This window comes from Pseudomonas sp. SR18 (assembly GCF_023701505.1).
GTDB lineage: Bacteria > Pseudomonadota > Gammaproteobacteria > Pseudomonadales > Pseudomonadaceae > Aquipseudomonas > Aquipseudomonas cyclaminis.
This window is the reverse complement of sequence record NZ_JAMQAU010000018.1, coordinates 1-54,480: the sequence shown is the minus strand read 5'-3', so window position 1 is coordinate 54,480 and position 54,480 is coordinate 1. Positions and strand designations below refer to the sequence as shown.

57 protein-coding genes and 2 pseudogenes (1 of these 59 only partly in view) are annotated in these 54,480 nt (G+C 60.0%); 29 read left to right on the top strand and 30 right to left on the bottom strand.

Translation table 11 applies throughout. The features are described 5' to 3' along the window. The 3 genes from NDJ82_RS22925 to NDJ82_RS22915 all read left to right on the top strand — a co-directional run. Positions 1-989: the 3' portion of an ABC transporter ATP-binding protein gene (locus NDJ82_RS22925; protein WP_099585443.1), read on the top strand. The gene continues 172 nt to the left of window position 1, outside the view; the window shows 989 of its 1,161 coding nt (coding positions 173-1,161); its start codon lies beyond the left edge, outside the window; it ends in the stop codon at positions 987-989. 86 nt (positions 990-1,075) lie between these two features. After that, complete coding sequence (locus NDJ82_RS22920) at positions 1,076-2,422, top strand: carbohydrate porin (protein WP_250926356.1); 1,347 nt, start codon at positions 1,076-1,078, stop codon at positions 2,420-2,422. A gap of 99 nt (positions 2,423-2,521) precedes the next feature. Further along, positions 2,522-3,367 (top strand): D-hexose-6-phosphate mutarotase, encoded by an 846-nt coding sequence (locus NDJ82_RS22915; protein WP_099585441.1) that lies wholly within the window; start codon positions 2,522-2,524, stop codon positions 3,365-3,367. 122 nt (positions 3,368-3,489) lie between these two features. Here NDJ82_RS22915 and NDJ82_RS22910 read toward each other — a convergent pair whose 3' ends face one another. Beyond that, positions 3,490-4,350 (bottom strand): MurR/RpiR family transcriptional regulator, encoded by an 861-nt coding sequence (locus tag NDJ82_RS22910; protein ID WP_169851198.1) that lies wholly within the window; start codon positions 4,348-4,350, stop codon positions 3,490-3,492. 219 nt (positions 4,351-4,569) lie between these two features. Here NDJ82_RS22910 and zwf point away from each other — a divergent pair, with 219 nt between their 5' ends. From zwf to NDJ82_RS22895, 3 genes are read left to right on the top strand one after another with little or no spacing between them, the layout of a single operon-like run. Further along, on the top strand, positions 4,570-6,036 hold the full coding sequence (gene zwf / locus NDJ82_RS22905) for a glucose-6-phosphate dehydrogenase (RefSeq protein ID WP_112196568.1): 1,467 nt from the start codon (positions 4,570-4,572) through the stop codon (positions 6,034-6,036). Beyond that, positions 6,023-6,736: a 6-phosphogluconolactonase gene (gene pgl, locus NDJ82_RS22900; protein ID WP_250926355.1), complete on the top strand. Its 714-nt coding sequence runs from the start codon at positions 6,023-6,025 to the stop codon at positions 6,734-6,736. The genes zwf and pgl overlap by 14 nt, the downstream gene beginning before the upstream one ends. A 17-nt stretch (positions 6,737-6,753) precedes the next feature. Further along, positions 6,754-7,419 carry a bifunctional 4-hydroxy-2-oxoglutarate aldolase/2-dehydro-3-deoxy-phosphogluconate aldolase gene (locus tag NDJ82_RS22895; RefSeq protein ID WP_099585438.1) on the top strand — a complete coding sequence of 222 codons (666 nt, stop codon included), beginning with the start codon at positions 6,754-6,756 and terminating at the stop codon, positions 7,417-7,419. Between the two features lie 107 nt (positions 7,420-7,526). Here NDJ82_RS22895 and NDJ82_RS22890 read toward each other — a convergent pair whose 3' ends face one another. Next, on the bottom strand, positions 7,527-8,702 hold the full coding sequence (locus NDJ82_RS22890; RefSeq protein ID WP_250926354.1) for an aminotransferase class V-fold PLP-dependent enzyme: 1,176 nt from the start codon (positions 8,700-8,702) through the stop codon (positions 7,527-7,529). Between the two features lie 14 nt (positions 8,703-8,716). After that, positions 8,717-8,953 (bottom strand): DUF3820 family protein, encoded by a 237-nt coding sequence (locus NDJ82_RS22885; RefSeq protein WP_099585436.1) that lies wholly within the window; start codon positions 8,951-8,953, stop codon positions 8,717-8,719. Positions 8,954-9,161: 208 nt separating this feature from the next. Here NDJ82_RS22885 and NDJ82_RS22880 point away from each other — a divergent pair, with 208 nt between their 5' ends. Continuing rightward, complete coding sequence (locus tag NDJ82_RS22880) at positions 9,162-9,629, top strand: ferritin-like domain-containing protein (protein ID WP_250926353.1); 468 nt, start codon at positions 9,162-9,164, stop codon at positions 9,627-9,629. 71 nt (positions 9,630-9,700) lie between these two features. Here NDJ82_RS22880 and NDJ82_RS22875 read toward each other — a convergent pair whose 3' ends face one another. After that, positions 9,701-10,171, bottom strand: coding sequence for a MaoC family dehydratase (locus NDJ82_RS22875; RefSeq protein ID WP_015885544.1), 471 nt, complete (start codon positions 10,169-10,171; stop codon positions 9,701-9,703). Positions 10,172-10,240: 69 nt separating this feature from the next. Continuing rightward, a complete protein-coding gene (locus NDJ82_RS22870; protein ID WP_099585434.1) occupies positions 10,241-11,185 on the bottom strand; it encodes an alpha/beta hydrolase in 945 nt (314 codons plus the stop codon). A gap of 211 nt (positions 11,186-11,396) precedes the next feature. Here NDJ82_RS22870 and fadD2 point away from each other — a divergent pair, with 211 nt between their 5' ends. Together fadD2 and fadD1 are read left to right on the top strand one after the other, a co-directional pair. Continuing rightward, entirely contained in the window at positions 11,397-13,085 is a 1,689-nt protein-coding gene (gene fadD2 / locus NDJ82_RS22865; RefSeq protein WP_099585433.1) for a long-chain-fatty-acid--CoA ligase FadD2, read from the top strand. A gap of 398 nt (positions 13,086-13,483) precedes the next feature. Beyond that, complete coding sequence (gene fadD1 / locus NDJ82_RS22860) at positions 13,484-15,175, top strand: long-chain-fatty-acid--CoA ligase FadD1 (RefSeq protein ID WP_099585432.1); 1,692 nt, start codon at positions 13,484-13,486, stop codon at positions 15,173-15,175. 129 nt (positions 15,176-15,304) lie between these two features. Here fadD1 and NDJ82_RS22855 read toward each other — a convergent pair whose 3' ends face one another. Continuing rightward, positions 15,305-15,682: a hypothetical protein gene (locus NDJ82_RS22855; RefSeq protein WP_099585431.1), complete on the bottom strand. Its 378-nt coding sequence runs from the start codon at positions 15,680-15,682 to the stop codon at positions 15,305-15,307. A 199-nt stretch (positions 15,683-15,881) separates the two neighbouring features. On the opposite strand from NDJ82_RS22855, the gene NDJ82_RS22850 reads away from it, so the two are divergent. The 3 genes from NDJ82_RS22850 (at position 15,882) to def (ending at position 17,741) form a co-directional block, all read left to right on the top strand. Further along, positions 15,882-16,067, top strand: coding sequence for a CsbD family protein (locus NDJ82_RS22850; protein ID WP_099585430.1), 186 nt, complete (start codon positions 15,882-15,884; stop codon positions 16,065-16,067). 181 nt (positions 16,068-16,248) lie between these two features. After that, on the top strand, positions 16,249-17,205 hold the full coding sequence (locus NDJ82_RS22845; RefSeq protein ID WP_099585429.1) for a YihY/virulence factor BrkB family protein: 957 nt from the start codon (positions 16,249-16,251) through the stop codon (positions 17,203-17,205). After that, entirely contained in the window at positions 17,202-17,741 is a 540-nt protein-coding gene (def, locus tag NDJ82_RS22840) for a peptide deformylase (RefSeq protein WP_159936917.1), read from the top strand. Before NDJ82_RS22845 ends, def begins: the two co-directional genes overlap by 4 nt. 138 nt (positions 17,742-17,879) lie before the next feature. Here the strand turns inward: def and NDJ82_RS22835 are convergent, their stop codons facing one another. The 6 genes from NDJ82_RS22835 to gntR all read right to left on the bottom strand — a co-directional run bounded on the left by NDJ82_RS22835 (position 17,880) and on the right by gntR (position 22,323). Further along, the gene (locus NDJ82_RS22835) at positions 17,880-18,698 is read right to left on the bottom strand and encodes a class I SAM-dependent methyltransferase (RefSeq protein ID WP_250926352.1); all 819 of its coding nucleotides are present in this window, start codon (positions 18,696-18,698) and stop codon (positions 17,880-17,882) included. A gap of 59 nt (positions 18,699-18,757) precedes the next feature. Next, positions 18,758-19,195: a GNAT family N-acetyltransferase gene (locus NDJ82_RS22830; protein ID WP_250926351.1), complete on the bottom strand. Its 438-nt coding sequence runs from the start codon at positions 19,193-19,195 to the stop codon at positions 18,758-18,760. A gap of 269 nt (positions 19,196-19,464) precedes the next feature. Next, positions 19,465-19,971, bottom strand: coding sequence for a hypothetical protein (locus NDJ82_RS22825; protein WP_250926350.1), 507 nt, complete (start codon positions 19,969-19,971; stop codon positions 19,465-19,467). A 176-nt stretch (positions 19,972-20,147) separates the two neighbouring features. Beyond that, positions 20,148-20,780, bottom strand: coding sequence for a glutathione S-transferase family protein (locus NDJ82_RS22820; RefSeq protein ID WP_250926349.1), 633 nt, complete (start codon positions 20,778-20,780; stop codon positions 20,148-20,150). Between the two features lie 92 nt (positions 20,781-20,872). Then, complete coding sequence (locus NDJ82_RS22815) at positions 20,873-21,112, bottom strand: DUF6124 family protein (protein WP_250926348.1); 240 nt, start codon at positions 21,110-21,112, stop codon at positions 20,873-20,875. A 179-nt stretch (positions 21,113-21,291) separates the two neighbouring features. Continuing rightward, positions 21,292-22,323, bottom strand: a complete 1,032-nt coding sequence (gntR, locus tag NDJ82_RS22810; protein WP_160385037.1) for an HTH-type transcriptional regulator GntR — start codon at positions 22,321-22,323, stop codon at positions 21,292-21,294. Positions 22,324-22,535: 212 nt separating this feature from the next. On the opposite strand from gntR, the gene NDJ82_RS22805 reads away from it, so the two are divergent. Both NDJ82_RS22805 and NDJ82_RS22800 read left to right on the top strand, forming a co-directional pair. Next, positions 22,536-23,069, top strand: a complete 534-nt coding sequence (locus NDJ82_RS22805) for a gluconokinase (protein ID WP_250926347.1) — start codon at positions 22,536-22,538, stop codon at positions 23,067-23,069. Between the two features lie 84 nt (positions 23,070-23,153). Continuing rightward, entirely contained in the window at positions 23,154-24,506 is a 1,353-nt protein-coding gene (locus NDJ82_RS22800) for a GntP family permease (RefSeq protein WP_099585421.1), read from the top strand. 75 nt (positions 24,507-24,581) lie between these two features. On the opposite strand, the gene alaC is transcribed toward NDJ82_RS22800, so the two are convergent. Next, positions 24,582-25,799, bottom strand: coding sequence for an alanine transaminase (gene alaC / locus NDJ82_RS22795; protein WP_250926346.1), 1,218 nt, complete (start codon positions 25,797-25,799; stop codon positions 24,582-24,584). A gap of 195 nt (positions 25,800-25,994) precedes the next feature. Here alaC and NDJ82_RS22790 point away from each other — a divergent pair, with 195 nt between their 5' ends. Next, positions 25,995-26,477 (top strand): GyrI-like domain-containing protein, encoded by a 483-nt coding sequence (locus tag NDJ82_RS22790; protein ID WP_250926345.1) that lies wholly within the window; start codon positions 25,995-25,997, stop codon positions 26,475-26,477. 41 nt (positions 26,478-26,518) lie between these two features. On the opposite strand, the gene NDJ82_RS22785 is transcribed toward NDJ82_RS22790, so the two are convergent. Together NDJ82_RS22785 and NDJ82_RS22780 are read right to left on the bottom strand one after the other, a co-directional pair. Continuing rightward, complete coding sequence (locus NDJ82_RS22785; protein WP_191947369.1) at positions 26,519-27,688, bottom strand: delta-60 repeat domain-containing protein; 1,170 nt, start codon at positions 27,686-27,688, stop codon at positions 26,519-26,521. 131 nt (positions 27,689-27,819) lie between these two features. Continuing rightward, complete coding sequence (locus tag NDJ82_RS22780) at positions 27,820-28,329, bottom strand: GNAT family N-acetyltransferase (protein WP_191947370.1); 510 nt, start codon at positions 28,327-28,329, stop codon at positions 27,820-27,822. A 145-nt stretch (positions 28,330-28,474) separates the two neighbouring features. Here NDJ82_RS22780 and NDJ82_RS22775 point away from each other — a divergent pair, with 145 nt between their 5' ends. Genes NDJ82_RS22775 through NDJ82_RS22760 form a run of 4 tightly spaced genes read left to right on the top strand, consistent with a single transcriptional unit; the run spans position 28,475 to position 31,001 of the window. Beyond that, positions 28,475-28,879, top strand: a complete 405-nt coding sequence (locus NDJ82_RS22775) for a YybH family protein (protein ID WP_191947371.1) — start codon at positions 28,475-28,477, stop codon at positions 28,877-28,879. Between the two features lie 43 nt (positions 28,880-28,922). Then, positions 28,923-29,267 carry a YciI family protein gene (locus NDJ82_RS22770; protein ID WP_250926344.1) on the top strand — a complete coding sequence of 115 codons (345 nt, stop codon included), beginning with the start codon at positions 28,923-28,925 and terminating at the stop codon, positions 29,265-29,267. A gap of 34 nt (positions 29,268-29,301) precedes the next feature. Then, positions 29,302-29,778 carry an SRPBCC family protein gene (locus NDJ82_RS22765; RefSeq protein ID WP_250926343.1) on the top strand — a complete coding sequence of 159 codons (477 nt, stop codon included), beginning with the start codon at positions 29,302-29,304 and terminating at the stop codon, positions 29,776-29,778. Then, complete coding sequence (locus NDJ82_RS22760; protein WP_250926342.1) at positions 29,775-31,001, top strand: RNA polymerase sigma factor; 1,227 nt, start codon at positions 29,775-29,777, stop codon at positions 30,999-31,001. The genes NDJ82_RS22765 and NDJ82_RS22760 overlap by 4 nt, the downstream gene beginning before the upstream one ends. A 26-nt stretch (positions 31,002-31,027) precedes the next feature. Here the strand turns inward: NDJ82_RS22760 and NDJ82_RS22755 are convergent, their stop codons facing one another. Then, positions 31,028-31,882 carry a LysR family transcriptional regulator gene (locus tag NDJ82_RS22755; protein ID WP_250926341.1) on the bottom strand — a complete coding sequence of 285 codons (855 nt, stop codon included), beginning with the start codon at positions 31,880-31,882 and terminating at the stop codon, positions 31,028-31,030. An 88-nt stretch (positions 31,883-31,970) separates the two neighbouring features. On the opposite strand from NDJ82_RS22755, the gene NDJ82_RS22750 reads away from it, so the two are divergent. Continuing rightward, positions 31,971-32,483, top strand: coding sequence for a multidrug/biocide efflux PACE transporter (locus tag NDJ82_RS22750; protein WP_250926340.1), 513 nt, complete (start codon positions 31,971-31,973; stop codon positions 32,481-32,483). Here NDJ82_RS22750 and NDJ82_RS22745 read toward each other — a convergent pair. Further along, positions 32,382-33,140 carry an SDR family NAD(P)-dependent oxidoreductase gene (locus tag NDJ82_RS22745; protein WP_250926339.1) on the bottom strand — a complete coding sequence of 253 codons (759 nt, stop codon included), beginning with the start codon at positions 33,138-33,140 and terminating at the stop codon, positions 32,382-32,384. The two genes, NDJ82_RS22750 and NDJ82_RS22745, sit on opposite strands and share 102 nt — an antisense overlap. A 108-nt stretch (positions 33,141-33,248) precedes the next feature. Between NDJ82_RS22745 and NDJ82_RS22740 the strand changes: the two genes are divergently transcribed. After that, positions 33,249-34,145, top strand: a complete 897-nt coding sequence (locus tag NDJ82_RS22740; RefSeq protein WP_250926338.1) for a LysR family transcriptional regulator — start codon at positions 33,249-33,251, stop codon at positions 34,143-34,145. Here NDJ82_RS22740 and NDJ82_RS22735 read toward each other — a convergent pair. Further along, a complete protein-coding gene (locus NDJ82_RS22735; protein ID WP_099585409.1) occupies positions 34,142-35,059 on the bottom strand; it encodes a LysR family transcriptional regulator in 918 nt (305 codons plus the stop codon). The two genes, NDJ82_RS22740 and NDJ82_RS22735, sit on opposite strands and share 4 nt — an antisense overlap. A gap of 120 nt (positions 35,060-35,179) precedes the next feature. Here NDJ82_RS22735 and NDJ82_RS22730 point away from each other — a divergent pair, with 120 nt between their 5' ends. Genes NDJ82_RS22730 through NDJ82_RS22720 form a run of 3 tightly spaced genes read left to right on the top strand, consistent with a single transcriptional unit; the run spans position 35,180 to position 37,843 of the window. Next, positions 35,180-35,935, top strand: a complete 756-nt coding sequence (locus NDJ82_RS22730; RefSeq protein WP_099585408.1) for a 5-oxoprolinase subunit PxpA — start codon at positions 35,180-35,182, stop codon at positions 35,933-35,935. Between the two features lie 58 nt (positions 35,936-35,993). Continuing rightward, entirely contained in the window at positions 35,994-36,872 is an 879-nt protein-coding gene (locus tag NDJ82_RS22725) for a 5-oxoprolinase subunit B family protein (RefSeq protein ID WP_112196547.1), read from the top strand. Further along, positions 36,869-37,843, top strand: a complete 975-nt coding sequence (locus NDJ82_RS22720) for a 5-oxoprolinase subunit C family protein (RefSeq protein ID WP_112196546.1) — start codon at positions 36,869-36,871, stop codon at positions 37,841-37,843. The genes NDJ82_RS22725 and NDJ82_RS22720 overlap by 4 nt, the downstream gene beginning before the upstream one ends. A gap of 46 nt (positions 37,844-37,889) precedes the next feature. Here the strand turns inward: NDJ82_RS22720 and NDJ82_RS22715 are convergent, their stop codons facing one another. Both NDJ82_RS22715 and NDJ82_RS22710 read right to left on the bottom strand, forming a co-directional pair. Continuing rightward, on the bottom strand, positions 37,890-39,494 hold the full coding sequence (locus NDJ82_RS22715; RefSeq protein WP_250926337.1) for an inorganic phosphate transporter: 1,605 nt from the start codon (positions 39,492-39,494) through the stop codon (positions 37,890-37,892). 164 nt (positions 39,495-39,658) lie between these two features. After that, entirely contained in the window at positions 39,659-40,678 is a 1,020-nt protein-coding gene (locus NDJ82_RS22710; protein ID WP_099585404.1) for a transporter, read from the bottom strand. Between the two features lie 259 nt (positions 40,679-40,937). On the opposite strand from NDJ82_RS22710, the gene NDJ82_RS22705 reads away from it, so the two are divergent. Next, positions 40,938-42,566 carry a methyl-accepting chemotaxis protein gene (locus NDJ82_RS22705; RefSeq protein ID WP_250926336.1) on the top strand — a complete coding sequence of 543 codons (1,629 nt, stop codon included), beginning with the start codon at positions 40,938-40,940 and terminating at the stop codon, positions 42,564-42,566. On the opposite strand, the gene NDJ82_RS22700 is transcribed toward NDJ82_RS22705, so the two are convergent. Then, positions 42,567-43,739 carry a GAF domain-containing sensor histidine kinase gene (locus tag NDJ82_RS22700; protein WP_250926335.1) on the bottom strand — a complete coding sequence of 391 codons (1,173 nt, stop codon included), beginning with the start codon at positions 43,737-43,739 and terminating at the stop codon, positions 42,567-42,569. A gap of 182 nt (positions 43,740-43,921) precedes the next feature. After that, positions 43,922-44,236, bottom strand: coding sequence for a PepSY domain-containing protein (locus NDJ82_RS22695; RefSeq protein ID WP_250926334.1), 315 nt, complete (start codon positions 44,234-44,236; stop codon positions 43,922-43,924). A 152-nt stretch (positions 44,237-44,388) separates the two neighbouring features. Here NDJ82_RS22695 and NDJ82_RS22690 point away from each other — a divergent pair, with 152 nt between their 5' ends. After that, positions 44,389-45,252: a sterol desaturase family protein gene (locus NDJ82_RS22690; protein WP_250926333.1), complete on the top strand. Its 864-nt coding sequence runs from the start codon at positions 44,389-44,391 to the stop codon at positions 45,250-45,252. Here the strand turns inward: NDJ82_RS22690 and NDJ82_RS22685 are convergent. Next, entirely contained in the window at positions 45,244-45,909 is a 666-nt protein-coding gene (locus NDJ82_RS22685) for a helix-turn-helix domain-containing protein (RefSeq protein ID WP_158877268.1), read from the bottom strand. The genes NDJ82_RS22690 and NDJ82_RS22685 overlap by 9 nt on opposite strands. After that, entirely contained in the window at positions 45,910-47,037 is a 1,128-nt protein-coding gene (locus tag NDJ82_RS22680; RefSeq protein ID WP_250926332.1) for a glycerophosphodiester phosphodiesterase, read from the bottom strand. A 232-nt stretch (positions 47,038-47,269) separates the two neighbouring features. On the opposite strand from NDJ82_RS22680, the gene NDJ82_RS22675 reads away from it, so the two are divergent. Then, complete coding sequence (locus NDJ82_RS22675) at positions 47,270-47,593, top strand: DUF2025 family protein (protein ID WP_032891062.1); 324 nt, start codon at positions 47,270-47,272, stop codon at positions 47,591-47,593. Here NDJ82_RS22675 and NDJ82_RS22670 read toward each other — a convergent pair. Both NDJ82_RS22670 and NDJ82_RS22665 read right to left on the bottom strand, forming a co-directional pair. Further along, the gene (locus tag NDJ82_RS22670) at positions 47,590-47,913 is read right to left on the bottom strand and encodes an antibiotic biosynthesis monooxygenase family protein (RefSeq protein WP_099585397.1); all 324 of its coding nucleotides are present in this window, start codon (positions 47,911-47,913) and stop codon (positions 47,590-47,592) included. The genes NDJ82_RS22675 and NDJ82_RS22670 overlap by 4 nt on opposite strands. Continuing rightward, positions 47,910-48,611: a CTP synthase C-terminal region-related (seleno)protein gene (locus tag NDJ82_RS22665; RefSeq protein WP_250926331.1), complete on the bottom strand. Its 702-nt coding sequence runs from the start codon at positions 48,609-48,611 to the stop codon at positions 47,910-47,912. Before NDJ82_RS22665 ends, NDJ82_RS22670 begins: the two co-directional genes overlap by 4 nt. An 80-nt stretch (positions 48,612-48,691) precedes the next feature. Between NDJ82_RS22665 and NDJ82_RS22660 the strand changes: the two genes are divergently transcribed. Further along, positions 48,692-49,576, top strand: coding sequence for a LysR family transcriptional regulator (locus NDJ82_RS22660; RefSeq protein WP_250926330.1), 885 nt, complete (start codon positions 48,692-48,694; stop codon positions 49,574-49,576). A 66-nt stretch (positions 49,577-49,642) separates the two neighbouring features. On the opposite strand, the pseudogene NDJ82_RS27760 reads toward NDJ82_RS22660, so the two are convergent. The 4 genes and pseudogenes from NDJ82_RS27760 to NDJ82_RS22645 form a co-directional block, all read right to left on the bottom strand. After that, positions 49,643-50,080: pseudogene (locus NDJ82_RS27760) on the bottom strand (methyl-accepting chemotaxis protein); the annotation flags it as partial. 159 nt (positions 50,081-50,239) lie between these two features. Beyond that, a pseudogene (locus tag NDJ82_RS27755) lies at positions 50,240-50,872 on the bottom strand (PAS domain-containing protein); the annotation flags it as partial. Positions 50,873-51,189: 317 nt separating this feature from the next. Next, positions 51,190-52,248, bottom strand: a complete 1,059-nt coding sequence (locus tag NDJ82_RS22650) for a diguanylate cyclase (RefSeq protein WP_250926328.1) — start codon at positions 52,246-52,248, stop codon at positions 51,190-51,192. 192 nt (positions 52,249-52,440) lie between these two features. Further along, on the bottom strand, positions 52,441-53,067 hold the full coding sequence (locus NDJ82_RS22645; RefSeq protein ID WP_250926327.1) for a TetR/AcrR family transcriptional regulator: 627 nt from the start codon (positions 53,065-53,067) through the stop codon (positions 52,441-52,443). A 122-nt stretch (positions 53,068-53,189) separates the two neighbouring features. Here NDJ82_RS22645 and NDJ82_RS22640 point away from each other — a divergent pair, with 122 nt between their 5' ends. After that, positions 53,190-54,251, top strand: a complete 1,062-nt coding sequence (locus NDJ82_RS22640) for an MBL fold metallo-hydrolase (protein ID WP_250926326.1) — start codon at positions 53,190-53,192, stop codon at positions 54,249-54,251. Positions 54,252-54,480 lie beyond the last annotated feature (229 nt).

The window sequence follows — 54,480 nt, the reverse complement described above, 5'->3', positions numbered from 1 at the left end:
CCGGCGGCGCGATCATGATCGGTGATCAAGACGTCAGCGGCATGAGCCCCAAGGACCGCGACATCGCCATGGTGTTCCAGTCCTACGCGCTGTACCCGACCATGAGCGTGCGCGAGAACATCGAATTCGGCCTGAAGATCCGCAAGATGCCTCAAGCCGACATCGACGCCGAAGTCGCGCGCGTGGCCAAGCTGCTGCAGATCGAACACCTGCTCAACCGCAAGCCGGGCCAACTCTCCGGCGGCCAGCAGCAGCGCGTGGCCATGGGCCGGGCGTTGGCGCGTCGGCCGAAGATCTATCTGTTCGACGAACCGCTGTCCAACCTCGACGCCAAGCTGCGCGTCGAGATGCGCACCGAAATGAAACTGATGCACCAGCGCCTCAAGACCACCACGGTCTACGTGACCCACGACCAGATCGAAGCCATGACCCTGGGCGATAAAGTGGCGGTCATGAAGGACGGCATCATCCAGCAGTTCGGCACGCCGAAAGAGATCTACAACAACCCGGCCAACCAATTTGTGGCGAGCTTTATCGGCTCGCCGCCGATGAACTTTGTGCCGCTGCGCCTGCAACGCAAGGACGGTCGCCTGGTAGCTCTGCTCGACAGCGGCCAGGCGCGTTGCGAGCTGGCGTTGAACGTGACAGATGCCGGCCTGGAAGACCGCGACGTGATCCTGGGCCTGCGCCCGGAGCAAATCCTGTTGGCGGCGGGCGAGGGCGACAGTGCGTCGAGCATTCGTGCCGAAGTCCAGGTCACCGAGCCGACCGGGCCGGACACCCTGGTGTTCGTGCAACTCAACGACACCAAAGTCTGCTGCCGCCTGGCGCCCGATGTGGCACCTCAGGTGGGCGAGACCCTGACCCTGCAATTCGATCCGGCCAAGGTGCTGCTGTTTGACGCCAACACCGGTGAGCGTCTGGGCACGGCTACTTCAGTGCCGACACAGGGGCACGCCGATAACGTGGCCCAATTCAAGGGTCGCTGAACGAGATAAGTTGTTGTTTTAGTTAAAAAAATGTAACCCGCGTTAGATAAAAACAGTTTAATAACAATAAAGACGAGGATGTAGGGATGAAAAAGCAACACAACAACACCCGGCTGATCTGCCAACTGTCAGCTGCAGCAGCCCTTGTATTGTCCGCCAATGCGATGGCGGCCGATGCGTTCAGCGCCGATTCCAAATGGATGACCGGCGATTGGGGCGGCGAGCGTACCAAGCTGATCGAGCAAGGTATCGATATCAAGGCCGACTACGTAGGGGAAATGGGCTACAACGCCCACGGTGGTTACAACAACGACAAGACCGGTCGCTACGCTGACCAGTTCGGTCTGGGCGTTGCCCTGGACCTGCAAAAACTGTGGGGCTGGGACAACACCCAGGCCAAGATCCAGTTCACCAACCGTAATGGCCAGAACATCTCCAACGACCGCATTGGCGACCCGCGTGCCGGCACGCTCAGCTCGTCGATGGAAGTCTACGGCCGTGGCCACATGGTGCGTCTGACCCAGTTCTGGATCCAGCACCAGATGTTCGACAACAAGTTGGACGTCAAGCTCGGCTACTTCGGTGAAGGCGAAGACTTCAACACCTTCCCATGCGACTTCCAGAACCTGTCGTTCTGCGGCTCGCAAGTGGGTAACTACGTCAGCACCTGGTACAACTGGCCGGTCAGCCAGGCCGCGATCCGCGTGAAGTACAACATCACGCCTGAGCTGTATGCGCAAATCGGCGCGTACAACCAGAACCCGTCGCAACTGGAGCACGGCAACGGCTTCAAACTGAGTGGCAGCGGCACCAAAGGCACTGTGATCCCGGTGGAATTGGTCTGGTCGCCGAAGGTGAATAACCTGCCGGGCGAATACCGTGTGGGCTTCTACAAGAGCGCCGCCGATGCCAGCGACGTCCGTGAAGACGTGAATGGCAATGACGCGGCCACTACCCGCGCAGACTACCGCACCCACAGCAGCAAAAAAGGCTACTGGTTCGTTGCGCAACAGCAACTCACCAGCCACAACGGTGATGCTTCCCGTGGCCTGAACATCGCTGCCAACGCCACGTTCCACGACAAGGAAACCAACACTGTCGACAACTACCAGTCGATCATGCTGGTGTACAAAGGCCCATTCGATGCGCGTCCAAAAGATGACGTCGGTATTGGTGCCGCGCGTCTGCACGTCAACGATGACGTGAAGAAAGACGCCGAACTGCTCAATGCCTCCAACGGCGTGAGCGACTATGACAACCCACTGTACCGGCCGATTCGCGAGACCGAGTACAACTTCGAAATCAACTACGGTTTCCACGTCACCAACTGGCTGACCGTGCGTCCCAACCTGCAATACGTTGTCCAACCGGGCGGCGTGGATAAAGTCGACAACGCGCTGGTGGCTGGCCTGAAAATTCAGTCTACGTTCTAACGCTGTTGCGATAAGCTCCTTCTCTCTGTGCGCATTTGCGGGTAGCCATGGCTATCCGCTTTTTTTTGGGCTGCACTGTGATATTCAGGACCGTGGCACATGCATGAGCATCCGCTGCAACGCTTTTTCAAATCCCTGCGCGAGCGTCCGGTGTTCGCCTGGGAGCGCTTTCAGATGCGCGATGTGCTGGTGATTGACCACCCGCTGTGCCAGGCGGTGTTCAGCCGCCAGGGTGCGCAACTGTTGCATTTCCAACCCCGTGGCCAGAAACCCTGGTTGTGGTGCGCGGCCAAGTGGCCGCAAGTCGGCGCCATCCGTGGCGGCGTGCCGGTGTGCTGGCCGTGGTATGGCCGCCATCCGAGCGAAAACGCATGGCCATCTCACGGCTGGGCGCGGTTGATCGACTGGAAGCTCCTCGACAGCAGCACCGACGACGACGGCGTGCGTCTGCACTGGCAATTGCAGCTGTGCGACTGGCAGGTCGACCTGCACGCGCACCTGGGCGACACCCTGGAACTGCGCCTGAGCACCGAGCATCAGGACGAACTCCCGTGCCAGTTGAGCCATGCTTTGCACGCTTACTGGCGTATTGGTCACGTCGACGAGATAGCGCTGTCTGGGCTCGACGGTGCGCAAGGTTATGACCAACTCAGTCGCCAGGTTTGCCAGCAGGAAGGCGAGTTGCGGGTGGACGGTGGGTGTCAGCGGGTGTTCCAGCACGAGGGTGAATTGCAGCTCAAGGATCATGCTTGGCAGCGTGAACTGTGCATCGACACGGGTGACAGTGCGGACACCGTGGTCTGGCATCCGGGCAGCCGGCCGTTGCTGGGCGTGAGCTTCAACGAGGCGTCGGGGTTTGTGTGTGTGGAATCGGCGATGGCCGGGGCCAGTTTGGCGCCGGGGGAGAGGGCGCATTTGAGTTTGCAGGCTCGGGCTGGGGTTTAGCGGTGTGGCTGATGGCCCTATCGGGGGCAAGCCCCCTCCCACACTTTGACCTGTGAATACATTTCAAATGTGGGAGGGGGCTTGCCCCCGATAGAGCCAGTAAAGCCAACACACATGCTGGCTTAGTTAAACTCATCCCCCACCGGATACCGGCTGTCATTCAAGCTCTCTTTGATCTTGCGCAAATGCGGCTGGAAATCCACGCCACGGCGCAAGGTCATGCCGGTCGCCAGCACATCCAGCACCGTCAATTGGATGATCCGCGAGGTCATCGGCATGTAGATGTCGGTGTCTTCCGGCAGCGGAATGTTCAAACTCACGGTGCTGGCCTTGGCCAGCGGTGAGTTCTCTGCGGTGACACCCAGTACTGACGCACCGTTTTCCCGCGCAATACGCGCCACTTCCACCAGCTCGCGGGTACGCCCGGTGTAGGAAATAATCACGAACAGCTCGCCCGTATGCGCCACCGAGGCGATCATGCGTTGCATCAGCACGTCGGCATGGGCGGTCACTGACAGGTTGAAGCGGAAGAATTTGTGCAGCGCATCCATGGCCACCGGCGCCGAGGCGCCCAGGCCGAAGAAGTGGATCTGCCGCGCCTGGATCAACAGGTCTACGGCCTTGCTGATCAGGTTCGGGTCCAGGGCCTGGCAGGCGCTGTCCAGGGACGCGATGGCGCTGCCAAAGATCTTCTGGGTGTAGGCCTCGGGGTTATCATCGGCTTCCACTGCGCGGCTGACATACGCCGCGCCGCTGGCCAGGCTTTGCGCCAGCTGCAATTTAAGTTCAGGGTAACCGCTGACGCCGAATGAACGGCAGAAACGGTTGACCGTCGGTTCACTGACCGAAGCGGCCTGGGCAAGGGCGGCGATAGAGAAGCGGGTCGCCTGCTGCGGGTTGAGCAGGATGACCTCGGCGACTTTTTTCTCGGCCTTGTTTAATTCTTCGAGGCGGTTCCGGATCTGTTCCAGAAGATTTCGCACGCGGTCCATTCAGTCTTTCCTTCGGGCGACGATGCAAATAAAGGGCGGTAGCCAATCGACGAGTGGCATTTCGCGGTGGCCTATCCTACTGAGGGTAGCTGAACACCACCACTCGGAATGCGTATTTCGGGAAAATGTTGTGGTTATTACTACATTTTTCCTTGAGTGATGCCTTGAAAAAAGGTATTTGTAGCTTAACTTGATAAAAGAACAAACATCATGCCTTCGATAACCGTAGAACCCTGCACCTTTGCCCTCTTTGGCGCCTTGGGTGATCTGGCGCTGCGCAAGTTATTTCCTGCCCTCTATCAACTTGATGGCGCCGGGCTGCTGCACGACGACACGCGCATCCTGGCCCTGGCCCGTGAAGCCGGTTCCGAGCAACAGCACCTGGCCCATATCGAAAAAGAACTGCGCAAGTACGTCGGCAAGGAATTGGACGAAAGCATCGCCCAACGTTTCCTGGCGCGCCTGACCTATGTCCACGTCGACTTCATGAAGGCCGACGACTACGTGGCCCTGGCTGAACTGGCCGGCACCGAGCAATGCCTGATCGCCTATTTCGCCACGCCGGCGGCGGTGTATGGCGCGATCTGCGAGAACCTGTCCAAGGTCGGCCTGGCCGAAAACACCCGCGTGGTGCTGGAAAAGCCCATCGGTTCGGACCTGGAGTCCTCGCGCAAGGTCAACGACGCCGTGGCGCAGTTTTTCCCGGAAAACCGCACCTACCGCATCGACCACTACCTGGGCAAAGAGACCGTCCAGAACCTGATCGCGCTGCGTTTCGCCAACAGCCTGTTCGAAACCCAGTGGAACCAGAACTACATCTCCCACGTGGAAATCACCGTGGCCGAGCAGGTAGGTATCGAAGGCCGTTGGGGCTATTTCGACAAGGCCGGCCAACTGCGGGACATGATCCAGAATCACCTGCTGCAACTGCTTTGCCTGATCGCCATGGACCCGCCGGCCGACCTGTCTGCCGACAGCATCCGTGACGAGAAGGTCAAGGTGCTCAAGGCCCTGGCGCCGATCAGCCCGGATGGGCTGACTACCCAAGTGGTACGTGGCCAGTACATCGCCGGTTACAGCGCCGGCAAGGCCGTGCCGGGTTACCTGGAAGAAGACAACTCCAACACCCAGAGCGACACGGAGACTTTCGTCGCGCTGCGTGCCGATATCCGCAACTGGCGTTGGGCCGGGGTGCCGTTCTACCTGCGTACCGGCAAACGCATGCCGCAAAAGTTGTCGCAGATCGTTATCCACTTCAAGGAACCGTCCCACTACATCTTCGCCCCCGAGCAGCGCTTGCAGATCAGCAACAAGCTGATCATCCGCCTGCAGCCGGACGAAGGGATTTCCTTGCGTGTGATGACCAAGGAGCAGGGCCTGGACAAAGGCATGCAACTGCGCAGCGGGCCACTGCAACTGAATTTTTCCGACACCTATCGCAGTGCACGCATCCCCGATGCCTACGAGCGGCTGCTGTTGGAAGTGATGCGCGGCAATCAGAACCTGTTTGTCCGTAAAGATGAAATCGAAGCCGCGTGGAAGTGGTGTGACCAGTTGATCGCCGGGTGGAAAAAATCCGGTGATGCGCCCAAGCCGTACGCGGCGGGTTCCTGGGGGCCGATGAGCTCCATTGCACTGATCACGCGGGATGGGAGGTCGTGGTATGGCGATATCTGAATTGAAACTGCCTCAGGGTGTAACCGCCCATGAGTACCGCACCCCGGTGCTGCTGGCCGAGGGCTTGGCGCTGGACGTGGCCGAACAACTGCGTGCGGCTATCAGTGCCCGTGGCGAGGCGACGTTGGTGGTGTCCGGTGGGCGCAGCCCGGTTGCGTTTTTCCAGCATCTGGCCAAGCAAGGCCTGGACTGGTCCAAAGTCACCATCACCCTGGCCGACGAGCGCTGGGTGCCGGTGGAACACGCCGACAGCAATGCCGGCCTGTTGAAGCAGCACCTGTTGCAGGGCCCGGCCGCCAAAGCCAAGTTTTTGAGCCTGTACAGTGCCGCCGCCAACCTTGAAGACGCTGCCGAGCAGGCCGATCGCCTGCTGGGCGAACTGCCAGGCATTGATGTCCTGGTACTGGGCATGGGCGACGACGGCCACACGGCGTCGCTGTTTCCCAACAGCCCGAACTTGAATGAAGCCCTGCAGCCAGACGGTACCCGCCGTTGCTGGCCGATGCTCGCGCCGACCGTGCCGCACCAGCGCCTGACCATGAGTCGCGCGTTGCTGGCCACGGCCACCTACACCGTGCTGTCGATTTCCGGCAGTTCGAAATTGACCACCTTGAGCGCCGCCCTGGCCAGTGACGACGTTGCTGCCATGCCGATTCGCGCGTTTTTGCAACCTACATTAGAGATTTACTGGTGCCCATGAGCCAAGGATCAGCCGCTATGAAAAGCCCTCAACCGACCGTGTCCATGGCGGATAAAGTTGCCTTGATCGACAGCCTCTGCGCCAAGGCGCGGATCCTGCCGGTGATCACCATCGCCCGCGAACAGGACATCCTGCCGTTGGCCGATGCCCTGGCAGCCGGTGGTTTGACCGCATTGGAAGTGACCCTGCGTTCCGAGTTCGGCCTCAAGGCCATTCAGGTGCTGCGCGAGCAGCGCCCTGAACTGTGCACCGGTGCCGGCACCGTGCTCGACCGTCACATGCTCGAAGCAGCCGAGGTTGCCGGCTCGCAATTTATCGTCACCCCCGGCATTACCCGCGACCTGCTGGAAGCCTCGGTGCACAGCCCGATCCCGCTGTTGCCGGGCATCAGCAATGCCTCGGGCATCATGGAAGGCTATGGCCTGGGTTATCGCCGCTTCAAGCTGTTCCCGGCGGAAGTCAGCGGCGGCGTGGCGGCCATCAAGGCCCTGGGCGGCCCGTTCGGCGAAGTGAAATTCTGCCCGACCGGCGGCGTCGGCCCGGCCAACATCAAAAACTACATGGCGTTGAAAAACGTGATGTGCGTGGGCGGTAGCTGGATGCTTGATCCTGAGTGGATCAAGAACGGCGACTGGGCCCGCATCCAGGAAGTCACCGCCGAGGCGCTGGCGCTGCTGGATTGATCTGATTTACCGAATCGTTGTTGCTGTGCTTAACGGCATTTTTGCGGTGCACTTGGTCGGTGTACCGCTTTTTTTTGCCTGCAAAAAGCCGTGAGGCCACCACATTTTCAGTCTGTGCTCAGTTCGGTAATGGCGTTGACCAGCACATCAATGTCCGCCTTTGATGTGAGCAACCCTGGTGTCACCCGGATGCACGTACCAAACGCCGCCCCGGTGCGCGTGGTGGTGAACAGGCCGTAATCCTTGAGCAACCGATCCACCATCACCTGCTGGTCACGCCCGCTGAATTTGAGCGCGGTAATCCCGCAATACAGCCGTGGATCATCCGAAGTCAGCACCTCAATGCCTTTGAGGGGGCGCACCTGGCTTACCCACAGATCGCGCAGGTAATTGACCCGCGCACCTTTGGCCGCCGCGCCCCCCAATGCCCGATGTTCTTCAAACACCAGTGGCAAGGTCATCAAGGCCGGAAAGTTTGGCGTGCTGTAGGACGTGCGTGCACGCACGTCCGTGATGGGGTAGTGGAACTCACCCATGTCCGGGTCGATATCTGCGAGGCGCTCCGGGGCGATGTACAGAAAACCCAGGGTCAGCGGCGCGCCGATCCATTTATGCAGGTTAAAGCCAGCGAACTGGATGCCCAGCTCGGCGAGGTTGAAGTCGATCTGGCCCAGGGCATGGGCGCCGTCGAGAATCACGTCGATACCCTGTTCACGCGCCGCCTCGGCGATGGCTGCAATGGGCATCACCAGGCCTGTGCGGTGGGTGACGTGGGTCAGCGCCATCAGCTTTATACGCGGGTACTCAGCGAAGGCGGTGCGATAGGTCTGCAACAGGTTGTCGAAACTGGCCGGGTGCGTGTGGGAAAGCTCAATCACCTCGACACCGCGAACCCCGGCCAACCAGCGCATGGCGCCCTTGACGGTGTCGTACTCCAGATCACTGATCAGCACTTGGTCGCCCGGTTGCAGGCGGTTGTAGTTGCGAATCAGCGACTGCAAGGCTTCGGTGGCGTTGCGGGTGAAGGCGACCGACTCCGGGGCCACATCGATCAACTCGGCCAATTGGCGGCGGATCTCGACGTTTTCGCCTTGTTCGAAGCGCTGGCGCACGTGCAACGAATTGCTGCGGTTGATAAACGCCACGTGGTCCAGGTACTGCGCCTGGACTGCACGGCTCATGCGCCCGAAGTAGCCGTTTTCCAGATTGATCGGACCCGGTTCCAGGTCGTAGCGCTGGGCGATGGCCTGCCAGTGCAGTTCGTTGTCAGCATTGCGTGGCATGGCGACGCTCCTGATTAATGACGCGGGGCAGGCTTGCCGTGCTTGGCGCGCAAGGGGTCGAGCAGTTCCGACAAACCGTTGTGGTCGATTTCCTGCATCAAGGCCAGCAAACCGCCCAGCTCGCCGTGGGGGAAACCCTCACGGGCAAACCAATTCAGGTAGGGGCCCGGCAGGTCAGCGATGATCCGGCCCTTGTATTTGCCGAAGGGCATTTCGCGGGTGATCAGCAATTCGAGTTTTTCGGGGTTCATGGGGACGTCAGTGGCGTGAGTCGAGACTTCGGAAAATACAGGCATTCTGCATGAAGGCCAAATGACAGATCATGCAAATAACGTACATACAGATGGTTCAAATATTTTTAAGTTGTTGAAATTAAACATAAAAACTGTTTTTCAAAACCTGGCACGAGCGCTGCAATCATTAAGACAACCCTTCGTAACCTGCCTGAGGAATTGAAAAATGACTGACATCAATAAAGAATCGATCTTCGTACTCAACGACCTGATCGAGACCAGCATCGACGGCCAGAAAGGTTTCAAAGAATGCGCAGAAGACATCAAGCACCCAGAACTCAAGGCGCTGTTTGCCAAGCGTTCCGCTGATTGCGCAACCGCTGCCGCCGAGCTGAAAACCGCCGTACGTGCACTGGGCGGTGATCCGGAAGACTCCGGCAGCATGGCCGGCGCGCTGCATCGTGGTTGGGTCGATGTGAAGTCGATGCTCACCGGTAAAGATGAAGAGGCTGTGCTGAACGAAGCCGAGCGCGGTGAAGATCACGCACTCAAGGCTTACAAGGAAGCGATCGAGAAGATCAACAAGCACAACCTGCTGGGCATCCGTGACCTGGTTGAGCGTCAGTACCATGGCGTACAGCGCAACCATGACCAGGTGAAAGCCCTGCGTAACCAGGCTCGCGCTCAGTCGTAAGCCAAATGCGGTAAAAAAAATGTGGGAGGGGGGAAAGCCCCCTCCCACATTTGTGTTGTGTCGGCCTTGAGTCAGCCGATGCTGATTGGCGGCAGCTCGGTCAACGTTACAACCTGCTGCTTACGCGGGGCGAGAATCTCGGCTTCGCCATCCACTACCAGCTCATCGCGCTGGTTGAACACGCGAGTGGCAATACGCACGCGGAATTTCGGCAGTTTTTCAAGGATTTCCAGGCGCACCGTCAGTGTGTCGCCGATCTTGACCGGCTTCTGAAAGGTCATCTGCTGGCCGATATAGATAGTGCCCGGCCCAGGCAGCTCGCAGGCCACCGCCGCGCTGATCAGCGCACCGCTGAACATGCCGTGGGCAATACGCTCCTTGAACATGGTCGCCTTGGCATATTCGGCGTCCAGGTGCACCGGGTTGTGGTCGCCGGACATGGCGGCGAACAGCTGGATATCGCGCTCTTCTACAAGTTTGCTGTAGCTGGCGGTCTGGCCGACTTCCAGGGCTTCGTACGGGGTGTTGGTTACCTGTGTCATCTAAAGGTGCATCCTGTGGCTAATCGGTAATTATCGGCCGATTTTAAACGGCTGATTTTAAAAGAAAAGTTATTCGCAGTGAGCCGGCCTGCGCAAGGTCAGGGCCTGGTCGAGCCACGTCAGTACATCCGCGATAACGGCATCGCGGTTGGTTTCGTTGAACACTTCGTGACGCGCCTGCGGGTAGATATTCAGTTGCAGATGCTGACAGCCGGCCTCACGCAGCGCATGGGCCAGGCTTTTGAGACGCTTGCCCTCACTCACCGGATCACATTCGCCGCCCATCACCAGGATCGGCAGCCCCGGATCGATCTGGACGAGATTGGACGCTTTGCTGATTTGCTGCAAGCCGCCCAGCAGGTCGATCCACAGTTGGTTGGTACACCGGAAGCCGCACAGTGGATCGTTGATGTACTTGTCCACTTCAGCCGGGTCACGGCTGAGCCAGTCGAACGCCGTGCGGTTGGGCTTGAATGCTTTGTTGAACGAGCCAAATGACAGGAACTCGATCAACGCACTGCGCCCGCGCGCGCCCTGGCGCAAACGCTCGGCCCGCGCGATCACCCGTGCGGCGCGGTACAGCGCCACCGGCTGGAAATTCGAACCACTGAGAATCGCCCCGTGCAGGCTGGCGCTGTGATGCAGCAGGTAGGCCTGGGCTATATAGCTGCCCATGCTGTGGCCCAGCAGGATGATCGGCAGCCCCGGTTGCTGCTGGCCGATGTGCTGATTGAGGCTGGCCAGGTCACCCACCACTTTGTTCCAGCCATCCTTTTCGGCGTAGAGCCCCAAGGTGCCTTCGTCGGCGGTGCGGCCGTGGCCACGCTGGTCCGGTGCATACACGCCATAGCCAGCGCCACATAACGCTTCGGCCAGCCGCGCATAACGCCCGCTGTGCTCAGCCATGCCGTGGGACAGCATGACCACGGCGTGAACCGGGCCTTCAGGCATCCACTGATTGACGTACAGGCGACTGCGGTCATTCGCGGTCAGCCAGAAGGTGCTGTGGTTCATGGCGCTTCCTTTCTTCAAGGTCTGCTCGGGGTCGTTGCAGTGTATAGCTCATCTGCCGAGGGCCGGGGTATCTGCCTACGCATCAGCGGCAAGATTCATACAATCAATGACACGATTTAGCGTATTTGCCTGTTTGGTCATAGCTGCTAACGTCCCCAAAGCTCCGCTTTTTTTAAGCGGCCGGACACACTCAGGTAAGGGGACAAGAATAATGCAACCTGGTTTCTGGAATGACAAACGCGCGGCGGGCGTTCCCAATGATATCGACCTCACGGCCTACAAGTCGGTGATCGAAGTCTTCGAACGCTCGTGCAAGACCTTCGCCGACCGTCCGGCCTTCAGCAACATGGGCGTCACCCTGACCTACGCCGAGCTTGAGCGCCAGAGTGCGGCGTTCGCCGGTTACCTGCAACAGCACACCGACCTCAAGCCCGGCGAGCGCATCGCCGTACAGATGCCCAACGTGCTGCATTACCCGATTGCCGTGTTCGGCGCCCTGCGCGCCGGGCTGATTGTGGTCAACACCAACCCGCTGTACACCCCGCGCGAGATGCGCCACCAGTTCAAGGACGCCGGCGTGCGTGCGCTGGTCTACCTCAACCTGTTCGGTGCGCGGGTGCAGGAGGTGTGCAGCGACACCGAGATCGACTACCTGATCGAAGCCAGGATGGGTGACTTCCTGCCCGCCGCCAAAGGCTGGCTGGTCAACACTGTGGTCGACAAGGTCAAGAAGATGGTCCCGGCCTACAGCCTGCCGCGTGCGGTGTCGTTCAAGCGTGCGCTGCGCATGGGCGCCGGCCTGGGGATCACGCGTCATCCGGTGACCCTCGATGACGTCGCCGTGCTGCAATACACCGGCGGCACCACCGGCCTGGCCAAGGGTGCGATGCTGACCCATGGCAACCTGGTGGCGAACATGCAGCAGGCCCGTGCGTGCATGTCCCAGGTTGGCGACGACGGCCACCCGTTGATCAAGGAAGGGCAGGAGGTGATGATCGCGCCGCTGCCGCTGTACCACATCTATGCCTTCACCGCGAACTGCATGTGCATGATGGTCACGGGTAACCACAACGTACTGATCACCAATCCACGGGACATCGGCGGGTTTATCAAGGAGCTGAAAAAGTGGCGCTTTACCGGGTTGCTGGGGCTTAACACACTGTTTGTGGCGTTGATGGACCATCCGGAATTCAAGACGCTGGACTTCTCCCACCTCAAACTCACCAACTCCGGTGGCACGGCACTGATCAAGGCCACAGCCGAACGCTGGCAGCAAATCACCGGCTGCACCATTGGCGAAGGCTACGGCCTGACAGAAACCTCGCCAGTGGCCAGCACCAACCCTTATGGCAACAAATCGCGCCTCGGCACCGTGGGCATCCCCGTGCCGGCTACCGCGATGAAAGTGATTGATGATGAAGGCGTCGAGTTGCCGCTGGGCGAACGCGGCGAGCTGTGCATCAAGGGCCCGCAGGTGATGAAGGGTTACTGGCAGCAGCCGGCTGCGACCGCCGAGACCCTGGACGCCGAGGGTTGGCTCAAGACTGGCGACATTGCGGTGATTGATGAGGACGGCTTTGTACGTATTGTCGACCGCAAGAAAGACCTGATCATCGTCTCGGGTTTCAACGTGTACCCCAACGAAATCGAAGACGTGGTGATGGCGCACCCGGCGGTAGCCAACTGTGCGGTGATCGGCGTACCGGACGAGCGCACGGGGGAGGCCGTGAAGCTGTTTGTGGTGGCGCGGGCCGAAGGCGTGAGCCTTGAAGAATTGAAGACCTACTGCAAGGCCAACTTCACGGGGTACAAGGTGCCCAAGCAGATTGTGTTGCGCGATTCGTTGCCGATGACGCCGGTGGGCAAGATCCTGCGGCGGGAGCTGCGCGACATCGCCTGATCTTGAATTGAAATGTAATTCAAATGTGGGAGGGGGCTTGCCCCCGATAGCAGAGTATCAGTCACTGCATCTGGTGACTGGTCCGCTGCCATCGGGGGCAAGCCCCCTCCCACATTTGTTTAATGTTGTTCTGGAAGCCTTGTTCCAGAGCCTTCTGCTGGGGATTTCAGCTACGATTAAAGTGTGACTAAATATTGTAGGATAGTCATGTTTATGACTGTCGAGCCCTCTTTAGGCTCTAGTCGGCCCTTGGCAAAGCTGCTACTCTCGGCGCGCTTTGTGACGTCTAGGCCTGCTTGAAAGCGCCAGATTCACCTTAAAAAAACATACACCAATAATAATCGCATCAAATGCGATGATGAATTCGCGTCGCTGACGTCGCTGAGGAGTGGGCTTCCATGAACGAAGACTTTTGGAAGGATAAGTACCCCGCCGGGATTGCTGCACAAATCAATCCAGACGAGTATCCGAATATTCAGGCGGTACTGAAGCAGTCCTGCCAGCGCTTCGCCAACAAACCGGCCTTCAGCAACCTGGGCAAGACAATCACCTACGGTGAATTGTACGAACTGTCCGGCGCCTTCGCCGCGTACCTGCAACAACACACCGACTTGAAGCCCGGCGATCGAATCGCTGTGCAACTGCCCAACGTCCTGCAATACCCGGTCGCGGTATTCGGCGCCATCCGCGCCGGCCTGATCGTGGTCAACACCAACCCGCTGTACACCGCGCGGGAAATGGAACACCAATTCAACGACTCCGGTGCCAAGGCCCTGGTCTGCCTGGCCAACATGGCCCACCTGGCGGAAAAGGTGGTGCCCAAGACCGCCGTCAAGCATGTGATCGTCACCGAAGTCGCCGACCTGTTGCCGCCGCTCAAGCGCCTGCTGGTCAACAGCGTCATCAAGTACGTGAAGAAAATGGTCCCGGCGTATCACTTGCCTCAGGCGATCAAGTTCAACGACGTGCTCGCCAAGGGCCACGGTCAACCGGTCAGCGACGCCAGCCCGGCCAGCAGCGACGTGGCCGTGTTGCAATACACCGGCGGCACCACCGGCGTGGCGAAGGGCGCGATGCTCACCCACCGCAACCTCGTCGCCAACATGTTGCAGTGCAAGGCGCTGATGGGCTCCAACCTCAACGAAGGCTGCGAGATCCTGATCACGCCGCTGCCGCTGTACCACATCTATGCCTTCACCTTTCATTGCATGGCGATGATGCTCATCGGCAACCACAACATCCTGATCAGCAACCCGCGCGACCTGCCTGCTATGGTCAAGGAGTTGTCGAAGTGGAAGTTCAGCGGTTTTGTCGGCCTGAACACGTTGTTCGTGGCGCTGTGCAACAACGAAGGCTTCCGCAAGCTGGACTTCTCCGCGCTGAAAGTCACCCTGTCGGGCGGCATGGCCCTGCAGCTGGCCGCCGCTGAGCGTTGGAAGGCCGTGACCGGCTGTGGCATCTGCGAAGGTTACGGCATGACCGAAACCAGCCCGGTAGCCACCGTCAACCCGATCCAGCATATCCAGATCGGTACCATTGGCATTCCGGTGCCGTCTACCGTGTGTAAAGTCATTGCCGACGACGGCACTGAGTTGGCGCTGGGTGAAACCGGCGAGCTGTGCGTCAAGGGCCCGCAAGTGATGAAGGGCTACTGGCAGCGCCAGGACGCCACCGACGAGATGCTCGACAGTGAAGGCTGGCTCAAGACCGGCGACATCGCGATCATCCAGCCGGACGGCTACATGCGCATTGTCGACCGCAAGAAGGACATGATCCTGGTCTCCGGTTTCAACGTGTACCCCAACGAGCTGGAAGACGTGCTGGCAGGCCTGCCGGGCGTGCTGCAATGCGCGGCCATCGGTGTGCCGGACGAAAAATCCGGGGAGATCATCAAGCTCTTCATCGTGGTCAAACCGGGGGCCACCCTCACCAAGGACCAGGTGATGGAGCACATGCGCGCCAACGTCACTGCCTACAAGGTGCCCAAGGCGGTGGAGTTCCGTGATGCATTGCCGACCACCAACGTGGGCAAGATCCTGCGTCGTGAGTTGCGTGATGAAGAACTGAAGAAGCTGGGCCTTAAAAAATAACCCGCCAAATAGAAATGCAATCCAATGTGGGAGGGGGCTTGCTCCCGATAGCACTGGTTCAGTCAACACATACTGTGACTGACCCACCGCCATCGGGGGCAAGCCCCCTCCCACATGTTTAACCGTGTTTTACAGCGCGAAATGCGCGAAGCTCACGTTAGCGCCTGATGGGCGCACGTCTTTCAAGAACGAATCCTTGTCTGCGCTCAGCTCCAACGTAATCTCCGGCTTGCGCTTGCCCGCATTGCGCACCACCAACCCTTCGATGTGCTCGCGCAGAAACGCCGTCGGCACCTTCAGGTGCAGCAACTGGTCAGTCTCGGCGTTGTGCATCAACAGGTGGATCCACTCGTACTGGCCGACGGCAATGCGGCCCAGCGGCAGGTCGAACCACCAGATATTGCGCTTGCGGTCCAGGTCGGTGAAGTGGCAGTTGTTGACGCCGAGTACGGCACCGCCCAGTTCGGTATTTCTGCGGGCAATGGCCTGTGCTTTATTGAGTTTCATAACCTTCCTACGGGATCTGTTATCCAGCGTTATAGCCTGAATGTGCCGGGCATTCTCGTGGGTTGGCTCCCAAACATAAAGCCAAACCTGCCGCTTTCGACGAAATGCCCGCCGAAAATAATTGAAACTCTGCCGAAGGGCCCCGGGTCAATCTCTAGGTAATCACCAAAACCCTTGATTGTTCTTTCGGAGAAACACCATGAGCAGCACATCGGATAAGGCAAAAGGCTTGGCGAACGAAGCGGTCGGCAATATCAAGCAAGGCGTCGGCAAAGTCACCGGCAACGACAAGCTGCAAGCGGAAGGTGTGATCCAGGAAAAGAAAGGCGAAGTGCAGAAAGCGGTCGGCGATACCAAAGATGCGGTAAAAAAAGCCACCAAGTAAGCCTGCGTCACTGGCTGTGTTCCTACAGCCCGGCGGCCATCCACGGATGGCCGTTTTTGTATCTGACGATGCAACTAAACTTTCGTAATTGTTTCAAAGTCGCCAAATGGGCTACTTTGATGTAGAAAACGGCCCCTGAGTCGCCCACGAACTTAACCTTTTTGCGGCGAAAGGAGACGCTATGATCTTTCCGGTTCTCGATGGTCTCAAGCTGCACAAAGTGCTGATACGCACCGTCAAGGAATTCGTCGACGACGAAATGCCCACCTACGCCTCGGCACTGGCCTACCAGATGCTGTTCTCGCTGTTTCCCTTCCTGCTGTTCCTGATTGCCCTGATCGGTTTCCTGCACTTGCCCGACTTTTTCACCTGGCTGCGCCTTCAGTCGGAACTGGTGTTGCCGCCCCAGGCCCTGGAGCAGGTCAACCCGGTGATTGACCAGTTGCAGCAATCCAAGGGCGGCCTGCTGTCGGTGGGTATCGTGATTGCGCTGTGGACTGCTTCGGCGGGCGTGCGGCTGATGATGAGTGCGATGAACGCGGCCTACGACGTGGTGGAAGGCCGGCCGATCTGGAAGCGTTTTCCGCTGTCGATTTTCTACACCGTGGGCATCGCCGGCATGCTGCTGGCCGCTGCTGCCTTGATGGTGCTCGGCCCACAAGTGATGGAATGGGTGGCGGGGCAGATCGGCATGCAGGAGTTCGTGGTCACCTTGTGGACCATTCTGCGCTGGCCGCTGATTGTGATTTTGCTGATGTTCGCCGTGGCCCTGATGTATTACGTGATGCCCGACGTCGAACAGAAATTCCGCTTTATCACCCCAGGTTCGGTACTCGCGGTGGTGGTCTGGATCGTGGCCTCACTGGGCTTTGGCTATTACGTCAAAACCTTCGCCGACTACAACGCCATGTATGGCAGTATCGGTGCGATCATCGTGTTGCTGCTCTATTTCTACATTTCCGCTGCTGTGCTGCTGCTCGGTGCGGAGATGAATGCGGTGATCGAACACATGTCGGCCGAGGGCAAGGATCCTGGTGCAAAAGAGTTCGACGAACCCGGCCACACCGATGAAAAACAGCATGTCTCTGGCCTCGGCCGTGACCACTCCAAGCCCACTCCCGTTGAGCCTGATCAATGATCCGTGAAATCCTGAAAATGGGCGACGAGCGCCTGCTGCGTATCGCGCCACCGGTCCCGCCGGAGATGTTCGACAGCCCCGAGCTGTGGCAATTGATCGATGACATGTTCCAGACCATGGAACACGTCGGCGGCGTAGGCCTGGCAGCGCCGCAGATTGGCGTCGACCTGCAATTGGTGATCTTCGGTTTCGAAGCCAGCGAACGTTACCCGGACGCGCCGCCGGTGCCGCAGACCATCCTGATCAACCCGTTGATCACGCCCCTCAGCCCCGTGCTGGAAGAGGGTTACGAAGGTTGCCTGTCGGTGCCCGGCCTGCGCGGTGCGGTGGATCGTTACCAGCAGATCCGCTACGAGGGTTTCGATCCCAAGGGCGAGCCGATCGTGCGCATTGCCGACGGTTTTCATGCGCGGGTGGTGCAGCACGAGTGCGATCACCTGATTGGCCGGTTGTATCCGTCGCGGATTACCGACTTCAGCAAGTTCGGGTTTATCGAAGTGATGTTTCCCGACATGGACCCCACAGCCGACGAATAGCCCCCAGACACACTGAAATCAAAAAATGTGGGAGGGGGCTTGCCCCCGATGGCAGTGTTTCAGCCACCTCATGCATCGGCTGACACTCTGCCATCGGGGGCAAGCCCCCTCCCACAGTTGATTGCATTTCAAATCAGGTTATTTGGCGGGTTTGACGAAGCGCAACGTCATCCGATCCGACTCGCCGATTGCCAGATACTTGGCCTTATCCTGTTCCCCCAGCTTCAACGCTGGCGGCAATGTCCACACCCCGTCCGGATAGTCCTTGGTGTCTTTCGGGTTGGCATTCACCTCGCTTTGCCCCTCCAGCCTGAAGCCCGCGTCGGTGGCCAGTTTCACCACATAGGCGGTGGTCAGGTAACCGCTGTGCTTGATGTCCTCCAGCGAGGCCCCATCCTTGGCGCGGTGATCCACGACGCCCAGCACGCCTCCAGGTTTGAGCACGTTGTAGAACGCCTTGAAGGTCGCCTCGTCGGTATTGGCCAGCACCCAGTTATGCACATTGCGGAAGGTGTACACGGCGTCCACTGAACCTGGTTTGCCGAACACCGGCGCCTTGGGATCGAACTCGACCACTTCGGCCTTGCCGTAATGCGTCGGGTCGGCGGCGAATTTCTTTTTCAGATTCTCTTCGGACGTACGCGCATAGGCGCTGCTGCTCGCGGCCTGCACCGCGGCGATGTAATGCCCGTGGTCCTTGAGTAATGGTGCCAGCACTTCGCTGTACCAGCCGCCGCCGGGGGTGATTTCGATCACGCGCTGTTTGGCGCCCAGACCGAAGAACTCCAAGGTCTGCTGCGGATGCCGGTACCCATCTCGGGTACTGTTGGCCGGATCGCGCCAACTGCCGGCGAGCACGCTGGCGTATTGCTGGGCATTGATCGGTGCATCGGCTGCCTGGCTCAAGGCCGGGGCGAGGAGGGCGGTAAGGGAGAGGGCTGCAAGCGTCGTTTTCATGATCATCCTGATAAGGGCCACTGTGCCGTCGAGGCTAGCATGGGCTCCGTACCCGCCGATCACACATTATCCGAGGTCGACCTCACCAACGGTTCTAAGCCCATGGCAATCATCGGTTTGTTGCGCTTGTAACGCACCAGCCGTTCGCTGAGAGATTGGGGCAGGAGCGTGTCCTGGCTGAACCCCATGCGCTGATACAGGCGTTCCAGGTCTGGATGGCACAACAGCCATACTGTGCCTTCCACTTCCGCCACTGCTTGATGCACCAAGCGCGCCGCCAACCTCTGGCCGCGATACGCCGGCGCCACAAACACCCCCGTCAGCCACTGACCGCCTATCACCGGCGTCAAGCACAAGCCGGCGACAATCTCGCCCTCGCGTACCACCCATAAACGTCCGCCTTTGAGCGCCTTCATCGACGAGTTGTGGCTGCGGTAAAACTTGTTCAGCAGCGGCCACAAAGGCTCTGCCAGCAGATCGATGGACAACTCAGTCATGGTGTTCAGACAGGCGTGATAAAGGGGCGGGGATTATAAACCCCTTCTGCCGGGTGATCGGTGTTATACCCAGTGCTACATCCCCTTTCAGTGGAGCACGCATCATGGCCAAAGGTATGGATTCAAAGAAAGCCGCGAAGAAAAAACCGGCAAAGACCGCCGATGAAAAACGCGCCGACAAGAAAACCAAGAAATCCGAGAGCGGCCTGTTCGGTCACTGATCACCGTCCAGCCCATGGATCTTCAGCGGCTTTTAACCCCTGTGCGGCTTAGATCGCTGCCAGGGTCTCTTTTACACTCTGCGCCGGATCAGTCGCCTTCGCCGCTACCTGCTGCTCTTGCTGCTGCTTCAGCCGCTCGGTCACTTGCTTGGAAATCGCGTCCTGTTTTTCCTGGGACATGTTCTGTACGTCCGCCTCGGTCAAACCCTGCTCCTTGAGCAATTGCTCACGGATGCGCTCGGCCGGGGATTTGCTCATGTACTCAGTGAATTCCGAGCGCGCGCCAGTGGTGGACGTGGTGGCGGGCGTTTCGGTCGAGGAGGCGGTGGCGGTCGTGGAGGCTTGCAACTGCACACGAGTCTTGGCAAAGGCTTCGTCGATGCGGTCGGTGGCTTTGTCCAGTTCCTTCTGCGCGACGGGCACGGTCACACTTTGTTGTGCGGCTTGCACGGCGCCGCTGTACAGCGCGCTGGCGGCGGCGTTGGCGGGGTCCATGTCGGGGCGCTTGAGCTGTTGGACGGTCGATATAGCTTGGGTGTTGTTGTTAACCAACATGATCGGTCACCTGGGAAAATAGACGGTGCGACAGCTGGAGCAAATAGCGTGCCGGGCGTAAAAGCCCAGGTTTTACTGGGGCTGGCCCAGCTGCAGCGGCAATGGCTGGCCCTCAACGGCCAGCCGTTGCCGCCTAAAGCGGGGGCGAATACATGCACAGCATCACGCGAATGTCCTCAATTGTGACCGTCGAGGGCGAAGGTCTGGAAGCCCGAGCGCTGTCTGAGGCGTTCGCAGTACGCCGCGATGGCGGGGTAGGGTGGGCGTTCCATCGGGGTCATCTGCCAGCGGTGCACCGAGAGGCCGATAAGGATGTCGGCGAGGGTGAATTCGTCGCCGGCGACGTAGGCATTTGTGCGAATAAGCTGCTGTTCCAGCATGCCCATCTTGTCGTTCCAGGCCTGTACGCCGGCGGCGAGGCGGTGCGGGTCCTGGTAGTCCGGGTGCTTGCGTACCAGCGCATGAAACGTATAGCCCCATGAAGGGTTGAGCTCGGTGGCCTGCCAGTCCATCCATTGCTCCACCCTGGCCCGTGGCGCGGGTTCGGCGGGCAAGAGGTCGTGGCGTTGGTAGAGGCTGACCAGGTAGCGGCAGATAGTGTTGGACTCCCACAACACGCCGTGGTCGTCGATCAATACCGGTATTTGCGCATTGGGGTTCAGGGCAAGGAATTCGGGGGATTGGGTGGGGGTGTAGCCGATGCCCCAATCTTCACGCACGTAGTCGATGCCCAGTTCGTGGCAGGTCCACAAGACTTTGCGCACATTGATCGACGAAGTACGGCCCAGAATCTTCAGTGAGTGTCCCATGGTGCTTCCCTTGCATTTGGAGAGCAGCCAATCTAGCAGGGGTCGCAATCGACGGCGATATTTCCAGGCGGGAGCGGTAAAAAATGCGGGTCTCAACAGCGCGGTGCGTGCTGGTCCATGGCCTTGCCAACCAGCAGGACCGAGAGCTCACTCAACTGATGAATAGCCAATGCCACATCACGCTGTTTTCCGCTGAGGTCATCGGACAGGTCAAGCAACAAGGTGCTGACCGAACATACGGTTTCGTAGCTGTTGATCAACAGTGTTTCGGTGGAGACATCGGGGATTACGGTGAAGAGCGTGCCTGATGGTTTTTCGACGGATTTCAGCATTTCAGTGCTCCTGGTCCAGGGAGTCCAAAGGTGGGCTTCTAAACCCGATCACCGAAACATTCAGCGACCGGTAAACCTTAGAGACCGCCACCCAGGCGCACAAGCCAGCTGATTCTGACGTAAGTGTAGGCAATCGGGCGTAGTGCTCACAGCAATGTCAGCCCGGTCCTACAAGCGTCCTACGTGCTTTCCCGCACCTGCAACTCAAACCCCATATCAACCACCGGCTTGGCGATCTTGTTGCCCGCCATGATCGTCAATAAATGCTCCGCCGCACGTCGACCAATCGCCTCACGTGGTGTGCTGATGCTGCTCAAGCGCGGCACCATAAAGGACGACGCGGGCAGGTCGTTGAAGCCCAGCACCGCCACGCGCTCTGGCACCTTGATGCCATGGCGCATGGCTTCGAGCAGCGCGCCCTGGGCCAAGTCATCGTTGCCGAAGAAAACTGCATCCACGTCCGGATGGGCAGCCAGTAACTGCAGGAACAACTCGCCGCCCAGGCCCACGGAGGAAGGACGCGGCGTCAGCAGTTCCAGCGCCGGGTCGTACATCCCCGCCTGTTGCAGGGCGCGGCGGAAGCCTTCGCCACGCAGCAGGGTGCGTTGGTCCAATTGTGCGCCGATGTAGGCCAGGCGCTTGCGGCCACGGGACAGCAAATGCGCCGCGGCTGTTTCGCCGGCGGCCAATTGCGAGAAGCCCACGCAGTTCACGCCTGCATTCGGGTCCAGGTCCATCATATAAACGCAGGGCACATTGCTCGCCTCGACCATTCGTCGGGCGCTTTCGGTGCGGTCGAAACCAGTCAGCAGCAAACCCCGTGGCTGGTAGGCCATGTAGTTGCGCAGCAGGTTTTCTTCTTCATCGCGGGAATAGTGAGAGTTGCCGATCAGCACTTCGAAGCCCTTGGGCCGCAGCACCTGGTGGATGGCTTCGAGGGTTTCGATAAACAGCAGGTTGGACAACGACGGCACCAATACCACCACCGAATGGCTCTGGGCCGAGGCCAGGGCGCGGGCGGCGGGGTTGACCACGTAGTTGAGTTCGGCGGCGGCCTGCTGCACTTTTTCTACCAGTTCAACGGCTACGGTGCTGATGCCGCGCAGCGCGCGTGAAGCGGTAATCGGGCTGACGCCAGCCAGACGGGCGACTTCGTTGAGGGTCGGGCGACCCGTAGTGCGCGTATTTTTATCGTTCTTAGAGGTCATCAGGCGGCTTGCCAAACAAAAATCGAGGCACTAAGGTAGCGCTGTCTCCAAATGGCTGCAAATTATTGAATGCTGGGTTGCCTGATCCGGTTCAAATGCTTGGAGCGGATGCACGCGTCACTCCATAAAAATGACAAGACGGCGCGGGAAAAGCCTGTTTTTGCACTAGCCCTACAGCGTGCAAAGGTAGCGCTATCTGCGTCCTGAGGTGTTTCATGAGTCAACCTGTTACTGCCCTGGTCATCATGGGTGTTGCCGGCTGTGGCAAGACCAGTGTCAGCGAGGCCCTGTGCCGGCTGAACGGCGCCACTGCGATTGAAGGCGACAGCTTTCACCCTGCCGCGAACATCGAAAAGATGAGCGCCGGCCACCCTCTCAACGACGACGACCGCGCCGGCTGGCTCGACATCCTGTGCGCTGAACTGCGCCGTTCGCTCAAAGCGGGTGAACATCCGGTGCTGACCTGTTCGGCGCTCAAGAAAAAATACCGCGACCACCTGCGCGAAGCCGCGCCGGGCCTGGGTTTCGTATTTCTTGAGCTGACCCGCGAAGTGGCCTCCGACCGTGTGTCCCATCGCCCCGGCCATTTCATGCCGGCAAGCTTGATCGACAGCCAGTTCGCCACCCTTGAATCGCCCAAGGGCGAGCCGCTGACCCTGGCCCTCAACGCCAGTGAAGACAGTGTCGAGGAACTGGCCGAGCAGACCAACGCCTGGTGGCTGCGACACGGTTTTGAACGAACCCAATAATTTTTTGCCGGAAAAGATAGCGCTATCCCCGGCGATAAATTGAATACCCGCTTTAATAACAACAACAAACAGGAGAGACCCCCCATGTTTGGCATGTCCCACGAGTCGTACCTGCTACTAGACGCAGTCGTCACTATCATCGGGTTGATCGTTCTGATCACCAAGTTCAAGGTCCACCCGTTCATCGCCCTGATCATCGCGGCCGGCTTCCTCGGCCTGACCTCGGGCATGCCCGTGGACAAGATCATCAAGGCCTTCCAGGACGGTTTCGGCGGGGTGCTCGGCTTTGTCGGCATCATCCTCGCGCTGGGCACCATGCTCGGCAAGATGATGGCCGAGTCTGGCGGCGCCGATCAGATCGCCCAAACCCTGATCCGCGCCTTTGGCAAAGAGAAGGTCCAGTGGGCCATGATGTTCGCCGCGTTCCTGGTGGGCATCCCGCTGTTCTTCGAGATCGGTTTTGTACTGCTGATCCCGCTGGTGTTCATCGTGGCGCGCCGCACCGGCGTGTCGCTGATCAAGATCGGCATCCCGCTGCTCGCCGGCCTGTCGGCAGTGCACGGCCTGGTGCCGCCGCACCCTGGCCCGTTACTGGCCATTGGCGTGTTTGGCGCGGACATCGGCAAGACCATCCTGTACGGCCTGATCGTCGCACTGCCGACCGCCATTATCGCCGGCCCGATCTTCGGTACGTTTATCGCCAAGTACATTCCGGGCAACCCGTCCCAGGAACTGGTCGATCAACTGGCCCGCGAGACTGATAACAAGTCGCTGCCGAGCTTCAGCGTCACCTTGATCACCGTGCTGCTGCCGGTGTTCCTGATGCTGCTCAAAACCTTCGCCGACATCGCGTTTGCCGAAGGCAATGTGGTACGCAACTGGATGGACATGATCGGTCACCCGATCAGTGCACTGCTGTTGGCGTTGCTGCTGTCGCTCTACACCTTTGGCACGCGCCAGGGCATCCACTCCAAGCAAATCCTCAAGCTGCTCGACGCCAGCCTCGCGCCGACCGCCGCAATCATCCTGATCATCGGTGCCGGTGGTGGCTTCAAGCAGATGCTGGTGACCAGCGGCGTGGGTGACGTGATCGGCCATATGGCGGTGAACGCGCAGATCAACCCGATCCTGCTGGCGTGGCTGGTGGCGGCGGTGATTCGTATCGCTACGGGTTCGGCGACGGTCGCCACCATCACGGGCGCGGGCATTGTGGTGCCGGTGGTGGGGATGATCCCAGGGGTCAACCGCGAGCTGCTGGTGTTGGCGACGGGGGCGGGTTCGTTGATCCTGTCGCACGTCAACGATGCAGGGTTCTGGCTGGTGAAGCAGTACTTCAACATGACCGTGGCCGAGACCTTCAAGACCTGGACGGCGATGGAGACCATCCTGTCGGTCGTGGCGCTGATCTTCATCATGTTGCTGTCGTTGGTGGTGTAAGCCACACCACCAGACAAATGTTGGAATGCAATCAAATGTGGGAGGGGGCAAGCCCCCTCCCACATTTTGATCGCGTCAAGCTATAGGTTTTTGCACCGCCCCATCCGCCCTGAACATCCCGCGAATCCCCCGCACCGCCTGGCGAATCCGGTCCTGGTTTTCGATCAGCGCAAAGCGCACATGGTCATCGCCATATTCGCCAAAACCAATCCCCGGCGACACACACACCTTCGCTTCCAGCAGCAGTTTCTTGGCAAATTCCAGCGAGCCCATGGCCGCGTACTGCTCGGGAATCTTCGCCCAGACGTACATCGACGCCTTGGGATTCTCCACCATCCAGCCCAATTCATGCAGGCCTTTGACCAGCACATTGCGGCGCTGGCGGTACTGCTCGGCGATGTCTTTCACGCACTGTTGATCGCCTTCCAGCGCAGCAATCGCCGCCACTTGCAGCGGGGTGAAGGTGCCGTAATCGTGGTAACTCTTGATCCGTGCCAAGGCGTTGACCAGTTCCGGGTTGCCGACCATGAAACCGATGCGCCAGCCGGCCATGTTGTAGCTCTTGGACAGGGTGAAAAACTCCACCGCAATGTCTTTGGCGCCGGGCACCTGCATGATCGACGGGGCTTTCCAGCCGTCGTAGACGATATCGGCGTAGGCCAAATCGTGGATCACCAGCACGTCGTACTGCTTGGCCAGCGCAATCACGCGCTCGAAGAAATCCAGTTCCACACATTGCGCGGTGGGGTTGGACGGGAAACCCAGAATCATCATCTTCGGCTTGGGGATCGAGCCGCGAATCGCCCGTTCCAGCTCGGCGAAGAAGTCCACGCCCGGCACCAGCGGCACCGAACGCACTTGGGCGCCGGCAATCACGGCACCGTAGATGTGAATCGGGTAGCTCGGGTTGGGGACCAGCACGGTATCGCCTTGGTCCAGGGTGGCCAGCATCAAGTGCGCCAGGCCTTCCTTGGAACCGATGGTCACGATGGCTTCCGACTCGGGATCGATGTCCACTTCATAACGGTCTTTGTACCAGCGCGAAATCGCCCGGCGCAGACGCGGAATGCCTTTGGACGTGGAGTAACCGTGAGTGTCTTCACGCTGGGCGACTTGTACGAGTTTCTCGACAATGTGCGGCGGCGTGGCGCCGTCGGGGTTGCCCATGCTCAAGTCGATGATGTCTTCGCCGCGCCGACGCGCAGCCATCTTCAGCTCGGCAGTGATATTGAAAACATAAGGGGGGAGTCGATCTATGCGCGCAAAGCGGCGCGGCGAACCTTGGTCGGCCATTGTTGCCTCGAAGTACGTAAGCGCCCGGAACCGTCCGAGCGACGTCGGCCACTGCGGTGGCCTGCGGGGCAGACAATACGACCCGTGATGGCCAGTTGTCCAGATGTGTAGGAAAATTTTCTGCGTGGAGCGAAGCCTGGATATGCCCCTATACTCGATGCGGGTTTGTTCCCTTATAAGAAGGAGACTGTTCGTATGGATCAGCAGACAAAACAACCGTTAGAGCCACGCATGGAAGCAGGCAAGGCGCTGGTAATCGCAGGGGTGAAGGGGCGTTATTCCAAGGCGACGGTGGGCGATATTCCCAGGTTGTGGGAACTGTTCGACACCTGCATCAAGGACATCAAAAAGCGTATCGGCGGGGTGACCTACGGCGTTTGCCATAACCCCCAGCACGGCGAATTCGACTACATGGCCGGCGTGGAAGTCCCCGGCAAAAGCGACGTGCCGAGCAACTTCGAAGTAATCGAAATTCCACCGCTCAACTACGCCGTGTTCGCGCATTCCGGCCCGGTGCAGGCGTTGGAACAGACCTACGAGCGCATCATGTTCGAGTGGTTGCCGCACTCGGGCTACAAGGTAATGGGGGCGGATTTCGAGCGCTACAGCGCGGATTTTGATGCGAGGAAAGGCACGGGAACAGTGGAGATCTGGCTGCCGGTAGGCCCCAAGGCCTGAAACAACACGACTGAGCTGCAGGGGCAGCTCAGTCGCAACCTTTACTGACTGAGCAGTCTCCCAATAAAGGATGATTGTTGAATGCTCAAAATACCGCTGCTTTGCAGGGTTTTGCTGAAGGTTACCCACTCCACCAGGTTAATGTTGCTGGGTTCAGGCCTTCCGCCTGCGTTCCACGCCTCAGCAATGCCTTCCTGGCCGAAAGTGGTATCCAATGTACCAGTCGGGGTGTATCTGATCAGGTTGACCAGACTGCTGTTTGAGTTGCGGGCCAACACCACAATTTTTTCGTCGGGCTGCACCAGTACGCTGGCATAGCTACCATGACTGGTGTTGCTTTCCAGAGGTTTCCCTCCATTGAAGGGGGGATTGGGTTGGCCACTGGCGAGCAGAACCGCGACGAAGTTCATCAGGTGCGGAGTGCTGAAACTGCCACCCACCACAACAATCTGGCCATCTTGCCCTCCGGCCAGTGCAGCGACTTGTTTGTCCTCATTGTTTGTGAACTGCAATTCGACCAGGCCATTACTACCAAAACGGCTGTTCAGTTCACCGTTATGCAGGAGCCCCACAATATGGGCCTTCTGCGCACTGGAACCCGCAGCAACAAAACCACTGTCGGTGACCAGCACGCTATCAAGGCGGGTATTACGTGCTTCAATCGGGCCATTATTTCCGAAGTTGCTTGGATGGCCGCTGCGGTCGAGTTGGTAAAAAAAACTGGTTTGACTGTCATTGAACACCGCAAGGATATGCCCAGTCGGTTGCACTGCTATGCCGCCTCTCATTACCAAATTCGGCTTGAACGATTTATCCAGCTTCGTTGTACCTTTATTGCCAAATGACTGGTCCACGTCGCCATTGTGCACATTGAATCGGGTAATGCATGCGGCGTGTTCGTCACCTTGAGCACTTAATAACAGGGGTTTTCCATCGGGCTGGAGGAGCAGGTCCACCAGAACGATGATGTCTGGGGCCAAGGTGGTCCACGTTCCGTAATTTATATCCGGCGTACCCGTGGGGGTGTATTTCCTGACTGAGATAAGTTTTGCTTCATCAGTGACAGTGATGCCCACCGTAAGGGTAGAACCATCGCTCAGGACACGTGACAACCCACCGGAGGATGTTGCGATTACCTGGCCTTCTTTGCCGAAATTAGGGTCTGGGGCGCCTGGGGTATTTATCTGTTTTTCGCTGGATGGGCTGCTCATGGCTGTTCTCCTTACGGGAAGTTGAGAGTCTCCACACCTGCTCCGGAAAACCTTGAGCGACAACGTTGGTGCTCCAGTAAAAAACAATGAACAGCACCTGTATAGCTGTGAAATCTAACAGTAGGCAGCGCTCAATCAGATGCCAGGTTTCCTTTGACAAACGCCAGAATAAGCCGCCGCTCAAATCCAACCCGCGCTTTATACGCCTCCCCGTGGTCCTCCCATCCCGCGCCCAGATACAAGCCCATCGCCGCCACATTCTCCCTGTCCACCGACAACTCCAGCCCCTTGATCTGCGGCCACGTCTCAAGCGCTACCGCCGGCAGCGCCTGCAAACACGCTTTACCAAACCCCATGCCCTGTTGCCGCCGATCCACCTGCAGCGCATGCAGCGTGGCGCTGTGTTCATCCGCCCAATGGGGCAGGCAGGGCGGGCGTTTGAGCAAAAGGAAGGCGACCGGGATGTCATCGGCCAGCAGGGCAAAGCCTTTGACGCCAGGGCTGGGCTTGGCCAGCAGCGAATTGAGCGCGCAATACATGTCGCCGCAAAACGGCAGTTGCTCAGGGTGGACTTCGATGGCGCTGACTTGCTGTTGTTGCACGGCATTCAGCGCCTCATAGGCGACAAGACAGGTTTGCATCGGAACGTCCGAACGGCTGCAAATAAGGGCGCAGTCTATCGGGTTTACCGAAGGCGAAATTATTTTTCAGTGGGCTGTCGATTTGCTCCGAGCACGTTCGACCAAGGGTGTCTTCGATGATTTTTGCACCCCAAGGAGTATCGCCATGAGCACTGCAATCAATACCCTGATCGAACAATGGAAACAGGCCGTCATCGGGGCGGATATCGATAAAATTGTCAGCTTTTACGCCGACGATATCGTCTCGTTCGACGCCGTCACCGCCCTGCAATTCAAAGGCAAGGCGGCCTACCGCGCACACTGGGAGGAATGCATGAAGCATTGTCCTGGCCCCGGCATTTTCGAGTTCCACGAACTGCGCATTGTTGAGGCCCAGGACAGCGCCTTCGCCCACTGGCTGGCGCACTGCGGCGGTGCAGACAAGGCGTGCTGGATGCGCGTCACCGCAGGTTACCAGCGCTTCAGTGGCGAATGGAAGGTGGTGCATGAGCACTGGTCGGCCCCCTTCGACATGCAAAGCGGCGCTGCGCTGTTCGACCTGAAACCTTGAGCGTCGCGAACTATAGTCAGTAGTTGCTAAAACGGAGAACGCCATGAAATACCTGTGCCTGATCTACAGCAACGAACAGGTGTTGCACACCTTGCCTGACAGCCCGGCCGACCCGGAGTGCCTTGCCTACGCCAAGTCCGTGCAGGCCAGTGGCCGCATGCTCGCCGCCGAGCCGCTGGAGTCGGTGACCACCGCCACCACGGTGCGCATGCGCAACGGCAAGCTGTCGATCACCGACGGGCCGTTTGCCGAAACCAAGGAGCAGCTCGCCGGGTTTTACCTGATCGAAGCCCGTGACTTGAACGACGCGATCCAGGTGGCCGGTGGCATTCCGGCCGCCAGGGTCGGTAGTGTCGAAGTACGCCCCGTGCGTGAATTGAATCTCTGACAACAACAAAACCACTACTCAGGAGGTTTATCCCATGTCCCAGCAACCTGCCGAATTTGAACTGTCCATCAGCCGCTTGATCGATGCCCCGCGCAGCCGGGTGTTCCGCGCCTGGACCGAGCCCGCCTTGCTGCAACAATGGTGGGGCCCCCACGGCATGACCACCCCCGAGTGCGAAATGAACCTGTGGGTCGGCGGACTGTTTCGCACCCTGATGCGCGCACCGGATGGCAGTGAGTACCCGACCCAAGGCGTGTTCCTGGAGATCGACGCGCCCAATCGCCTGGTGTTCACCGATGCCTTCCTGCCGGGCTGGATCCCGTCGGGCAAGCCGTTCATGAGCGCCGAAGTGACCTTTGAAGAACAGGCCGGCAAAACCCTCTACACCGCCCGCGCCATGCATTGGAATGCCGAAGACAAACACGCCCACGAAGCCATGGGGTTCCATGATGGCTGGGGCCAGAGCCTGGACCGCTTAGTGCAACTGGTGACCGAAGAGATGCGCGATTGACGCCGCAGATCGAGGCGATCTACCGCAGCGAATCGCGGCGTGTGCTCGCCACCCTGATCCGCCTGCTCGGCGATTTCGACCTCGCCGAAGAAGCCTTGCACGAGGCGTTCTTCGTCGCGGTCGAGCGCTGGCCGCACGACGGCGTGCCGAGCCATCCACGGGCCTGGCTGGTGTCAACCGGGCGCTTCAAGGCCATCGACCGCCTGCGCCGCCAGGCACGGTTTACCCCGTTATTGCAGGCGCAGGCCGACGCATTGGAGGCCGCTGATTGGAGCGATGAGGATGTGAAAGACGACCGCCTGCGCCTGATCTTCACCTGCTGTCACCCGGCGCTGGCGGCCGATGCCCAGGCGGCGCTGACCTTGCGTGAGATCTGCGACCTCACCACGGAGGAAATCGCCCGGGCTTTCCTGGCTACGCCCGCCACCATTGCCCAGCGCATCGTGCGGGCCAAGGGCAAGATCCGTGAGGCCGGAATTCCCTATCAAGTGCCATCACTGGCCGAATTGCCCGAGCGCCTCGATAGCGTGCTGCGGGTGATCTACCTGGTATTCAACGAGGGCTATTCGGCGTCCATCGGCGCAGACCTCACCCGCGAGGACTTAACCCGCGAAGCCATTCGCCTGGCCCGCTTGCTCATGGAGTTGCTGCCCGAGCCGGAAGTGAAGGGCCTGCTGGCGCTGATGCTGCTGCACCAATCGCGGCGGGCGGCGCGCACCTCGGCCAGCGGCGAACTGGTGTTGCTGGAGAAACAGGATCGTTCCCTGTGGGACAAGTCCTTGATCGCTGAAGGCTGCACGCTGGTGGAACAGGCGCTTACCACACAACGCTTTGGGCCGTATTGCCTGCAAGCCGCGATTGCCGCAGTGCATGCCGAAGCGCCTAGCGCCGGGGCGACCGATTGGCCGCAGATTGTCGGGCTCTACGACGTATTGCTCTGGGCGTGGCCGTCGCCGGTGATTGAGCTCAACCGTGCCGTTGCCGTAGCCATGCGCGATGGCCCGCTGGCGGGATTACAGGAGGTGGAGGCGATTCTGGCGCGGGGCGAGTTGCTGGATTACCACCTCGCGCATTCGGCGCGGGGCGAGTTTTGTCGGCGCTTGGGGCGGGGCGAAGACGCGCGCGTCGCCTACGAAAAAGCCCTGTCCCTGACCCAGCAGATCCCCGAAAAACGCTTCCTCGAAAGCCGCCTGGCCGAACTCGAATCTTCCTCCCGGCATTAATCTCCAGTGTCGCCAGGGCGGGTTCGTCACTCCAGCATCTTGCCCAACAACCAACTCCCCGCCGGCCCCGGTGGGTGGTGGCGTGACCACAGTGCATCGACGGCCACCGAGCGCGGCCAACCACGCGCTTTGAGCTCCACCAACTGGCCTGCGTCAAACCGCTCTACCAGCCAGCGCGGCAGGGGCGCCCAGCCGAAACCCAGCTGCGCCATCTCCATCAGCATCAGGTAACTGGGGGCTGACCATACGAGGCCGCTGGCGCGGGTTTCATTCGGGTTGATGATGCTGGCCAGGCGCAGTTCGCGGTGTTGCTGCAAGGTATCAGCGGGAATGCTGTCCAGTCGGGCCAACGGGTGGCTGGGCGCCACATACAGCGCGATTTCGGTGCGCTCTTCCACCGGTGCGCCGGTGAGGTCGGGCGGATAGGTGTCTTGTTGTTCGATAAACGCAATCTGCGCCCGGCCGCTCTGTACCAGGGCGATCAAGTCTTCGCATTCGGCAATCAGGCATTCAAGTTCAAGGTCCGGGTAGCGCTCGTCGAACGACCGCAGGGCGATCTCGAAGCGGTCCGACTGGTAGGTATCGGACATGGCGATGGTCAGCTTCGGCTCCAAGCCTTGAGCCAACTGGCTCGCCGCCAGCTCCAGGCGGCTGCTGGCCTCCAGCACCTGCTCGGCCCGTTGCAGCAATACGTGGCCGGCCTGGGTCAGCGTCGGCTTGCGGCTGCTGCGATCAAACAGCACCACATCCAAGTCAATCTCCAGGCTGGCGACTGCCGCACTGACTGTGGATTGGCTTTTGCCCAGCTTGCGCGCCGCCGCCGAAAACGAGCCTTGGGTGGCCGCCTGGACAAACGCCTGCAGCACTTCATTGGAGGCCATGACTATCGCCTTGATCGATGGTTATTGGTTATGAAGTATCGAGTCAAAGGGTAATGATGGCAACCATCCTCACTCACGGAGACGGCTCATGAGCCCTACCAAATCCCTCACCGAACGCGTTTGCCAGGCCATTGGTTTCGAGGCCCTGGCGTTGTTGATCTGCACCCCGCTGCTGGCGTGGATCATGGACAAACCCGCCCTGGAAATGGGCATGGTCACCCTGGCGATCAGCCTGATGGCGTTGACCTGGAACGTGATCTTCAACGGCCTGTTCGACCGCCTCAAGGCACGCCTGCAACTGGCCAACAACGGCTGGACCCGCGTGCTGCACGCGCTGATGTTTGAAGGAGGCCTGATCCTGGTGTGCGTCCCGCTGATTGCGGCGTGGCTGAATATCAGCCTGATGCAGGCGTTTATCCTCGACATAGGTGTGCTGCTGTTCTTCCTGCCGTACACCTATGTGTATCACTGGGCCTATGACGTAGTGCGCGACAAGCTCCTACAGAAACATACCGCCCGACGCCTCGATGCGTTGCCCGGTGATCCAGTGGCTGCCGTCTGCCAGCAGGCTGGCAATCGCACCACCGATATCGTCCGGTAAGCCGGCGCGGCCCAGGGCGGTGTTGTTCGCGACCATCGCGTTGAGGTTGGCGTTGTCACGCACGGCGCCGCCGCTGAAGTCGGTTTCAATCGCACCCGGGGCCAGGATGTTGACGCTGATCCCGCGCCCACCCAGCTCTTTGGCCTGGTAGCGGGTCAGCACTTCCATCGCGCCTTTCATCGCCGCGTAGGCGGCATAGCCTGGCAGGCTGAAACGCGCCAGGCCACTGGAGACATTGAGGATGCGGCCGCCGTCACGGATCAACGGCAACAGCTTCTGCGTCAGGAAAAACGGGCCCTTGAATTGGATCGCCACCAGTTGGTCGAACTGGGCTTCGGTGGTCTCGGCAAAACTGGCGTGAATGCCAATCCCGGCGTTGTTGATCAGAAAGTCGAAGTGTTCCCGTGCGAAAACATCCTTGAGCACGCCGGCAACGTCGCCGACAAAACCTTCGAACGTCGCGCTTTGGCTTACGTCCAGTTGCAGCATGGCGGCGCGGCCACCCAATTGTTCGATGTCGGCCACCAATGCCTGCGCCTCGTCGGCCTTGCTGTGATAAGTGCCAATGATGTCCACGCCTTGCGCCGCCAGGTGCAAAGCGGCGTTTCTACCCAAGCCACGGCTGGCGCCGGTGATCAATGCGATTTTACGGGTCATGGTGCAGTCCTCTTCAGATGTGAGCGTGGGATTGAGTGTATTTGTCCGCCGCTAACGTGATAAACAGGGCTAGGCCGGAATCACTGGCCGGATAAGGCGAACAATCCCATGAACAAACTTGAACTGCTGCGCACCTTCGTGCGGGTCACCGAACTGTCGAGTTTCACCCAGGCGGGCGAGCGCCTGGGGCTGCCGCGCTCCACCGTGTCCGAGCATGTGCAGGCGTTGGAAGAACTGCTCGGCGCGCGCCTGTTACAGCGCACCACACGCAAGGTGCAGGCGACCCAGGACGGGCGGGTGTTGTACGAGCGCAGCAAGGATCTGCTCGCGCATATGGAGGAGCTGGAAGGGCTGTTTCGTCAGGACGAAGCGCAACTGAGCGGGCGCGTCCGCGTCGATATGCCCAACGTGATGGCACGTGACCTGATACTGCCGCGCCTGCCGCAGTTCATGGACGCACACCCGCTGATCGAGCTGGAAATCAGCACCACCGACCGTCAGGTGGACCTGCTCGCTGAAGGCTTCGATTGCGTATTGCGCGTGGGCGCGCAGCCCGACCAGACGGTGGTGGCGCGGTTGCTGTGCAGCATGCCGATGATCAACTGCGTAAGTGCCACCTACCTGCAACGGTTTGGTGTGCCGCAGACATTGGCCGACCTGGCCGACCACCATCTGGTGCACTACGTGCGGCCGTTGGGTTCGCGCTCGGCGGGGTTCGAATACCAGCAGGGCAACAAGGTGCAGCGCATTCCCATGGCTGGGCGGATCACAGTCAACAGCACCGATGGCTACAAGTCAGCGTGCCTGGGTGGCTTCGGGATTATCCAGGTACCGGCCCTGGGCATGGGCGATGAGTTGGCCAGCGGTGAGTTGGTCGCGATACTGCCGGACTACCCGGCACCGTCGCTGGATGTGTCGCTGCTTTACGCGGGGCAACGGCATTTACCGTTGCGGGTGCGCGTGTTTATGGATTGGCTGGCGGATACGTTGCAGGCACAGCTTTAACGCCTTGCCGACAACTGCTGCGGTGCCAGGAACGCATCGTGAAAGTAATCCCGGAACGCCTGCATCGCCGGCGTAAATGCCCGCTCGCGGTGCCATGCCAGGCCGACACTCATGGGCGTGACCGGGTCGGTGACCGTCAGGGTTTCGATGCGCTTGCCTTCCAGTGACCAAGGGCGGTGCACCAGGTCCGACAGAATCGCCACGCCGCTGCCATTGGCGACCATGCTGCGCACCGCTTCCACCGAGCTGGTGCGCAGCCGCACCTTGGGCGCTTGCCCTGCCTGCTCCCAGTAGCGCATGGCGCTGTGTTCGGCTTCATCGACGGTCAGCAGAATGTAGGGTTCCTGGGCCACATCGGCCAGGCTCACGGCGCCGCGTTCGCACAACGGATGATGGCTGGGCAGCCACAGGCGACGTTCCGAGTTGAACAGAATCTCGGAAACGATCGCGGGGTGAGTCAGGTTGGCGGTAAGCACCACGGCCATGTCGAACTGGCCGTCGAGCAGGCCTTGCTCGATGGCCTGGCGCTCCTGCTCGAAGACCTCGATGGTCACGTCCGGGTGCCAGTGCTCCATGCGCTGCAAGTGATGGGGCAGGAAGTAACCGAGCACCGTGTAACTGGCCGCCACCCGCAGCACACCGCTGGCGCGATAGTCGGGCAATGGGCTGTTCAGCGCATCGTCCACACTGCGCGCAATCACATAGGCGCGGTTGAGAAAATGCCGCCCGGCGTCGGTCAGGTTCATGCCCTGGGCCGAGCGCACAAACAGCTGCACGCCGAGCATCGCTTCCAGCTCCTTGATCGCCGTAGTCACCGCTGACTGGGAGATATTCAGGTGGAGCGCCGCCTGGGAAATCTGGCCGATCTCGGCGGTGGCGACGAAGTAGCGGATTTGGCGCAAGGTGAGGGACATCTGCCTCTCCAATACCTAGGATTATCTGATTTTCAGAAGACAGGGCATCTGATAATAGATCTTCCCAATGGGTCAAGCGCCAGCCTACTTTTCAGCATGACCTTTTGCGGAGCGACCCCGATGCAGGCAGTGGATTTCAATTCGGACATGGGCGAAGGCTTCGGGCCCTGGACCATCGGTGATGGCGTCGACGCCGAGCTGATGGCCTACATCAGCTCGGCCAATATCGCCACCGGCTTCCACGCCGGCGACCCTGGCACCATGCGCCGCACCGTCGAGCGCGCCAAGCAATTGGGCGTGGCTATCGGTGCCCATCCGGGCTTTCGTGACTTGGTGGGTTTTGGCCGTCGGCATATCAATGCACCGGCCCAGGAACTGGTGGACGACATGCTCTACCAACTCGGCGCCCTGCGGGAAATCGCCCGCGCCCAAGGTGTGAAGCTGCAACATATCAAGCCCCATGGCGCGCTTTACATGCACCTGGCCCGCGACGAAGAAGCCGCCCGATTGCTGGTGCAAAACCTGCAACTCATCGAGCCAACGCTGTTGCTCTACTGCATGCCCAACTCAGTGATCTGGCGGGTGGCCAAGGAACTGGGGCAACCGGTGGTGCGCGAATTTTATGCTGATCGTGAGTACGACCTGACGGGCTCCATCGTGTTTACGCGCAATGTGCGTGCACTGGATCCTGCGACGGTGGCGGCACGTGTCCTGCGTGCGTGTCAGACCGGACTGGTACGAACCGTGGAAGGCGAAGACCTGTTTATCGAGTTCGATTCCATCTGCCTGCACAGCGACACGCCCGGTGCGCTGGAGCTGGTGGAAGCTACCCGTGAAGCGCTGGATCGAGCGGGCATTGAAGTCAAAACCCCCTAATAAGATCGACCCATCAATTTTTGCCTGCCTTTCTACAATGATTCCAAGAGGAACAGACATGGCTGAAACGTCCCCCATCCGCTACAGCTTCGGCGGTGATGAGCACCTGTTTGCCGAGGTCAGCGACAGCATGTCGTTGGAGGCCTTTTTCAAGGGCATGGCGGTGACTCGTGCGGTGGAGCGCCTGGCGCTGGAAGGCGTGCTGGATGTGTGCCTGGCCAACGCCTCGTTCCAGATTCGCTTCGACCCCGACCGCATTGCGCCCCACGCCTTGCTGGATGCCGTACAAAGCGCCGAAGCCCAGGCCGTGGCCGAACGCACCTTGCACACGCGCATCGTCGAGATCCCGGTGTTGTACAACGACCCCTGGACCCACGAAACCCTGATGCGTTTTCGCGACCGCCATCAAGACCCCAGCGGCACCGATCTGGAGTACGCCGCGCGCATCAATGGCCTGGCGGATGTGGACGCGTTTATCGCTGCCCACAGCGGCGCGCCGTGGTTTGTGTCGATGGTCGGGTTTGTCGCGGGCCTGCCATTCATGTTCCAGATGGTCGAACGTGAACGGCAGTTGCAGGTGCCCAAATACCTGCGCCCGCGCACCGACACGCCGAAACTCACCCTCGGCCACGGCGGCTGCTTTGGCTGTATCTACTCGGTGCGCGGCGCGGGCGGTTACCAGATGTTCGGTGTGACCCCGGCGCCGATCTACGACCCGGCGCAGCAGTTGGCCTACCTCAAGGAACACATGGTGTTCTTTCGCCCCGGCGACATCGTGCAGTTCAAGCCTATAGAACGTGATGCCTACGACCAGGCCGTCGCCGAGGTGGACGCAGGACGTTTCGACCTGCGCATCCGCCCGGTGGAATTTTCCCTCGACGCCTTTCTCGCCGACCCGGTTGGCTATCCGAAAACCCTGCAGGAGGCGCTGGCATGATCAAAGTCCTCAAACCCGGCCTCGCCACCTCCGTGCAGGACCTTGGCCGCGAAGGCTATTACCACTTGGGCATCCCGCCGTCGGGCGCACTGGACCAGTACGCGCTCAGCGCGGCCAACCATCTGGTGGGCAATCCGGTTGGTGCGGCGGGCCTGGAGTGCACGTTGATCGGGCCTGAATTGGCGTTCCAGCAGGACGCGTTGGTAGCGCTCAGCGGCGCCCTCATGTCGCCGCGCCTGGACGGTGAAGTGGTGCATCAGGACACCGCGTTCCAGGTGCGTGCCGGGCAAGTGCTGCGTTTCGAATTCCCCAAGGCCGGCGCGCGGACATACCTGGCGGTGGCCGGCGGCATTGATGTACCGGTGGTGCTTGGCAGTCGCTCCACTTACACCCTCGGCGCGCTCGGTGGGTTTCACGGTCGGCGCTTGCAGGAGGGCGATGAGCTGCCTATCGGCAAGGCGTGTGGGCAGGGAAGGGCAGGCAACAGTCTGCCCATGGCCTTGCGCCGCTCGGTGGGCGGCGATATCACCCTGCGCGTCGTGCCTGGCCTGTATTACGAGCGTCTGAGCGCAGCCGCCAAAAGCAGCTTTTTTGCCGAGCCCTGGACCGTGGGCTCCGAGGCGGACCGCATCGGCTATCGCTTCAAGGGTGGCAGCGCGTTGAGTTTTGAACCAAGGGAGCAGCCGTTTGGCGCGGGCTCGGATCCGTCGAATATCGTCGACAGTTGCTACCCCATCGGCTCGATCCAGGTGCCGGCGGGGTTGGAGCCGATTGTGCTGCATCGGGACGCCGTGTCGGGCGGTGGCTACGCGATGATCGGCACGGTGATCAGTGCGGATCTGGATTTGATCGGGCAGATGCAACCGAACCAGCGGGCGGGGTTTGTGGCGGTGACGTTGGAGGAGGCCCTGGAGGCGCGGCGTATCTACAAGAAGCGGCTGAAGGCGATGGCTGGTTTGTTCGCAGGCTGAAAATGTGGGAGGGGCTTGCCCCTCCCACATCTGGATTTTTGTTGGGTCAGAAGAGTTTGGTGAACAGCCAGTAGAGGCTGCCTGAAAGCACAATCGCCGCTGGTAACGTCAACACCCACGCCATCGCCAAATTGCGGATAGTCCGCATCTGCAATCCACTGCCATTGGCCACCATGGTCCCCGCGACACCCGATGACAGCACATGGGTTGTCGATACCGGCAAGCCATACATATCCGCCGCGCCGATGGTCAGCATGGCCACCGTTTCCGCCGCGGCACCCTGGGCATAGGTCATGTGGGTCTTGCCGATCTTCTCACCCACCGTCACGACGATGCGCTTCCAGCCCACCATAGTGCCCAGGCCAAGCGCGATGGCCACGGCGATCTTCACCCACAGCGGAATAAAACGCGTGGCGTTGTCGATCTGTTGCTTGAACAGTTGCAGCTTGTCTTGGGTGTCGGCGTCGAAGTTGCCGACCTTGCCCTTGTCCATCAGGCGAATGGTTTCGCTGGTCAGGTACATGTCATTACGCACGTTGCCGACCGCTTCGGCGGGGACTTTGGCCAGTGAGCCGTAGCCTTTGACTTCTTCACCGATATGCCGGGTGAGCGAGGCGAGGGCCGGTACCAGTTCCGGCGTGGCGTCCTTGGTGCGCACGTAGGTCGACAGGATCGGACGCGGGTCGCCCGGCAACGTCTGCGGCGCGGTTTTCAGCAGGGCGGCCTGGGTCACTTCGGCCACCGCCGCGAATTGCAACGACTGCTCTGCGGGCATGGTGCGGTTCAGCGCGTAGGCCATTGGCAATGTGCCGACCAGGATCAGCATGATCAGGCCCATGCCTTTTTGGCCATCGTTGGAACCATGGGCGAACGACACGCCGGTGCAGGTGGCGATCAGCATGCCGCGAATCCACCACGGCGGCGGAGTGTCCCCTTTGGGCGCTTTGTACAACGAGCGGTTTTTCACAAAGGCGCGCAGGGCCAGCAGCAACAAGGCCGCAAACGCGAAGCCAATCAGCGGCGACAGCAGCAATGCGTAGCCAATCTTGGTCGCCTGGGCCCAATCCACCCCGCTGGTGCCGTCACGCCCGTGCATCAAGGCATTCGCCACGCCGACGCCGATGATCGAACCGATCAGCGTATGGGAGGACGAGGCCGGCAAGCCCAGCCACCAGGTGCCGAGGTTCCACAGGATTGCAGCGATCAACAGCGCGAAGATCATGGAGAAACCCGCCGATGAACCCACTTGCAAAATCAGCTCTACCGGCAGCAACGCAATGATGCCAAACGCTACCGCGCCGCTGGAAAGCAGCACGCCGAGGAAATTGAAGAAGCCCGACCAGACCACCGCGAAATGCGGCGGCAGCGAGTGGGTGTAGATCACTGTCGCCACCGCGTTGGCGGTGTCGTGGAAACCATTGACGAACTCGAACCCCAGGGCGATCAACAACGCCACGCCCAGCAGCAGGAACGGCGTCCAGGTGGTGACCACCGTGCCCAGTTCGTGCATGTCCTGCATCAGGCTGTAGGCGGTGAACAACAGGCCCATGGCGAGCACGGCGAAGAAAATGATCACGGTGACCAGGCCGGGCTTCTTGTCCAGCCTGGGTTTGGGTTCGGTGTGTGAGGCGGTCAGGGAAGGGGTAGCCATGCAGGAGCATCCAGGTAATGAAGGATGTCGTTCATAGTCATTGCAGAATGTTACAGAGGTGCTGCCACAGGTCAGTGTTTAGGTCATTGGATTGGCCATTGGTCTACTGACACTGCAGGTCAGAATGTGGGAGGGGCAAGTCCCCTCCCACAATCACTGGCATTTCAATTTGAAAATTTTCGGAACGCCCAGCGCCCGGCAATCAAGGTAAACGTCGCCACCAATGCCACCAGTATCCAGAACCCCTCCGGGTCCTGGGAAAGTGGCACACCGCCCACGTTCATGCCAAAAAAACCGGCGATGATGTTGATCGGCAGCGCCAGCACCGTCACCACCGTCAGGGTGAACAGCGTGCGGCTGCTTTGCTCGTTGAGGTTGGCGGCGATCTCTTCCTGCAACAGTTTGATCCGTTCGCCCAGGGCCATCAGGTCGTTGATGATCAGCGCAAACTCCTCGGTGGATTTGCGCAACTCCTTCACGTCTTCTTTTTGCAGCCATTGTGGCGGGCGGTTGAGCAGGCGCAGCAATGAGCCCGGCTCCAGCGCCAGCAGGCGTTGCAGGCGCACCAACACCCGGCGCGCGGCACCGAGTTCGGCGCGGTTGGTGGACAGGCGCGAGGAGAGCAACTGGTCTTCGATATGGTCGACGCTGATGCTGGTCTTGCGCACGATCTGCGTCAGCACTTCGCCCTGATCGCGCAGTAAATGCACCAACAATTCCAGCGGCGAGCGAAAGTGTTCGCCGGCCTTCACCGACGAACGCAGCTTGTCCACCGAGTGCAGCGGTTGCAAACGTGCGCTGATCAACAGACGGCTGCGGGCGCACACCCACAGCGTGGAAATATCCGACGAGACCATGCTGCTGAAGTTGAACACCACATCGTTGACCACCGCCAGCAGGGCCGAGTCGACGTGTTCGATGCGCGTGGAGCGCGAGCCCTCGTGCAAGGCCTCGAAAAACTCTTCCGGCAGTTCCAAGTGCGCCTGCATCCAGCGTTCACAGGCGGCGTGGGCCAGGTTCAGGTGCAGCCACAAAAACTCGTCCGGGTCTTGCGGTTGCTTCAATGCCGCCAGGGCAGCGGCGGAATCAATCTGCTCGCCCTTGACGCCTGGGCGAAAACGAAAACCGTAAAGCAAGCCAAACAGATCGGAGTCCTGATGGCTGTGGTCGAGGCTGTGGTTCATGGAGGCTCGCAGAGAAAAGGCCTGTAGGACATTTCACAGGTCGCGTGGCGAATCATTACAGGGTTGTTTGACAGTTTTATGACATCTTTCTGTTTATTTCGCTTTGGTGACATTTTATTGACCGGTTGTCGAAAACCCTTCAAGAAGCCTCTATTCCGGCCGATTCAGCGCATTAACAACCGTCAGGGATGAGCGGTGTCTTTGTCGACACGGCGGTCAAGGCGTGCATGCGCTACTTACTTGTATCGAGGCTTTCCCGATGAATGTTTTGCGAACCTCCTTGAGAGCACAAATCCTGTCGCTGCTCGGCGGCAGCTTGCTGGCGATATTGTTGATCGCCCTGGCCTGTTTCAACTTCCTCTCCAACGGGGTGCAGAGTTACCGCAGTTTGATTGACGGGCCGTTGCTCACTTCGCAACTGATCGACGAAGCCAACCTGCAGTTCAAGGTGCAGGTGCAGGAATGGAAAAACGTGCTGCTGCGCGGCAAACAGCCTCAGGATATGGAGAAGTACTGGGGCCAGTTCCAGGACCGCCAGCGTGATGTGCAAGGTATCCTCGCACGCTTGGTGGCCCAGACCAGCAGTGACGCGCCGTTGAGCCGACGCATCGAAACCCTGCGCCAGGAGCATCAGCAACTGGGCGTGGCCTATCAGAAAGGCCGCGATGCCTATGTGGCGGCGGGCGGGGATGCAACGGTCGGCGACACGGCAGTCAAAGGCGTGGACCGCGCCGCCAGTGAGCAAATGAGTGCCCTGGTCAGCGACCTGCGGGCCCAAGGCAGCCAGCAATCTCAGACCATCACTGCCTATGCCGAGCGCACCGTAATGGTGGGCCTGGCGATCATGTTGCTGTCCGGCGCGTTGATCGGCCTGTTCAGCCTGTGGTTGATCAACCGCAACCTGATCCTGCCGATCCGTGGCTTGATCGACTACGTGACCCAACTCAGCCACGGCCGCTTTGCTGAGCGCGTGGCCAGCCGCCGCCAGGACGAACTGGGCCATCTGGCCGCCGCCGCGAATACGTTGCGGGACTTCCTCGCCGAAACCTTCAGCCGCGTGCAGCGCAGCGCCACCGACCTGGTCAGCGCCAGCGGCGAGTTGAATGCAATCGCCGGACAGATGGCAACCGGCACCCAGGAACAATTCAACCGCACCGATCAAGTGGCCACGGCCATGACCGAAATGTCGGCCACCGCCCAGGAAGTGGCGCACCACGCCGCCAGCGCCTCACGTGCCGCCGACGAGGCAAATCATTCGGCCCGCGAAGGCGGCGAAGTGATGCAAGTGACCATTGCCACCATCGGCCAGATGCGCAATGAAATCCTCAATACCGGCACCATCATCCGCCGCCTGGAAACCGATAGCGTACGCATCGGCAAGGTGCTGGAAGTGATTCGCGGCATCGCCGAACAGACCAACTTGCTGGCGTTGAACGCGGCGATCGAGGCGGCACGCGCCGGCGAGGCGGGCCGGGGTTTTGCGGTGGTGGCCGATGAGGTACGCAGCCTGGCGCAACGCACGGCTGCGTCAATCATCGAGATCAACCAGATCATCCAGGCGGTGCAAACCGGCGCGGTGGATGCGGCCGAGGCGATTGTCAGCGGCCAGTCGTGCAGCGACGAGAGCGTGGAGAAAGTCACCCAGGCCGGTGCGATGCTTGCGCACATCACCCAGGCGGTGGAAGCGATTCGCGATATGAACCGTCAGATCGCGACGGCGGCAGAGGAGCAGACCTCGGTGGCCGAGGATATCTCGCGCAATATCACGCAGATCACCACGGTAGCCACGGCTAACCTCGACAACGTGCGACGTACTGAGGCGGCGAGTCAGAACTTGCGTGGCTTGTCCGCAGAGTTGAATGAAGTGACGGAGCGCTTGGGTGGCTGATCAGGCGGTCGGCAGGCTGAAGATAAAAACGGTGCCTTGCAGGGCGTGGGTGGTCACGCTCAGGTGACCGCCATGGGCATCGGCAATCTGCTTGACGATATACAACCCCAGGCCGAGCCCGGCTTGGGGCGCGTTTGAGGTGGGGCGTGAGTAAGGTTGAAACAGCCGGGGCAGGGCCTGATCGTTGATCTGTCCAGCGTTCTTCACCGTCAGCTCGAACCGATCGTGCTCGACCTTTGCGCTGACTTCCACAGGGCCATCAGGGCTGCCGTGATGGAGCGCATTGGCAACCAGGTTAGAGAGCAATTGCGCCAACCGATCCCGGTCGCCTTTGACGCCCTGAAGATCGCCGATATCGGCCCGAACCTCGCGTTGCGGGTGTGCGCTTTGCACTTCTGAAACCACATGAAGCAACGCCGCCTGCAGATCCTGGCAGTCGGTGATGCTCAGCGGGATGCCGTTGCCCATTCGGCCCCGCGCAAAATCCAGCACGTCCTCGACCAATTGTGCAGCGCGGCGCCCGCTGGTGAGGATGTGACGTATGAGCGTGTCCGTGGCGGGGTGCGGGTGTTTGCGCAGCAGCCGCTCGGCGCTGAAATTGATCGCGAACAGCGGGTTGCGCAGGTCGTGCCCGAGCACGGCGATGAACTGCTCGCGCAGTTCGGCGGTGCTGCGTTCTTCCTGCAGATCGGCTTCCGTTTGTTGCTGGTTTTCCTCGGCTTCGATCTGCAACGACAACACACGGGCGAAGGATTCCATGGTCGATTGGATCGTGCTGCTGCGCAATGGCGCCGGCTTGGGATCGAGTGCACAAATGGTGCCGAAAAAACGCCCGTCGGTGCGGAACACCGGCACCGAGATATAGCTTTCAAACTGGTAGAGACGCGGGGTGTGGTGGTCGTGGTAGATCGGGTCTTCGCTGGCCTTGTCGATCACCACGGAAATGTGGGAACCGCGAATCTCGTGGCAGATGGTCGTGGTGAGGTCCAGCTCGCCGCCGACGCCGAGGCCGAAGTCCAGCTGGTCGAACACGGCGCAGGCGGTCCAGGTGTCGTCGGTCACCCGCGCAACAGCGGCAAAGCGCAGGCCAGTCATGTCGCTGATCACTTGGAGCATTGCGGGTACAGCACTGATTCGGCCGATGGTGGCAATGTCGGCGGCTTTTTGCTCCATGGCGTGATCTCGTTGTGCTGCGCAATGGCGTAATGCCCTGGCTGATGCTGGGAAGTCTAACGACCTGGAATTGAGTAGGGGAAATTTGATTCATCGCGGCCACGCTTTTCTCGGACATTGCCGACGAGCGCCCACAAAAAAACCGCGCCACCCTAAGGTGGCGCGGTTTTGGGGGATTCAACTCAGGTGTCTTGTTTGTTTTCCAGTACGGCGCCGGTCTTGGCGTCGAGCTTGACTTCAAACCGCTTGCCAGCGGTGTCAGTCAGGTCGACTTCGTAGACATATTGATTGGCTGCACCGTGTTTGTTGTCCAGTTCAGTGTCGGTAATCGTCGCGCCAGGGTGAGTGGCTACGGCAGCGGCGTTGAGCTTTTCGAAAGACATCACTGCGCCGGATTTGACCAGGCCTTCAATATGATCCGGACGAACATCTGCCTGGGCCAGGCCGGCAGTCAGGGTCAGGGCAGTGGCGGCGAACAAAGTGGTCAAGGTTTTCATGGTGTGTCCTTCTTGGGTGAGCTGTTTAAGTGGGTTCAGATTAATCGTCGCAACTTAATTCACCCTTAATTAGTTCAAGCAGTTGCGCAGTTCGTTCAATTCGAGCAACGCGGAAAATTTCATGCTGAGGGCTCACATGATGGGAGACTCGGATGAAGCAGTTAGTGAGCGGGATCTATGCGCCTGTGTTCTGGACAGGGTTTATCGGCTGGGCACTCGCGCAGCCAGACTGGCTGGTGCTGGTGTTTGCGACGGCGGTGGTGGTGTCATTTGCCATGGAGCAGTGGTTGCCCTACGAGCCGCAGTGGAATCGCAGCCTGGGTGATCGCTGGCGAGACAGCGTGCATGCCTGTGTCAATGAAGGCCTGAACGTCCTCGGCTTGCTGGTCCTGCCGGGGCTTACGGCGTTGCTGGCGTTCGACAGGATTTGGCCGCGTGGCTGGCCATTGTGGGAGCAATTGCTGCTGGCCATCGTCCTCGCCGATGCAGGCATCACCTTGATGCATTACGCCAGCCACCGCATAGCGCCGCTGTGGCGCTTGCATGCCGTGCACCACAGCGTGCAGCGGCTCTATGGGTTCAACGGGTTGATGAAGCATCCGTTGCACCAGATGCTGGAAGCCACGGCAGGCCTGCTGCCGTTGATCCTGCTGGGGATCCCGCTGGAGGTGGCGCAGTTGCTGGCCCTGGCCATCGGCATTCAATTGCTGTTGCAGCACTCCAATGTCGATATGCGCCTGGGACCGTTGCGCTGGGTGTTCGCCTGGGCGCCGGTGCATCGGTTTCATCATATGAAATACGGCCGTGCCGGCGACGTGAATTTCGGGCTGTTTTTCAACCTGTGGGATTGGCTGCTGGGCACCGCGTTTTATCGCGAGGGTTATCGCATGGGGCCTGGGGATTTGGGCATCGGCAGCCGGCCGGATTTTCCCGTGGCGTATGGGGCGCAACTGCGTGATCCATTTGTGCCGGTACGCGTGGGCAAGGAACCGCCGCTGCCCGACGATCTACGCTAGCAGTTGCACCTCCAGCTGACGTAACGACGCAGCGGCCGTCACGCCGAACAACTGCTTCATGGTCCGCGAAAAGTGCGCCGAATCGGCAAAGCCCGCAGCGTGGGCGGCCTCGGTCAGTGTGCTGCCGGCGAGGGCCCATTGCAGCGCGACACGTAATCGCCGCCACAGCACCAGGCGGCGTACGGGCAGCCCGAGTTGATCGGTGAACAGCCGCTCCAGCTGGCTCAATGACAGGTGCGCCACCTCGGCGAGTGCCTGGGCCGACACTTTGCCGGTGAGGCGCTGATCAAGCGCACTGAGGGCGCGTTCCAGGCGAGGGTCGACAAGCTGGCGCCTGGGGAGCTGCTGCACGGCTGTCAGGGACAAATCGCCAGCGCTCGACAGGTGCTGCAAGGCGGCGATCTCAAAGACTGCAGGTTCGGCATACAACACGCTCACTTCACCGTGTGTATCGAGAATGGCGTGGGTTTGTCGCGAAGTAATCAGCAGGCGATGGGCCGTGATGACTTGCCCCTCCAGGCTGACCGTGATGGGCTCGCCCAAGCACTGCATCAACTGATGGGCGTAGTGCGCATGGGGCGCGGTGCGCCCCAGCTCGCCGATGATCAGGCCGTAGTCAGGCCCCAACCACAGGCGGCCTGACCATTCGGGCTTCACTCAGTACTTATGGTCGTTGAGCAAATCCTGCACGCTGGACGAAGGCCAGCGCTTGTAGAACTTCAGCAGTTCGGCGGCGCGGTTAGTGAAGATGCCGTCGACGCCGGCTTTCATCACTTTCTCGAAATCCACCGGCTCATCCACGGTGTACACATGCACCAGCAGGCCTTTGTCGTGGGTCAGCTTGTTCATTTCGGGCTTCACCAGGTCCGAATAGCTCTGGTCGCCGTGGTCGGTCAGCTCGGCCGAAGGGCCAGTGCCGATGGCGCCGAGGCTCTTGGCTTCGTCGACCCACTTTTCGAACTCGGCGGCGTCTTTCGGCTCTTGCTTGGCGTAGTAGGCGGCCTTGGTCGGCTCGCCGGATTCGGCGAAGGTCTGCTTGGATTTCGGCTCGATGCTGCCTTCACCCACCCACAACAGCAGGATCTTCGGGGTGTTCGGCATTTCTTGCTGCAGCTCTTTGAGGCTGGCGGTCTCGAAGGTTTGCAGCACGACGCGGCCCTTGCCCTGGCCGACGCCGGTGTTGCTCTTGCCCAGTTTGGAACCGGCGGAACTCAACCAGCCTTTATCCAGCAACTTGTTTTTCAGGTCGGCTTCGATGCCCGGGAACTGCTTGGGCTCCTTGGTCTCGATGTACAGGCCGGGTTTGTGCTGCGGGTTGCCTTCGGCGATCTTGATGATGTCGTCCAGGCTCAGGATCTTCAGGCCGACGAAACCTGGGCGTGCACGGTCCGGGTAAGCAGCGTTGAACCAACTGCCGGCGTCGAGGCTTTGCAGTTCTTTCCAAGTGAATTCGTTGGCCGGCGCGTCTTTGCGCTCAGGGAACTTGGTGGCCACGTCGGTGGTGCGCTGCAGGTTGTTGTCGTGCAGGGCGAACAGCACGCCGTCCTTGCTGCGCTGCAGGTCCAGTTCCAGGTAGTCGGCACCCAGGTCGCGTGCGACCTTGTAGGCAGCGGCGGTGGACTCTGGCGCGTCGTATGAGGCGCCTCGGTGTGCGATCACGGCAGGGTAGGGAATGCCTTCGTTAGTTGCCAATTCAGCCGGGCTGATCGGGTCGGCAGCCTGCGCCTGGCCAAGGCCGAGCATCAGGGCCAGCAGCAAGGCGCTCTTGGTAAACGTGACAGGCATATGCGAAGTCCTTTCGTGGAGGTAGCTTTGAGAAGGCCTCCTTTTTAACAATTGATTGCGAAAGGCGCTATCACCAAACCGACATTAACGTGCGTACCCGTCAATTTTCTCGGTTGTTTTGCCAGGCATTGCAGTACTCTTGAACGCAGCCGCCCCGCTAGAGGGCAGTACTTTCCGCCACGCGTGTAAACCATCTTTCCAGTCCCTGTGGGACTTTTCAGTGAGGTTTACCATGCGCATCACTTCCGAGCTTATCTGCCAGGCCGCCGACCAACTCCACGGGTTTGTGGGCCTCAACCGCAAGACCGGCCAGTACATCGTACGTTTCAGCGAAGACTCTTTCGGCATGGACGTGGCCGATGACGGCATCATTCCTACCGCCGAATTTGTCTGGCTGCCTGCCCCCGAGCAGACCATGACCCTCTCCCGTGAACGCATCCAGTTGCTGTTGGACCAGAACATCGACGACCGCATCAATATCACTGAGCCGCTGCGGGTATATATGCGCCGGGTGGAGATTCCACAGATCAGTGCGTTGCGCAGTCTGGTGAGCTAGTTCGCTTCAAAACCGTAGGCCCGCTCCACCTTGCACACCCGTGTCTGAAACGCCGAGTACCAGGTGGCGCGGCCCTGCTCGCGCACGTCGCGGTGCTCGGCCTGCTGCTTCCACGCCAGGATCGCCGCTTCGCTGCTCCAGTACGACACCGTAATCCCCAGGCCATCTTCCCGCGCCGACTCCACGCCGAGAAAACCAGGTTGTTGCCGCGCCAGTTCCAGCATGCGTGTGGCGGCCTCGCCGTAGCCGTGATCGCCGTCGGTGCGCAATGAGCTGAAAATGACCGCGTAGTAAGGCACCGCGGGAGTCTTGGCGATCATGCCGATTGCTCCTGGCAGGCCTTGAGCAGCGCGAGTGCCAAGGGTGGTGTGATGCCCTTGAGCGCTGCGCGTTCTGGCTGGAACAGGGTGGCGACGAAGAACGGATGGTCGAGCAATTCCACCGCACGCAGGTCGCCTGCGCTGTCGTGGCCGCTGGCGATCAGATCGCCCTCCAGCAACGCGCTGGCAAATTCGGGGTTCATCCCATAGCGGCAGCGATATCCTTCTTCAAGATCATGGGTGCCGTAGGCGTCGGCGATGCGCGTGTAAGGCACTAAACGTACGGTGTCGGTGGCTTCCACCAATGCGCAGGTCAAGGGTGTGATCACGGCGCGTTTTGCGTTGGGGACCATTTCGCCGTGTTCGGCGTCGACCCAGCCCAGCACATTGCGGGCATATTCCAGCAGCGCATGTTGAAAACCACCGCAGGTGCCAAGGAAAGGGCGGCGCTGCTCGCGGGCAAAGCGGATGGCCCGCAGTGCGCCGTCGGTATCCCGGTAAGGGGTGGCCGGTACGCACCAGAAACCGTCGAAGTCGTGCAGGGGTTCGGGCAGGGTGTCGGTGTCGAGCCATTGCATATGAAGCGTGAGGCCGAGAATGTCAGCCGCCCGTTGCAGGGCCACGGGGATCGCCTGGTGCGCGGTGACGTCCGGGTTGTAATCGCCAATCAAGGCGAGGCGTAGGGCGTTGGCTTTCATCGTGTGCGTTCCATGGCTTGTTGGGGGCTGAGGCGCACTATAGATTGGCGTCCACGCAATCAATATTGGCGTTTGCCCATATGCTTAATGCACCGACGCACTATTCAATGGATTACCCCGATCTCTCGCTGATCCTCGCCCTGGTGCGCGGCGGCTCTCTGGCGCGGGCGGCGGCGCTGCTGCGGGTGGATGTGTCCACCGTGTTCCGTGCGATACGGCGCCTGGAGGCGGCACTGGGCCAGACATTGTTTGAAAAGAGCCGCGCCGGTTACCTGCCCACCAGCCTGGCCAGCAACCTGGCACAGCAGGCAGAGCGCGCAGAGCTGGCTCTGGAAGCGGCGCGTATCGGAGTGGAGCAGGGCGGCGAAGTGATCAGCGGCACGGTGCGCCTGACCTGTACCGACTCAGTGCTGCAAGGCTTGCTGCTGCCGGCGTTGGCGCAGTTCATGCCGGACTACCCGGCGCTGATCCTGGAACTGAGCACCTCCAATGATTTTGCCAACCTCAGCCGCCGCGACGCGGATATCGCCATACGCCTGACCAAGACACCGCCGGAGCATCTGGTAGGACGTTGCCTTGGCACCGTGTCGTACCAAGTCTGTGCGAGCTCCGACTATGCCCGCCGCCATACAGGCCGTGAGCTGGCAGACCTGGCGTGGATCGCACCGGATGACTTCCTGCCCGACCACCCCACCGTCGCCTGGCGCCGCGAACACTTGCCGGGCGTGCGGCCCGGTTATCGCTGCAACAGCATGTTGTCGGTGACCGAACTGGTACGGGCGGGACTGGGTGTGGCGGCGTTGCCGGATTTTCTACTGGATGACGGACTGCAACCGCTGGGCCCTGCACTGGCAGGGCATGACACCGCGCTGTGGTTGCTCACGCGTCCCGATTGCCGCGCATTGCGCTCGGTGGTGACGTTATTCGATGAGTTGGGCCGGCATGTGCGACTGCCGAGTCGTTAGGTTTTTCGTACGAGCTGCTCATGCATTTCGCACGTCCGGCTTTCGAGCGAATGACCCAAGCCCTGCTTAGCGGCCGCCACGGTCATTGGCAAACGCACTCACCGCCTGTAACGCCTCGTTAGTGCCTTGGCGAATTTGCAGGATCACGGTGCCGGCGCGGTTGGCCAAGTCCACGCCTTGGGCTGCGCGGTCGCGGGTGCCGTCCATGCTATCGATGGCCTGGCGGGTTTCGTCCTGGATCATCGCGATCATGCTGGAAATTTCTGCTGTCGAACCACTGGTGCGCGCCGCCAGTTGCCGAACTTCATCGGCCACCACGGCAAACCCACGCCCTTGCTCACCTGCGCGCGCGGCCTCGATGGCTGCGTTGAGCGCCAGCAGGTTGGTCTGGTCGGCAATGCCACGAATGGTGTTGACGATGGTGGTGATCTGCTGCGAACGCTCACCCAGCTTGGCGATCAGTTGCGATGATCCGTCAATGTCGGCGGCTATTTCGCGCATGCCGCTGGCACTTTGCTGAATCACCTCGGCGCCTTTTTCCGCGATGTCCTGGGTGTTCAAGGAAATGTGATACGCCTGGGAAGCGCTCGCTGCATCGGCGGCATGTTGCTGCACCTTGGCGGTCACGTCCGAGGCGAATTTGACCACTTTGCACAGACGTCCGCTGGCGTCATACACCGGGTTGTAGTTGGCTTCCAGCCATACTGTCCGGCCGTTTTTATCGACGCGCTCGAATTCGCCGCTGAACAATTCGCCTTGGTTGAGGCGCTGCCAGAACTCGCTGTAGGCCGGGCTGCTGGCCAGCTCCTGTGTACAGAACAGCCGATGATGCTTGCCCTGGATTTGCGCGAGGCTATAGCCCATGCGCTGCAGGAAGTTGGCGTTGGCGGTGATGATGGTGCCGTCGAGGTTGAACTCGATCACCGCCATGGCCCGGCCGATCGCCGCCAATTTGCCGTTGGCCTCGCTCTCGGCTTGCAGACGCGGGGTCACGTCCATGGCGAACTTCACCACCTTGATCACCTGGCCTGCTTCATCCCGTACCGGGTTGTAGCTGGCTTCCAGCCACACCGATTCACCATTGCTCGCCTGGCGCTCGAATGTACCGGATTGAAATTGGCCATTGCGCAGGTTCGCCCACAGCTGTTGATACTCGGCGCTGCGGGCGAACGCTGGTGTGCAGAACATTCGATGGGGCTGCCCCATCACCTGCTCGGCGCGATAACCCATGGATTTGAGGAAGTTGTCATTGGCCCGCAGCACATTGCCTTGCGGGTCGAATTCGATCACCGCCATGGACCGTTCGATGGCATCGAGCATGCTGGCCTGATGGGCCACCGTGTGTTGCAGGGTGTTGATGGTTTTTTTATGGGCGTTGAATAGCATGGTTGGGGCTCGGGCAGGCAGCATCGGGGGTTTTCCATGTCTGGGCGCTTGCCCCGTTCGGCGCCTGGCCTACGGTTGACGTGCTCATTGTCGGCTTCCTGATGCCGACAGAGGGAGTTGGAACAAGGTGTTCAGAGTGATCAGCCTGACAAGAAGTTCGCCCCAAGGGCAGGACCTTTTTTGGGTAGGCGACAAATGGTGGCTCTGTGCTATCTCTGCGGGGGGTATCAGGCCGAATAAGCCACTCTTTCGTCGCTCATATTCACCCGGTTACGCCCGGTATCTTTCGCTGCATAAAGCGCCCGGTCCGCCGCGTTCAGCCACATGGCCGCGTCCTTGAAAGAGGGCTGGAAGTCCGCCAGGCCGATGCTCAGGCTCACGCGCAGCTCGGGGATGTTCGGAGCGCGATAGTTGCTGAACGTTTCGCGCATGCGTTCCATGACCCGTGCGGCTTCGTGCTGGGTCATTTGCGGAAGAATCACACAGAACTCATCGCCCCCGTAACGCCCAGCCAAGTCGTTTTCCCGCAGGTTGCGCCTTAATTCCAGGCTCAATTGGCGCAATACGGCGTCGCCGACAATATGCCCATGGGTGTCGTTGATCTGTTTGAAATGATCGATATCGATCAGCGCGATCGTGGCATGGGTGTGTTGTTGCTGGCACTTATGGAACTTGAGGTGCAGCAAGTCTTTCCAGGAGCCGTGATTGAGCAACCCCGTGAGGCTGTCGATACGGCTCAAGGCACTGAGGGCGCGCTTGTGGTCGGATAGTTTGATCGCCAATTGATAGCAGATCATGCCGATGGACATGGGGTAGAACGTCAGCATCGGCAGGCACGCGTAGACCTGAGCCAGGCTGACGCCGGGGTTGAAGTGCAGGCCAAACAGCAATACCGCGACCCCGGCACCCAGCAGTTGGGCCAGTGCGCCACGTATCAGCAGGCGTTTGCCGCCGGCGGCGACGTTGTTCATGGACACCATCGACAGCAACGTCACGGTGGTCAGGGGCGCGAACTGCAACGTCGCAGCCCAGAAACCACTGAATAAAGCGTCATACACTAAGTTGCGTTGTTCGGCGTCGTAGGGGACTTTGGCACGGGTTGCCAGTTGATACGCCAGGTGCGGCCAGACGAAACCATTGACCAGCAGCGCTGCCCAGATCCACCCAGGCGCAGTCATTGGATATAAGACGGCGATCACACTGATGCTGCACAGGGCAGAGCCGATGATCCTGGGCCTGTAGATGCGCTTGGCAAACGAGAGACCCTTGCCTTGTCTGTTTTCCATAAAATCCTGGGTGAGCTGCTTTTTATACCTATACGGCGGCGCCCGTTCACTGGATGAACCGTTGATCGGAAAAGGCTTATGAATATTGTCAGTTATTCCCGTGGGAATAATCAGTGGCCTTCCAGGCCATTTACGCAAAACAGAGGGCGAAAGCGTCAAAAACGACCATAAGTGTCGCTTAGGCAACAGGCATTACGGTGCAGGCATGGGCCTGACTTCGTAGCCAGCCAGGAACAGGTCAATGGCGGACTCGATCACACGGGCCTGGTTCTCGACATCCAGTGTCGGCTGGCCGAGGGTGATCTGCGGCCAGAACGCGAAGGCTTTGAGCAGGCTCTGGATCTGGTGCGCGGCAAACGCCGGGTCGGTACAGGAGAGGCGGCCGTCTTCCTGGGCGGCGCGTACCCAATGGGTGAAGCCTTCTTCGCGCTGGCTCAGGCGGGTGACCATGTCTTGCGCACGTTCCGGCGAATGGATGGTGGCGGCGATGGCGACTCGGGCGAGGTCAAGGAAGTTGGCGTCCGCCATCATCTTCATCTTTGCCTCCAGCAATCCGCGTAATTGCTCACGCAGCGGGCGGTCGCTGGCGTAGCAGACATCGAGTTGGGCGACGCTGCTCGCCCAGAGCTGGTGAAGAATTTCGGCGAACAACTCTTCCTTGCTGGGAAAATGGTTGTACACCGTGCGCTTGGAAACCCCGGCGGTGGCGGCGATCTTGTCCATGCTGGTGACCTCGAAACCGTTATCGCGAAACTCAGCGATGGCCGCCGCCACGATGGCTTGGCGTTTGCGGTCAGTGAGGCGTTGAGGGGCAGTCATGGATGGCGCTCGGCTCTTGAAGGAAAATTACACTCGGTAGTTTACTTGCTCCCGGTTTTGTTGCAATCTTGAAACTACACTGTGCAGTGTAATTTATGCGCGGACCTAGGAGTCAACCTGCAATGGCCACCCACTCACCCCGTGTCGACCGCGCGCCTGCAGCGCTCAAGCCTGCTGAGCAGGGCAAGACGCATTTCAGCAACGAGGCCCCTGTACAACACGGCGGGCTTGGCAAAACGTTGCGTATCTTCTGGAACATGTTGTTTAACAAACCACGCACCACGCGGCCGGTGGGGGCGATCCCGGTACGACCGCTGACCCGCGAGCAACTGCTGGCGGCACCCGATCACAGCGTGTTTCGCCTGGGGCATTCCACCGTATTGCTGAAAATGCGCGGCAAGTTCTGGGTGACCGATCCGGTATTCGCCGAGCGTGCCTCGCCGTTCAGTTGGGCCGGCCCCAAGCGCTTCCATCAGCCGCCGATCAGTCTTGAAGCGCTGCCTGATCTGGAAGCGGTGATTCTTTCCCACAACCATTACGACCATCTTGACCGCAGGGCTGTCGTCCAATTGGCCGCCAAGACCCGTTACTTTCTCGCGCCGCTCGGCGTGGGTGACATTCTGGTCAAGTGGGGCGTCGACGCCAGCAAGGTTCGCCAGCTGGACTGGTGGCAAGGGGTCGAGGTTGAGGGCATCCGTTTTGTGGCCACGCCGGCGCAGCATTTTTCTGGGCGTGGCTTGTTTGATGCCAACCAGACCCTGTGGTGTTCATGGGTGATGATTGATGGCGCACGGCGGATCTTTTTCAGCGGCGACACCGGTTATTTCGATGGCTTCAAGCGCATCGGCGAGCAGTACGGCCCGTTCGATCTGACGTTGATGGAAACCGGTGCTTACAACGTTGACTGGCCCCACGTGCACATGCAACCGGAACAAACCCTGCAAGCGCATATCGACCTCAAGGGGCGCTGGCTGCTGCCGATCCACAACGGTACTTTTGACCTGGCGTTTCATGCCTGGCATGAACCGTTTGACCGCATCATGGCGCTGGCGTGGGAGCGCAATGTGTCGATTACTACGCCTGCCATGGGCCAGGCATTCAGCTTGAATCAGCCTGAGCGTGGGTCTGCCTGGTGGCTGGAAGTAGAGACGCGAAAAGGTTCACAAGAGCACCTTTTGAGCTGATGGAGGAGGCGTGGGAAAAAGGAGTTTTCAGGTTGTTTCAGGGCTGCGACACACGCCAGCGAAGGATGCGATGATCCCCGGAAATTGACGGTTCTGGGGGCGTTCTGATGGAAAGCAAATGTAGTAAAAATCCGCGAATGGCGGCGACTTGCCCGCTGGGGCAGCCGGTGGCTGCGCTTATGGATGGCACAAAACGTGTCGGTGCGTCGCAATGCCCAGGGCATGCCGC

Bases quoted from the DNA above. Each gene is read 5' to 3' on its own strand.
- pgl (WP_250926355.1), top strand. From the start codon at position 6,023: ATGGCGATATCTGAATTGAAACTGCCTCAGGGTGTAACCGCCCATGAG.
- NDJ82_RS22785 (WP_191947369.1), bottom strand. From the start codon at position 27,688: ATGAGCAGCCCATCCAGCGAAAAACAGATAAATACCCCAGGCGCCCCA.
- NDJ82_RS22765 (WP_250926343.1), top strand. From the start codon at position 29,302: ATGTCCCAGCAACCTGCCGAATTTGAACTGTCCATCAGCCGCTTGATC.
- NDJ82_RS22850 (WP_099585430.1), top strand. From the start codon at position 15,882: ATGAGCAGCACATCGGATAAGGCAAAAGGCTTGGCGAACGAAGCGGTC.
- NDJ82_RS22670 (WP_099585397.1), bottom strand. From the start codon at position 47,913: ATGATCGCCAAGACTCCCGCGGTGCCTTACTACGCGGTCATTTTCAGC.
- NDJ82_RS22695 (WP_250926334.1), bottom strand. From the start codon at position 44,236: ATGAAAACCTTGACCACTTTGTTCGCCGCCACTGCCCTGACCCTGACT.
- NDJ82_RS22845 (WP_099585429.1), top strand. From the start codon at position 16,249: ATGATCTTTCCGGTTCTCGATGGTCTCAAGCTGCACAAAGTGCTGATA.
- NDJ82_RS22740 (WP_250926338.1), top strand. From the start codon at position 33,249: ATGAACAAACTTGAACTGCTGCGCACCTTCGTGCGGGTCACCGAACTG.
- NDJ82_RS22705 (WP_250926336.1), top strand. From the start codon at position 40,938: ATGAATGTTTTGCGAACCTCCTTGAGAGCACAAATCCTGTCGCTGCTC.
- NDJ82_RS22790 (WP_250926345.1), top strand. From the start codon at position 25,995: ATGGATCAGCAGACAAAACAACCGTTAGAGCCACGCATGGAAGCAGGC.
- NDJ82_RS22735 (WP_099585409.1), bottom strand. From the start codon at position 35,059: ATGTCCCTCACCTTGCGCCAAATCCGCTACTTCGTCGCCACCGCCGAG.
- NDJ82_RS22755 (WP_250926341.1), bottom strand. From the start codon at position 31,882: ATGGCCTCCAATGAAGTGCTGCAGGCGTTTGTCCAGGCGGCCACCCAA.
- NDJ82_RS22895 (WP_099585438.1), top strand. From the start codon at position 6,754: ATGAAAAGCCCTCAACCGACCGTGTCCATGGCGGATAAAGTTGCCTTG.
- NDJ82_RS22775 (WP_191947371.1), top strand. From the start codon at position 28,475: ATGAGCACTGCAATCAATACCCTGATCGAACAATGGAAACAGGCCGTC.
- NDJ82_RS22820 (WP_250926349.1), bottom strand. From the start codon at position 20,780: ATGGGACACTCACTGAAGATTCTGGGCCGTACTTCGTCGATCAATGTG.
- NDJ82_RS22680 (WP_250926332.1), bottom strand. From the start codon at position 47,037: ATGCCTGTCACGTTTACCAAGAGCGCCTTGCTGCTGGCCCTGATGCTC.
- NDJ82_RS22720 (WP_112196546.1), top strand. From the start codon at position 36,869: ATGATCAAAGTCCTCAAACCCGGCCTCGCCACCTCCGTGCAGGACCTT.
- NDJ82_RS22835 (WP_250926352.1), bottom strand. From the start codon at position 18,698: ATGAAAACGACGCTTGCAGCCCTCTCCCTTACCGCCCTCCTCGCCCCG.
- NDJ82_RS22870 (WP_099585434.1), bottom strand. From the start codon at position 11,185: ATGAACCACAGCACCTTCTGGCTGACCGCGAATGACCGCAGTCGCCTG.
- NDJ82_RS22730 (WP_099585408.1), top strand. From the start codon at position 35,180: ATGCAGGCAGTGGATTTCAATTCGGACATGGGCGAAGGCTTCGGGCCC.
- NDJ82_RS22830 (WP_250926351.1), bottom strand. From the start codon at position 19,195: ATGACTGAGTTGTCCATCGATCTGCTGGCAGAGCCTTTGTGGCCGCTG.
- NDJ82_RS22640 (WP_250926326.1), top strand. From the start codon at position 53,190: ATGGCCACCCACTCACCCCGTGTCGACCGCGCGCCTGCAGCGCTCAAG.
- def (WP_159936917.1), top strand. From the start codon at position 17,202: ATGATCCGTGAAATCCTGAAAATGGGCGACGAGCGCCTGCTGCGTATC.
- zwf (WP_112196568.1), top strand. From the start codon at position 4,570: ATGCCTTCGATAACCGTAGAACCCTGCACCTTTGCCCTCTTTGGCGCC.
- NDJ82_RS22805 (WP_250926347.1), top strand. From the start codon at position 22,536: ATGAGTCAACCTGTTACTGCCCTGGTCATCATGGGTGTTGCCGGCTGT.
- NDJ82_RS22690 (WP_250926333.1), top strand. From the start codon at position 44,389: ATGAAGCAGTTAGTGAGCGGGATCTATGCGCCTGTGTTCTGGACAGGG.
- NDJ82_RS22700 (WP_250926335.1), bottom strand. From the start codon at position 43,739: ATGGAGCAAAAAGCCGCCGACATTGCCACCATCGGCCGAATCAGTGCT.
- NDJ82_RS22710 (WP_099585404.1), bottom strand. From the start codon at position 40,678: ATGAACCACAGCCTCGACCACAGCCATCAGGACTCCGATCTGTTTGGC.
- NDJ82_RS22715 (WP_250926337.1), bottom strand. From the start codon at position 39,494: ATGGCTACCCCTTCCCTGACCGCCTCACACACCGAACCCAAACCCAGG.
- NDJ82_RS22645 (WP_250926327.1), bottom strand. From the start codon at position 53,067: ATGACTGCCCCTCAACGCCTCACTGACCGCAAACGCCAAGCCATCGTG.
- NDJ82_RS22745 (WP_250926339.1), bottom strand. From the start codon at position 33,140: ATGACCCGTAAAATCGCATTGATCACCGGCGCCAGCCGTGGCTTGGGT.
- NDJ82_RS22875 (WP_015885544.1), bottom strand. From the start codon at position 10,171: ATGACACAGGTAACCAACACCCCGTACGAAGCCCTGGAAGTCGGCCAG.
- NDJ82_RS22915 (WP_099585441.1), top strand. From the start codon at position 2,522: ATGCATGAGCATCCGCTGCAACGCTTTTTCAAATCCCTGCGCGAGCGT.
- alaC (WP_250926346.1), bottom strand. From the start codon at position 25,799: ATGGCCGACCAAGGTTCGCCGCGCCGCTTTGCGCGCATAGATCGACTC.
- fadD2 (WP_099585433.1), top strand. From the start codon at position 11,397: ATGCAACCTGGTTTCTGGAATGACAAACGCGCGGCGGGCGTTCCCAAT.
- fadD1 (WP_099585432.1), top strand. From the start codon at position 13,484: ATGAACGAAGACTTTTGGAAGGATAAGTACCCCGCCGGGATTGCTGCA.
- NDJ82_RS22825 (WP_250926350.1), bottom strand. From the start codon at position 19,971: ATGTTGGTTAACAACAACACCCAAGCTATATCGACCGTCCAACAGCTC.
- NDJ82_RS22770 (WP_250926344.1), top strand. From the start codon at position 28,923: ATGAAATACCTGTGCCTGATCTACAGCAACGAACAGGTGTTGCACACC.
- NDJ82_RS22725 (WP_112196547.1), top strand. From the start codon at position 35,994: ATGGCTGAAACGTCCCCCATCCGCTACAGCTTCGGCGGTGATGAGCAC.
- NDJ82_RS22800 (WP_099585421.1), top strand. From the start codon at position 23,154: ATGTTTGGCATGTCCCACGAGTCGTACCTGCTACTAGACGCAGTCGTC.
- NDJ82_RS22815 (WP_250926348.1), bottom strand. From the start codon at position 21,112: ATGCTGAAATCCGTCGAAAAACCATCAGGCACGCTCTTCACCGTAATC.
- NDJ82_RS22675 (WP_032891062.1), top strand. From the start codon at position 47,270: ATGCGCATCACTTCCGAGCTTATCTGCCAGGCCGCCGACCAACTCCAC.
- NDJ82_RS22665 (WP_250926331.1), bottom strand. From the start codon at position 48,611: ATGAAAGCCAACGCCCTACGCCTCGCCTTGATTGGCGATTACAACCCG.
- NDJ82_RS22885 (WP_099585436.1), bottom strand. From the start codon at position 8,953: ATGAACCCCGAAAAACTCGAATTGCTGATCACCCGCGAAATGCCCTTC.
- NDJ82_RS22855 (WP_099585431.1), bottom strand. From the start codon at position 15,682: ATGAAACTCAATAAAGCACAGGCCATTGCCCGCAGAAATACCGAACTG.
- NDJ82_RS22880 (WP_250926353.1), top strand. From the start codon at position 9,162: ATGACTGACATCAATAAAGAATCGATCTTCGTACTCAACGACCTGATC.
- NDJ82_RS22780 (WP_191947370.1), bottom strand. From the start codon at position 28,329: ATGCAAACCTGTCTTGTCGCCTATGAGGCGCTGAATGCCGTGCAACAA.
- NDJ82_RS22920 (WP_250926356.1), top strand. From the start codon at position 1,076: ATGAAAAAGCAACACAACAACACCCGGCTGATCTGCCAACTGTCAGCT.
- NDJ82_RS22750 (WP_250926340.1), top strand. From the start codon at position 31,971: ATGAGCCCTACCAAATCCCTCACCGAACGCGTTTGCCAGGCCATTGGT.
- NDJ82_RS22650 (WP_250926328.1), bottom strand. From the start codon at position 52,248: ATGGAAAACAGACAAGGCAAGGGTCTCTCGTTTGCCAAGCGCATCTAC.
- NDJ82_RS22890 (WP_250926354.1), bottom strand. From the start codon at position 8,702: ATGCCACGCAATGCTGACAACGAACTGCACTGGCAGGCCATCGCCCAG.
- NDJ82_RS22660 (WP_250926330.1), top strand. From the start codon at position 48,692: ATGCTTAATGCACCGACGCACTATTCAATGGATTACCCCGATCTCTCG.